Origin of the sequence: Prosthecomicrobium pneumaticum, from assembly GCF_014199915.1 — a bacterium.
GTDB classification, from domain to species: domain Bacteria; phylum Pseudomonadota; class Alphaproteobacteria; order Rhizobiales; family Kaistiaceae; genus Prosthecomicrobium; species Prosthecomicrobium pneumaticum.
This window is the reverse complement of sequence record NZ_JACHOO010000003.1, coordinates 436083-491720: the sequence shown is the minus strand read 5'-3', so window position 1 is coordinate 491720 and position 55638 is coordinate 436083. Positions and strand designations below refer to the sequence as shown.

The following is a 55638-nucleotide window of genomic DNA, read 5'->3' as shown; positions in this document are numbered from 1 at the left end:
CTGCGCGAGATGGGCTCGGTCGAGCTGCTGTCGCGCGAGGGCGAGATCGCGATCGCGAAGCGCATCGAGGCCGGCCGCGAGACGATGATCGCCGGGCTCTGCGAGAGCCCGCTCACCTTCCAGGCGATCATCATCTGGAAGGACGAGCTCGCCGAGGGCAAGATCCTGCTGCGCGACATCATCGACCTCGAGGCCACCTATGCCGGCCCCGACGCCAAGAACGGGCCGATGCCCGGACCGGCGGGCGAGGAAGGCGAGGAGGAGGAAGGCGAGTTCGGTGCGGAATCGACGCCGCCGATCGCCGAGGGCGAAGGCGACGACGAGGACGACCTCGAGAACAACGTCTCGCTCGCCGCGATGGAAGCGGAGCTGAAGCCGAAGGTGGTCGCCACCTTCGAGAGCATCGCCGAGAACTACAAGAAGCTGCGCCGCCTGCAGGACCAGCTCGTCGAGGGCCGTCTCAAGAACGAGACGCTGTCGCCCTCGCAGGAGCGCCGCTACAAGAAGTTCAAGGACGACATCATCGCCGAGGTGAAGTCGCTCTCGCTCAACCAGAACCGCATCGACAGCCTGGTCGAGCAGCTCTACGAGATCAACAAGAAGCTGATCTCGAACGAGGGCCGGCTGCTGCGCCTCGCCGAGAGCTATCGCGTCAGCCGCGAGGACTTCCTGCGCGAATATCAGGGCTCGGAGCTCGATCCGAACTGGCTGCGCCGCATCTCCAATCTCGGCGGCCGCGGCTGGAAGGATTTCGCCCGCAACGAGGCGGAGCGGATCAAGGAGCTGCGCGGCGACATCCAGGCGCTCGCCACGGCGACGGCGCTCGAGATCATCGAGTTCCGCCGCATCGTGCACATGGTGCAGAAGGGCGAGCGCGAGGCGCGCCAGGCGAAGAAGGAGATGGTCGAGGCGAACCTGCGTCTCGTGATCTCGATCGCCAAGAAATACACCAACCGCGGCCTGCAGTTCCTGGACCTGATCCAGGAGGGCAATATCGGCCTGATGAAGGCGGTCGACAAGTTCGAGTACCGGCGCGGCTACAAGTTCTCGACCTACGCCACCTGGTGGATCCGGCAGGCGATCACCCGCTCGATCGCCGATCAGGCGCGCACCATCCGCATTCCGGTGCACATGATCGAGACGATCAACAAGATCGTCCGCACCTCGCGCCAGATGCTGCACGAGATCGGCCGCGAGCCGACGCCGGAGGAGCTGGCCGAGAAGCTCGCCATGCCGCTCGAAAAGGTGCGCAAGGTGCTGAAGATCGCCAAGGAGCCGATCAGCCTCGAGACGCCGATCGGCGACGAGGAGGATTCGCATCTCGGCGATTTCATCGAGGACAAGAACGCCATCCTGCCGATCGATGCGGCGATCCAGTCGAATCTGCGCGAGACGACGACGCGCGTGCTCGCCTCGCTGACGCCGCGCGAGGAGCGCGTGCTGCGCATGCGTTTCGGCATCGGCATGAACACCGACCACACGCTCGAAGAGGTCGGCCAGCAGTTCTCGGTGACGCGCGAACGCATCCGCCAGATCGAGGCGAAGGCGCTCAGGAAGCTGAAGCACCCGAGCCGCTCGCGGAAACTGCGGAGCTTCCTCGACAACTGAGCGCACGGGACCGACCGCGATGCCGACGATTTCTTCGCTGGGGCATCGCGGTCCGGACGCCGGGGTGGATGCCGGATGATCGAGATGATCAAGGTCGTGAAGGCGGAAGCGGTCGGCGATCACCTTCTGCACGTCGTCTTCTCGAACGGCAGCGAGGGCGTGCACGACTTCGCCGATATCGTCGGCGAGGAGGGGCCGATGGTCGAGCCGCTCCGTGACGCCGCGTTCTTCGCCCGGGTGTATCTCGACTATGGCGCGCCATCCTGGCCGAACGGTTTCGACGTCGATGCGATCTGGCTTCATGACGCGATGAAGGCGTTGGGCCTGCTCCGTCCGGCCGCCGCATAGCGCGGTGTGGTCATGGCGATTGCCGGTTACGAACACGGGGATCAGCCGCTCCTCAGCCGGGCGCGGTTCTTCCGGCGCCTCGGGGCGAATGTCGGGCTGGCGCTCGCGCTGATCGGCACGTCGCTCGCCTTCGGCATGGCGGGCTATCACTTCCTCGCCGGCCTCGCCTGGATCGACGCCTTCCTCAATGCGGCGATGATCCTGTCGGGCATGGGACCGGTCGACCCGCTCGAAGGCACGGCGGCGAAGCTGTTCGCCGGCCTCTTCGCGATCTATTCCGGCCTTCTCGTCGTCGCCACCGCCTCGCTGATCTTCGCGCCGGTGCTCCACCGGGTGTTGCACCGGCTGCATCTGCGCGACGAGCAGGACGCCGATGACGATGACGACGACGACAACGGCCCGGCGGCGGCGCCCCCGGGCTGAGCCTCTTGCCTGTCGCGGCGTTGCGGCCTATCTCCCTTCTTAGAATTTTTCTAAAAAGGTGAGCCATGATCCCGGGCTTCGGCGGACGCCGCCGCTTCTCCGATCTCTCAGAGGCGGAGATCCTCGCGCTCGCCATCTCCTCCGAGGAGGACGACGGCCGGATCTATGCGAACTATGCCGAGCGGCTGCGCAAGGACTATCCGGCGAGCGCGGCGGTGTTCGACGCCATGGCCGCCGAGGAGGACGGCCATCGCCGCCGGCTGATCGACGCCTTCGAGCGGCGCTTCGGCAAGGTCATCCCGCTCGTCCGCCGCGAGCACGTCGCCGGCTATTATTCGCGCCGGCCGGTCTGGCTGATCGAGAATCTCGGCCTCGAGCGGATCCGCGCCGAGGCGGAGCGGATGGAGGATGAAGCCGCCGCCTTCTATACCCGCGCCGCGCAGGCGAGCACCGACCCCGATACACGGCGCCTGCTCGGTGATCTCGCCGCGGCCGAACGCGGCCACGAGCAGCGCGCCAAGGACCTCGAGGCGCAGGCGCTCGGCGGCGCGGCGGGCGAGACCGAGAACGAGAAGGCGCGCCGGCAATTCGTGCTGACATGGGTGCAGCCGGGCCTCGCCGGGCTGATGGACGGCTCGGTGTCGACGCTCGCCCCGATCTTCGCCACCGCCTTCGCGACGCAGGACCCCGGCACCACCTTCCTCGTCGGCCTCGCCGCTTCGGTCGGCGCCGGCATCTCGATGGGCTTCACGGAAGCCGCGCACGACGACGGCGTGATCTCCGGCCGCGGCTCGCCGCTGAAGCGGGGCCTCGCCTCGGGCATCATGACGGCGGTCGGCGGCCTCGGCCACGCCCTGCCCTATCTGATCCCGCATTTCTGGACGGCGACAGCGATCGCCGGCCTCGTCGTCTTCGTCGAACTGTGGGCGATCGCCTGGATCCAGAACCGCTTCATGGAGACGCCGTTCGCCCGGGCGGTGTTCCAGGTGGTGCTCGGCGGGGCGCTGGTGCTCGCCGCCGGCATCGCGATCGGCGGAAGCTGACCGCCTCGGGTGGCGGACGCGCATCGGCGACGCTAGATTGAGGCATCAGACGATCGACGAGGTGGCGACGGTGTCCTTTCTGAAGAGACTGTTCGGTGGCGGTGGCGGCGGGGCGGCGAAACAGGCCGCGGCGGTCGAATACAAGGGTTTCAGCATCCGCCCCGACCCCTTCCCTTCGGGCAACCAGTTCCAGACCGCCGGCGTGATCGAGAAGGAGATCGGCGGCGAGCCGAAGGTGCACCGCTTCATCCGCGCCGACCGCCACGGCACCCGCGAGGACGCCGAGAACTTCGCCATCGAGAAGGGAAAACAGATCATCGACGAGCAGGGCGACCGGCTGTTCGGCTGAGCCGCTCGGCTTGCGATTCGCCGGCCGCTCCACTACATCAATTGCGTTCGACGTTTTGCCTGGCTTGCCATGTCGTCGGCGTGCAGCCTCTGTCGCCGGCGGGACATACCCCAAGACTACGCGGAATTCGGATAGGGGCGCGTCTGATGGGCAGGCGCGCCGTCGCGCCTTGGGCGTATGATGGAGGCCGGAATGGCTGTCGGTACTGTGAAATTCTTCAATGGGCAGAAGGGCTACGGCTTCATTCAGCCCGACAATGGCGGACCGGACGTGTTCGTTCACATCTCGGCCGTCGAGCGTTCGGGCCTGCGCGGCCTCGCCGAGGGTCAGAAGGTGTCGTTCGACGTGGCGCCCGATCGCCGTACCGGCAAGTCGGCCGCGACCAACCTCGCCGCCGTCTGAGATCGCCGCATCGTTTCGAAGGCCCGGCGCTTGCGCCGGGCCTTTTCCATTGCTGTTCGAAGGAGACTGGACATGGCCAGAAAACCGACCGCCCGCGTCGAGAGCGTGCTCTTCAACGTGACCTATGAGGACGGCAGCCAGCGCTCCAACCGGCGGGTCCCGGGCAATATTCTCGGCGGCCTCGACGGCGACGAGCCGGCGCGCGCCTTCATCGAAGCCCAGGATCGGGAGATCGCCGAGAAGTCCGGCATGCCCCCGCTCGCCATCAAGGCGATCCGTCGCTCCGGCGGCCGCTGACGCTTTCGCTGGCCGGCGACGCCCGGCCGCGCTACCTAGGGCGCCATGCGCCGCCCCCTCGCCGCCCTCGCCCTCCTTCTCGCCCTCTGCGGCGGAGCGCCCGCCGGCAGCGAGCCGATCGCCCCCTACAAAGACCGGCTGTTCGCCTTTCCGGCCGTCCTCGCCGAGGATTTCGGCGGCGATCGCGTCGTCGTCGACTATGACGAGGCGCGCGACATCGATCGCCGCGACGAGGTGCCGGAGCGGCGGGTGCACTGGCGCTACGTCTCGACCGGGGTCAACCGCGCGCTCGCCCATTTCGACTATCGGGCCGGCGACCGCACGCTGCGTGCCGCACGGGTCGGCGACCCGCGCCGGCCGCCGGCCTTCGTCGTCATCTATCTGCACGGCCAGGGCGGCAGCCGGCTGCAGGGCATCGACGACTGGAGCTTCGGCGGCAATTTCAACCGCCTGAAGAATCTCGTCGCCCGCGCCGACGGGCTCTACCTCTCGCCGGACTTCAGCGATTTCGAGGCGGCCGGCGAAGCGGAGATCGAGGCGCTGATCGCCGAGGCGACCGCCCGTTCGCCCTCCGTACCGGTCATCCTCGCCTGCGGATCATGGGGCGGCCGCCTGTGCTGGCGGCTCGCCGCCGATCCGCAGGTTGCGCCCCGGCTCGGCGGGCTGCTGCTGCTCGGCTCCTTTCCGGAGCCCGATTTCCTGAAGAGCCCGGCCTTCCGCGCCCGGGTGCCCGTCTATCTCGGCCACGGCTCGCGCGACCGCGTCAGCGACTGGCGGGCGCAGGACCGCTTCTTCCAGGCGATCAAGGCGGCCGACCCGGACTATCCGGCGCGCTTCGTGCTCTTCGACAGTGGCAGCCACGGCACGCCGATCCGCATGACGGACTGGCGGCGCGAGCTGAACTGGATGCTCGGCCGGCGCTGAGCCGCGCGCCCGATCAGGTGGCGACGTCGGCGAGGAAGAGGACGAAGGCCCCCACGACGATCGCGATGACGAGGAAGATGCCGAACAGGACGAAGGAGATCCGCCGCGCGACCGCCGAGACGCCGGTGAGCCCGATGGCGCCGGCGATCAGCGAGATGACGAGGAAGATGAGCGCGTATTTGAGCATGGTCGAATGGGCCTCCAGCCGCACTCCAATGCCGGCATACGCGCAAGGTTGCCGGTAACGCCGCGTTAACCATACCTCCCCTGCGCGGCCCCGCGTCCGCCGCGCGCACGGGAACCAGCGCGATCCGGGATCGTTCCCTCGACGACGGACGATGGGGGACACGCGGAGGAAGGGTTCGATGCGAACCGGCACGATCGCGAATGGCGGCATCGTCTTCGGCATCTTCGCCGGCGCCGCGGCAGGCTTCATGATGGACGACATCGCGCTGGGCATCGCCGCCGGCGTGACGCTCGGCGCCACTCTTGCGGGTGCCTTCATCGGCCTGCGCGGCGGCTGACGGGCTCGCTCAGGACGGGCCGCGGCGCTCCAGCGCCTCGAGCCGCGCGAGGATCGCGGCGAGTTCGCCCTCGCGGATGCGATCGAGCTTTTCGTGCAGGCTCATGATCTCGATCTCGGCCTTCAGGTTCACCTCGTAATCGTGCGACGCCGCGAAGCGATCGCGCGCCGCCTGCCGGTTCTGCGACATCATGATGATCGGCGCCTGCACCGCGGCGAGCAGCGACAGGAACAGATTGAGCAGGATGAAGGGATAGGGATCGAACGCGGCACCGACGCGGGCGAGGATCCAGACGTTCAGCACCACCCAGACGAGGATCACCGCGCCGAAGGTGATCAGGAAGCTCCACGAGCCGCCGATCGCCGCGATCCGGTCGGCGAGCCGCTCGCCGAAGCTGCGCGCCTCGCGCTCCTCGCGATGGACGTCCGAGGCGACATGCGTCACCCGCGCGATCCGGCGCACCACCGAGAGAACATCCTCGGGAGGCCGGCCTCCGCCGGCCCCCGTCATCCGCCGCGCGTAATCCGCGATCTTCTCGTCTTCCGTCATGCGATCGCGCCGCATCCATCACCCGCCGGCTCACACCCTGTCGGCGTTGATCGTATCACATTGCTGCGGGTCGCCGGACTGATAGCCGCGGCGGAACCAGGACCGGCGCTGCTCCGAGGTGCCGTGGTTGAAGGTTTCGGGCACGACATAGCCCTGCATGCGCTTCTGGATCGCGTCGTCGCCGATCTGCGTCGCGGCGTTGAGCGCCTCGTCGATGTCGCCCGCCTCGACGAAGCCCTGCTGCTCCGTGTCGTGCGCCCAGATGCCGGCATAGCAGTCGGCCTGCAGTTCGACGCGGACGGAATAGGCGTTCGCCTCCGTCTCGCTCATCCGCTGGCGGGCCGCCTCGAAGCGCGGCAGGATGCCGGTCAGGTTCTGCACGTGGTGGCCGACCTCGTGCGCGAGCACATAGGCCTGCGCGAAATCGCCCGGCACCTCGAAGCGGCGGCGCAGCTCGTCATAGAAGGCGAGGTCGATATAGACCTTGCGGTCGACCGGACAATAGAAAGGACCCGTCGCCGCGCTCGCGAAGCCGCAGCCCGACTGCGTCTGGTTCTCGAACAGGACGAGGGTCGGCTTCTGGTAGGTCTCGCCGTTCGCCGCGAAGATGCGGCTCCAGACATCCTCGGTGTCGGCGAGCACGGTGGCGACGAACTGGCCCGCCTCGTCGCGCGGCGGCGCCGTCCGTCCGGCGACGTTCGGCCGCTCGATCGCCGAGCCGGCGGGGCCGCCGCCGCCATCCGACATCGAGCCGAGCAGCTGCAGCGGGTTGATGCCGGCCATCCACAGGATGCCGAGCACGATGACGAGGGTGACGATCGAGCCGCCGCCCATCCGCCCGCCGGAAGAACGGCCCATCGGGATGCGGAAGCCCCCGCCCCGCCCGCCGAAGCCGCCGGGCATGCGCATGCCTCCGCCGAAGCCGCCGCCGCGGCGGTCCTCGATATTGCTCGACTGACGTCTGCCACGCCATTCCATCGTGCGCTCTCCTTGCCCCACGGCCGGCCGGGAGGACCGCCCGGCCGGCTCTCTCCGGTCGAGACCGGAACGGAGCCGGCCGGCAGGGGTTCCAAGCCTCCGTCTTTTCCCCTATAAGGCCGCCTCAGCCTCGAAGCACCCAGTCTTCAGACGCCCGGGCGGGCCGCCGCGCCGGGCGCTTTCACGCGAGATGCCATGCCCAAAAGGACGGATATCCGCTCGATCCTGATCATCGGCGCCGGCCCGATCGTGATCGGACAGGCCTGCGAATTCGATTACTCCGGCACCCAGGCCTGCAAGGCCCTCAAGGACGAGGGCTATCGCATCATCCTCGTCAATTCGAATCCGGCGACGATCATGACGGATCCGGATCTCGCCGACGCGACCTATATCGAGCCGATCACGCCCGAGATCGTCGCGAAGATCGTCGAGAAGGAGCGCCCCGACGCGCTCTTGCCCACCATGGGCGGCCAGACCGCGCTCAACTGCGCGCTGTCGCTGAAGAAGATGGGCGTGCTCGACAAGTTCGGCGTCGAGATGATCGGCGCGACCGCGGAAGCGATCGACAAGGCCGAGGACCGCCAGCTCTTCCGCGACGCGATGACCAAGATCGGGCTCGAGACGCCCCGCTCGCGGCAGATCAAGACCCTGCCGCAGGCGCTCGAGGCGCTCGAGATCGTCGGCCTGCCGGCGATCATCCGGCCCTCCTTCACGCTCGGCGGCACCGGCGGCGGCATCGCCTACAATCGCGAGGAGTTCATCGAGATCGTCGAGCGGGGCATCGACGCCTCGCCGACCAACGAGGTGCTGATCGAGGAATCGGTGCTCGGCTGGAAGGAGTTCGAGATGGAGGTGGTCCGCGACAGGGCGGACAACTGCATCATCGTGTGCTCGATCGAGAACATCGATCCGATGGGCGTCCATACCGGCGATTCGATCACCGTCGCCCCGGCGCTGACGCTCACCGACAAGGAATACCAGATCATGCGCGACGCCTCGCTGGCGGTGCTGCGCGAGATCGGGGTGGAGACCGGCGGCTCGAACGTCCAGTTCGCGATCGACCCGGCGACCGGCCGGATGATCGTCATCGAGATGAATCCGCGCGTGTCGCGCTCCTCGGCGCTCGCCTCGAAGGCGACCGGCTTCCCGATCGCCAAGATCGCGGCGAAGCTCGCCGTCGGCTACACGCTCGACGAGCTCGAGAACGACATCACCGGCGGTGCGACGCCGGCCTCCTTCGAGCCGACGATCGACTATGTCGTGACGAAGATCCCGCGCTTCGCCTTCGAGAAATTCCCCGGTGCGTCGCCGGTGCTGACCACCTCGATGAAGTCGGTCGGCGAGGTGATGGCGATCGGCCGGACCTTCGCCGAATCGCTGCAGAAGGCGCTGCGCGGCCTCGAGACCGGGCTGTCGGGCCTCGACGAGGTCGAGATCCCCGGCCTCGGCCATGGCGACGACAAGAACGCGATCCGCGCCGCGCTGGGCACGCCGACGCCGAGCCGGCTGCTCAACGTCGCGCAGGCGCTGCGCCTCGGCGTGCCGGCCGAGCAGGTGCACGAGAGCTGCAAGATCGACCCCTGGTTCCTCGAGCAGATCGCGGCGATCGTCTCGGCCGAGCTGAAGGTGCGCACCCACGGCCTGCCGAAGAACGCCGGTGCGCTCCGGCGGCTGAAGGCGATGGGCTTCTCCGACCAGCGGCTCGCCGCGCTCGCCGGCACGACCGAGGACGCGGTCGCTGCGCTGCGGCGCTCGCTCGACGTGCACCCGGTCTACAAGCGCATCGACACCTGCGCGGCCGAGTTCGCCGCGCCGACCGCCTATATGTATTCGACCTATGAGACGCCGTTCGCCGGCGCGCTCGCCGACGAGGCGCGGCCCTCCGACCGCAGGAAGGTGGTGATCCTCGGCGGCGGACCGAACCGCATCGGCCAGGGCATCGAGTTCGACTATTGCTGCTGCCACGCCGCCTTCGCGCTCCGCGACGCGGGCTACGAGGCGATCATGGTCAACTGCAACCCGGAGACCGTGTCGACCGATTACGACACCTCGGACCGGCTCTATTTCGAGCCGCTCACCGCCGAGGACGTGCTCGAGATCATCCGCACCGAGAAGCAGAACGGCACGCTGCACGGCGTGATCGTCCAGCTGGGCGGCCAGACGCCGCTGAAGCTCGCGGCGGCGCTCGAGGAGGCGGACGTGCCGATCCTCGGCACCTCGCCGGACGCGATCGACCTCGCCGAGGACCGCGACCGGTTCCAGAAGCTGCTCACCAAGCTCGGCCTGCGCCAGCCGAAGAACGGCATCGCCTATTCGGTCGAGCAGGCGCGGCTGGTCGTCGCCGAGCTCGGCTATCCGCTCGTCGTGCGGCCCTCCTATGTGCTCGGCGGCCGGGCGATGCAGGTGATCCGCGAGGAGGAGCAGCTCTCGAACTACCTGCTCGGCACGCTGCCCGAACTCGTCCCCTCGGACGTCAAGGCGCGCTATCCGAACGACAAGACCGGCCAGATCAACACGCTGCTCGGCAAGAACCCGCTGCTCTTCGACCGCTATCTGTCGGATGCGATCGAGGTCGACGTCGACGCGCTCGCCGACGGCAGGGACGTGTTCGTCGCCGGCATCATGGAGCACATCGAGGAGGCCGGCATCCATTCCGGCGACAGCGCCTGCTCGCTGCCGCCGCACTCGCTCGCCCCTGCCCTGATCGCGGAACTCGAGCGGCAGACGCGTGAACTCGCGCTGGCGCTGAAGGTCGGCGGCCTGATGAACGTCCAGTATGCGATCAAGGACGGCGTCATCCATGTGCTCGAGGTCAATCCGCGCGCCTCGCGCACCGTGCCCTTCGTCGCGAAGACGATCGGCCTGCCGATCGCCAAGATCGCCGTGCGGATCATGGCGGGCGAGGCGCTCGCCGGTTTCGACCTCCCCACGACGCGGCGCGATCACATCGCGGTCAAGGAGGCGGTGTTCCCGTTCGCCCGCTTCCCCGGCGTCGACCCGCTGCTCGGGCCGGAGATGCGCTCGACCGGCGAGGTGATGGGCCTCGACCGCGACTATCCGGTCGCCTTCGCGAAGAGCCAGCTCGGCGCCGGCGGCGCGCTGCCGACGAGCGGCGTCGCCTTCTTCTCGATGCGCGACGACGACAAGCCGCGCATCGTCGAGGCGGTGCGCCGGCTGCAGCGGCTCGGCTTCCGGATCATCGCGACGAGCGGCACGCAGCGCTTCCTCGCCGCACAGGGCATCGAGGTCGCCAAGATCAACAAGGTGCTTGAAGGCCGGCCCCACATCGTCGATGCTATCAAGAACGGAGAGGTTCAGCTCGTCTTCAACACCACGGAAGGCGCACAGGCTCTCTCCGATTCCCGGTCGCTCCGGCGGGCCGCGCTCTTGCACAAGGTGCCGTATTACACGACCCTTGCAGGGGCGGTGGCCGCCTGCCTCGCCATCGAGGCGTATGCGACCGGCGTTCTTGAAGTCCGCCCGCTCCAGTCCTATTTCGCGGCGGCTTGAGGATCGGCGTGTCGGCGGTCGGGCAAAATCGCCCGCCGGACCGCCGATATGTGTCATTGCCGGCCCCCACGGGGGCCGAACGAGAGGACCGTTGGGATGGTCGAAAAGATCCCGATGACGGCATCGGGTCATCAGGCGCTTGAAGAGGAGCTGAAGCGGCTCACCTCGATCGAGCGCCCGCGTATCATCAACGCGATTTCGGAAGCGCGTGCGCATGGCGATCTCTCCGAGAACGCCGAATATCATGCCGCCAAGGAGCAGCAGAGCCTCAACGAGGGCCGCATCGCGGAACTCGAAGACAAGCTCGGCCGCGCCGAGATCATCGACGTCTCCAAACTGTCCGGTTCCAAGATCAAGTTCGGCGCCACCGTCAAGCTGATCGACGAGGATTCCGAGCAGGAAAAGACCTATCAGATCGTCGGCGACATGGAGGCCGACGTGAAGAGCGGCCGCATCTCGATCTCCTCGCCGATCGCCCGCGCCCTGATCGGCAAGGACATCGGCGACACGGTCGAGGTGGTGGCGCCGGGCGGCGCCCATTCCTACGAAGTGGTCGACGTCCGCTACGTATAAGAATGGGGTGGCGGAAAGCGCCCGCGCGACGTATCCAGCTCCCCGGATGCGTCGCGCGTACGAGGGGTGGTGACCGTGTCGATGGCGAAGGCCGATCTCTCCCGGATCGACGTCGTCGTGCCGAATCTCTCCGCGCGCTATTCGGGCGTCACCTCGACGATCATCGCGCTCGTGCCCGAGCACATGAAGCGGATCGCGATCGCCGCGGTCGGCAGGAACCTGCCGGAGCGGCTGCCGAATGTCAGCCTCGGCGCGGTGCTGCGCGGCGGTTTCCGGCCGCCGCGCGGCCGCCGCGCCCGCATCTGGCACGCCCGCCGCAACATCGAGATGCTGACCGGCCTCCTGCTCGCCCGCGTGCTGCGGCAGCCCTGGAAGCTCGTCTTCACGCGCGCCGGCCAGCGCTCGACCACCGCCTATACCCGCTTCCTCGCCCGTCGCATGGACGCCGTCGTCGCGACATCGCCCGAGGCCGCCGCGGTGATGCGGATGCCGGCGACGGTCGTCATGCACGGCGTCGATACCGACCGTTTCCACCCCGCCGCCGACCGCGCCGCGGCCTTCGCCGCGACGGGACTTCCCGGGCGCTACGGCATCGGCATTTTCGGCCGTGTCCGGCCGCAGAAGGGCACCGATCTCTTCGTCGAGGCGATGCTCCGCCTGCTGCCCGAGGCGCCCGACTGGACGGCGGTCGTGATCGGCCTCGTCCAGCCGGAGGATCGCGCCTTCACCGACAAGCTCGTGCGCAAGGTCGAGGAGGCGGGCCTCGCGACGCGCATCCGCTTCCTCGGCGAACAGCCGGTCGACACCATTCCGGGCTGGCAGCGGGCGCTGTCGATCCTCGTCGCGCCGCCGCGCCATGAAGGCTTCGGCCTGTTGCCGATCGAGGCGATGGCGAGCGGCACGCCGGTGGTGGCGAGCCGGGCGGGGGCGCACGAGGCCTGCATGATCGACGGCGAGACCGGCGTCCTCGTGCCGGCCGGCGACGGCGCGGCCCTCACCGCGGCGATCGGCCGGATGATGGCGCTCGCCCCGGCCGAGCGGGAGGCGATCGGCGCCGCCGGCCGGCGCCATGTCGAGGCGGGCTTCAGCATCGCCCGGGAGGCGGAGCGGCTCGAAGCGATCTATAAGAGGCTGCTCGAGAGCTGACGCGGCCGGGCGAGGCCGCAGCCGAGAGCCGTGAGAGAGGAGACCGATCGATGGTCGAGCCTTTGGTCGAGATCGATGCGAGCCGCCCCTTCGAGGGCGCGCCGGATGCGCTGACGGCGCAGCTCGAAGCCGGCAAGGTGATCGTGTTCCACGGCCGCCCGTTCGCGCTCGGCGAATTCGAGAAGCGCTTCGTCGAGCGGCCCTTTTCCGACGGCAAGAGCAAGAACGTCTCGATCCGCGGCGACGCGGCGGAACTGCGCGGTGCCGCCGGCACGCCGGAGGAGCTCGCCGCGCTGCAGGCGATGCTCGTGCGCTACAAGGGCTTCGCGACCGAACTGATCGCCCGCTATTTCCCGGCCTATGCCGGCGTTGCGAGCCTCGCCGGCACGTCCTACCGACCCTTCGACGTCGATGTGCGCAAGCTCTCCTGGCGGCGCGACGACACCCGGCTGCACGTCGACGCCTTCCCGTCCAACCCGATCGGGGGGAAGCGGATCCTGCGCGTCTTCACCAACATCAACGCCACCGGCCAGCCGCGCATCTGGCGCGTCGGCGAGCCCTTCGAGGCGATGGCGAGCCGCTTCCTGCCCAAGGTGCCGGCCTATTCGGGGCTGAAGGCGAGCCTGCTCTCGGCGCTCGGCATCACCAAGGCGAGGCGCAGCGAATACGACCACATCATGCTCCACCTGCACGACCTCCTGAAGAGCGACGAGCGCTATCAACAGGACGCGCCGCAGGCGACGGTCGCCTTCGAGCCGGGCACGGTGTGGGTGACCTTCAGCGACCTCGTGCTGCACGCCGCGATGGGCGGCCGCTACATGCTCGAGCAGACCGCCTATCTGCCGCACCAGAAGCAGGCGGACGTCGCGAAGAGCCCGCAGGCGATCCTCGGCCGCCTGGTCGGCCACGCGGTGGTGTGACCGACCCCCCTTGCCTGTTCCTTCGAACAGCCCGCTCCACCCGTCATGCCGGCCTCGTGCCGGCATCCATAATCGTGCCGGCCGGTGTCCGGGCGCGGTCCTCGCCACCCGGTGCTTCCGGCGCAGGCGGAGACCCGTGCGACAGCGGGCGGTGCGGGCCTGGCACGGTTTCCCCGCTTGTGAGGGCAGGGCCAGGGTGGGGGCGGCCGGGAGCAGGGTTCGGGTGGCCCGGCGTCACGAGTATGGACCCCGGCACGGAGGCCGGGGTGACGGATGCTGTGGCGTGGCGGGCCTTCGGCTTCAGCGTATTCACCCCCCACCCCGACCCTCCCCCACAAGGGGGGAGGGAGGCTGCCGCTCCGGACCCGTCCGGCCGCTCTGGGGCCCTCCTGCCGGCTCCTCTGAACAGCCCCTCAACCCGTCATGCCGGCGGAACAGCCCCCTCCACCCGTCATGCCGGCCTCCGTGCCGGCATCCATAATCGTGCGGGTGCGGGCTCCGGGCGCGGTCCTTCCCGGCCGTCCTTCCCGCGAAAGCGGGAACCCATGAAACAGCGGCCGGCCCTGCGTGACGAATCCTCGCCTTCGCGAGGATGACGGCACGCGGGGCGGCGGCGCTTTGGGGGGCGGCGCTTTGGGGTGACGGCGCGGGGTGACGGCGCGCGGGCGGCCCCGCGGCACGAGCATGGACCCCGGCACGGAGGCCGGGTTGACGGGTGCTCTTGAAGAGGCAGGCCGATCGGAAGAGCGGCGGGACGAGCCCGGAGCGCCGTTCAGGCGATCGGCACCACCGGTTCGTCCTTGACGCGGCGGATGGCGAGGGCGGTCTTGACGCTGCCGACATTGGGGGCCGCCGTCAGTTCCTCGATGACGAAGGTCTGGAAGGCGCGCAGCGACGGGGCGACGCATTTGAGCACGAAATCGATCTCGCCCGACATCATGTGGCACTCGCGCACCAGTGGCCATTCGCGCACCTTCGCCTCGAAGGCGACGAGGTCCGCCTCCGCCTGGCTGGTCAGCCCGATCATCGCGAAGACCGTCACGTCGTAGCCGAGCGCCTTCTCGTCGACGAGGGCGCGATAGCCCCGGATGATTCCCGCTTCCTCGAGGGCGCGCACCCGGCGCAGGCAGGGCGGCGCCGAGATGCCGACCCGGCGCGCCAGCTCGACATTGGTCATGCGGCCATCGGCCTGCAATTCCCTGAGGATTTTCCAGTCGATCGCGTCGAGGGCGGCTTTCAAGGGCGGTGCTCTGCGGCTATGGCAATGAGGGGTGGCGGACACGATATGCGAGAGGTCGGGCACGCGCGGGCGATTCTGTCAGATCATGTCGCGTTTGTGAAATGATCGTGCGTGACGGGCCTGTGGATGGCGCTCTCTCCTTGTCCGCGCCATATTCGGCGGGGAGAAGCCGGGAGCGCGAGGGGCGACACCGGAAGGAGCGGGGACCAGGCATGCACGCGAAACTGCTGATCGTCGGATCGGGGCCGGCCGGCTACACCGCGGCGATCTACGCCGCCCGCGCCATGCTCGAACCGGTCATGATCTCCGGCATCCAGGTCGGCGGCCAGCTGACCATCACCACCGATGTCGAGAACTATCCGGGCTTCGCCGACGTCATCCAGGGTCCCTGGCTGATGGAGCAGATGCGGCTGCAGGCCGAGCATGTCGGCACGAAGATGGTCACCGACACCATCGTCTCGGCCGACCTGTCGCGCCGGCCCTTCGTGCTGACGGGCGATTCCGGCACGGTCTACACCGCCGACGCGCTCGTCATCGCGACGGGCGCGCAGGCGAAATGGCTCGGCCTCGAAAGCGAGCAGCGCTTCAAGGGGTTCGGCGTCTCGGCCTGCGCGACCTGCGACGGGTTCTTCTACCGCGACAAGGAGGTCGTGGTGGTCGGCGGCGGCAACACCGCGGTCGAGGAGGCGCTCTACCTCACCCATTTCGCCTCCAGGGTGACGGTCGTGCACAGGCGCGACCATTTCCGCGCCGAGCGCATCCTGCAGAACCGGCTGTTCGCGCATCCGAAAGTCGAGGTGGTCTGGAACACCGCGGTCGACGAAGTGCTCGGCAAGGCGGGCTTCCCGCCCTCGGTGACGGGCGTGCGGCTGCGCAATGTCGAGACGGGCGCGGTCTCGGAGCGGACGGTCGACGGCGTGTTCATCGCCATCGGCCACGCACCCGCGGTCGAGATCGTCCGCGGCCAGCTCGATCTGAAGCCGTCCGGCTATATCTGGACGGCGCCGGATTCGACCGCGACCAGCGTGCCGGGCGTGTTCGCGGCCGGCGATGTGACGGACGAGACCTATCGCCAGGCGGTCACCGCCGCCGGCATGGGCTGCATGGCGGCGCTCGAGGCCGAGCGCTTCCTCGCGGCCAGCACGCAGGAAACGGCGCTCGCCGCCGAATAGACGACGCACAAAGGGACGGAGCGGTCGCGGCGGGGGGCCGCGACGAGGTACGGGGACCCATGGACTGGGACAAGCTCAGGATCTTCCATGCCGCGGCGCAGGCGGGATCCTTCACACATGCCGGCGAAGTGCTGAACATGAGCCAGTCGGCGGTGAGCCGGCAGGTCGGCGCGCTCGAGCAGGAACTCGGCGTGCCGCTGTTCCATCGCCATGCGCGCGGGCTGATCCTCTCCGAACAGGGCGAGATGCTGTTCCGGGCCTCGCAGGACGTGCTCGACAAGCTCGAGAGCGTGCGCACCCGGCTGACCGACAGCCGCGAGAAGCCGACCGGCACGCTGCGCATCACCACCACGGTGGCGCTCGGCTCGACCTGGCTGACCCAGCGCATCAAGGAATTCACCGACCTGCATCCGGAGGTGAACCTGCACCTGATCCTCGAGGACCAGGAGCTCGACCTCTCGATGCGGCAGGCGGACGTGGCGATCCGGCTGCGCCAGCCGGTGCAGCCGGACCTGATCCAGCGCCGGCTGTTCACCGTGCACTATCATGTCTATGCGGCGAAGGCCTATCTCGACCGGTTCGGCGCGCCGACCTCGATCGACGATCTCGACCGCCACCGCATCGTCACCTTCGGCCAGCCGGTGCCGGTCAACATCCGCGACGTCAACTGGCTCGAGGTCGCCGGGCGCTCGACCGACAATCCGCGCGAGCCGATCGTCCGCATCAACAACATCTATGCGATCAAATCGGCGGTCGAGCGCGGCACGGGCATCGCCATCCTGCCCGATTACATGATCGAGACCGACACGCCGCTCGTGAAGCTGCTGCCGGAGGCGCAGGTGCCGAGCTTCGCCACCTATTTCGTCTATCCGGCGGAACTGAAGAACTCCGCCCGCGTCACCGCCTTCCGCGACTTCATGCTCGCCAAGGCGCAGAACTGGCAGTTCTGACGGGGCCAAGGGCCGCGCGCCGCACGGGCCCCGGCCGGGCGCCCTCCCCGCTCAGACGAAGACCGGGTGGGCGCTGACGCCCGCCTCGCCGAAGATGCGGCGGTAGCGGGCGATCTCGTCGGCGGGGCCGGTCGCCTTTTCCGGATTGTCGGAGAGCTTGACCGCCGGCCGGCCGTTCGCCGAGACCACCTTGCAGACGAGCGAGATGGTCCGCAGCATCTCGTTGCGGTCGTCCGGCGCGCAATCCTCGAAGTCGTTGGTGAGCGTCGTGCCCCAGCCGATCGACAGCTCGACCCGGCCGCGCAGCGCCCGGACGCTCTCCTCGATCGTGTCGATGTCCATGCCGTCGGACAGCACGATCAGCTTGTCGCGCGGGTTCTGGCCGCGCGCCCGCCACCAGGCGATGATCTCCTCGGAGGCTTCGATCGGCGGCTTCGAATCCGGCCGGAAGCCGCGCCAGCGCGCCGACCAGTCCGGCGCGTTCCTGAGGAAGGCGGTGGTGCCGTAGGTGTCGGGCAGCACGACGAGCAGATTGCCGTAATACATCTGCGACCAGTCCTCGAGCACCCGGTAGGGCGCGCGGGCGAGCGCCTCGTCCGATTCGGCGAGCGCGGCATAGACCATCGGCAGTTCGTGCGCATTGGTGCCGATCGCCTCGAGGCCGGCATCCATGGCGAGCTTGACGTTCGAGGTGCCGGTGAAGGAATCGCCGAGCCCCTCCTGCATCGCCTCGACGCACCATTTCTGCCACAGGAAGCCGTGCCGGCGCCGCGTGCCGAACTCGGCGATCTTGAGCGGACCCTCCTCGCGCAGACGGCGCAGCCGCTCGACCTTGTGCCACAGCTTCGCCTTCGCCCGGGCATAGAGCACATCGAGCTCGAACCGGCTCATGCCGCGCATCGCGGCGCGGGCGCGCAGTTCGTTGACGATCGCGAGCGCCGGCACCTCCCACATCGTCGTCTCGCACCATTTGCCCTCGAAATGCAGCTCGTACTGGCCGTCCGCGGTGCGGTGCAGCTCGTAATCGGGCAGCCGGAAATTGGCGAGCCATTCGAGGAAGTCGGGCTTGAAGATCTGCTTGACGCCATAGAACGTGTTGCCGGCGAGCCAGATCAGCTCGTTCTTCTGAAAGCGCAGCGTGCGGGCGTGGTCGAGCTGGTCGCGCAGTTCGCGCTCGTCGATGATCTCGCCGAGGCGCACCGATTTGGTCCGGTTGATCATGCCGAAGGTGGCGTTCACCTCCGGCGCGACGGAGCGGATCAGCTGCAGCATCAGGAATTTGTAGAAATCGGTGTCGAGCAGCGTGCGGACGATCGGGTCGATCCGGAAGCCGTGATTGTAGACGCGCGTGGCGATGTCGGTGATGACCGCCATGATCTTATGGCCTCCCTTGATCGTCCCGAGCTTTAGGGCATGGCGCGCGGCCCCGGCAAGCGGAAGCGGTCAGCGCAGGCCCTCGACGAAGCGCTCGCTCGGCCAGCATGTGGCCGGCCGGCCGGCCCTCTCCTCGGCGAGGCCGATGGCGATGCGCGTCTTGTAGCCGACGAGGCCGTCCGCCCCGCCGACATCGTGGCCTTGCGCCTCCAGCCGCTGCTGCATCCCCCGCACCGCGGCGCGGGTGAGATGCGGCGGCGTCGCCCACGGGGTGCGGAAGCCGCCGTCGCGCCCGGCGATCCGGTCGGCGAGATGGCCGATGAAGAGCGCGTAGAGATCGCTCTCATTATAGCGCTTCAGGACGTAGAAATTCTCCGAGACGAGGAAGCGCGGCCCGGTCGTGCCGGCCGGGCCGAGCAGATGCGCGGTGGCGCCCGGCTCGTCGGGACGGAGCGCGCCGCCGCCGGCGAGGCCGATCCCCATGCCGCGCCAGTCGGCCGGCTTCATGCCGGTCTCCGGCCCTTCGAGCGTGCAGGAGACGGTTGCCGGCACGGCGACCTCGACGCCCCAGCGGGCGCCGCGCACCCAGCCGTGACCGGCGAGATAATGGGCGATCGAGGCGAGGCTGTCGGGCACCGAGCGCCAGATGTCGCGCCGGCCGTCGCCGTCGAAATCGACGGCGTGGGTGAGGTATTTCGAGGGCAGGAATTGCGGCTGGCCCATCGCGCCGGCCCAGGAGCCGCGCAGCTCCTCGAGCGGCACGTGGTCCTCCTCGAGGATGCGCAGCGCCGCGAGGAGTTCCGGGTAGAAGCTCCCCTTGCGGGCGCCCATGAAGGCCTCGGTGGCAAGGGCGCGAATGAGCGGCTCCGGCATCTTCGCCGTGCCGAAGCCCGATTCGCGGCCCCAGACGGCGACGACGATCTCGGCCGGCACGCCATAGCGCTTCTCGATCGCGGCGAGGGTCTTCTTCCACGCCGCGCGCTTCGTCCGGCCGATCGCGGCGAGCCGGGCGAGCTTCGCCTCGTCGAAATAACGCGCCGGATCGGAGAACTCCGCCTGGCGCTGCGGCGCCTCGGCCGGCTTCGCGCCCGGCGGTGCGAGATCGGGCAGGTCCCAATCGAGCGTCAGCCCGGCAAAGGCGGCGGCGAGCGTCGCCGCCGAGATGCCGGCGGCCCGCGCATCGGCCGTCACCGGCCCGGCGAGCCAGCGCGCGAAGGCGCGCTCCGTCTCGGCGCGCGACTGCGCCGCCGCGGGGAGCGCGAAGAGGAGCGAGACGGCGAGGAGGATGAGGCGGATCACGCGGCGTTCCTGTGCAGGGGCGGGAGGGACTGTGCGGAAGCGGGAGCGGGCACGCAAGCCCGCGCCGGAAAACGCCGCGCGGCGCGCGCCACCGGGTCTATAGTCGAAGCGAGGCAGCGAGGTGGCGGCATGACCGGGATCGACGAGAGCGGGACGGACGCGATCCGCGCCGGCGGGACCGATGCGCGCGCGGCGGCCCCGGGGGATGCCGGCACGACGCGGCCGGGCGCCGGCTTCGTGCTCCTCGCCACCATCCTCGCCTCGGGCATGGCCTTCATGGACGGCTCGATCATGACGATCGCCCTGCCGTTCCTGCGCGACCAGCTCGGCGCCTCGCTCGGCGAGGCGCAATGGGCGGCGAACGGCTATACGCTCACACTCGCCGCCTTCACCCTGATCGGCGGGGCGGCCGGCGACGCCTACGGGCTGCGCCGGGTGTTCCTCCTCGGCATCGCCCTGTTCGGCATCGCCTCGGCGGCCTGCGGCCTCGCCTGGTCGCCCGGCAGCCTGATCCTCGCCCGCGCCGTGCAGGGGATCGGCGCCGCGCTGATGGTTCCGGGCTCGCTCGCCCTCATCGCCGCCCACTATCCGCCCGAGCGGCGCGGCGCGGCGATCGGCACCTGGGCGGCGGCGGCCTCGATCGCGCCGGCGCTCGGGCCGGTCGTCGGCGGGGCGCTCGCCGACCTCGCCTCCTGGCGCTTCCTGTTCCTGATCAACGTCCCCTTCGCGCTCGCCGCCTTCTGGCTCACCGCGTCGAAGGTGGCGGCCGACCGGCGCCACGCCGCGGCCACGATGGACTATTGGGGCGGCCTCCTCGCCGTGCTCGGGCTCGGCCTCGTCGCCTACGGGCTGACGGCGCTCGGCGCGCCCGACCGGCCCTTCGGCGCGCCGCTGCTCCTCGGCATCGCGCTCGCCGGGGCGGCGGTGCTCGGCCTCTTCCTCCTCTGGGAGGCGCGCACCGCCCAGCCGATGATGCCGCTCGCGCTCTTTGCCGACCGCACCTTTGCCGGCGTCAACGGGCTGACGCTGCTCCTCTATTTCGCGCTCTCCGGCGCCTTCTTCTTCCTCCCGACGGCGCTGATCGCCGGGCACGGCTATCCGGCCGCGCTCGCCGGCTCGGTGTTCCTGCCCTTCGTGGTCGTGATGGGCGTGCTGTCGCGCTTCGGCGGCCAGATGGCCGACCGCTTCGGCGTCCGGCCGCTGCTCTCGCTCGGGCCGGTGCTGACCGGCCTTTCCTTCCTCGCGCTCGGCCCGGCGGTGGCGCAGGGCGGCTTCTGGCTCGCCATGCTGCCGGTCATGCTGCTGATGGGGCTCGGCATGGGGATCACGGTCGCGCCGCTGTCGACCGCGGTGATGAACGCCGCGCCGGCCGAGCGCGGCGGCGCCGCATCGGGCATCAACAATGCGGTTGCCCGCGTCGCCGGCCTGCTCGCCGTTGCGAGCCTCGGCATCGCGGTCGGGATGGGGTTCTCGCTGGCGCTGTCGGGGGAGACCGGAACGGCGGCGGCGACCGTCGCGGCGGCCGGCTTCGGTGGGCTCGGCGCGGCGGAGGCCGCCGGACCGGAGGCGACGGCCCTCGCCGCCCGCGCCCACATCATGGGCTTCGCCGCCGCGGCGACGATCTGCGGCGTGCTCGCCATCCTCGCCGGCGTGATCGGCTGGCTCACGACGCCGGGCCGCGAGGACCCGGCATCCGGTGCGGGGGAGAAGGCGTCGCCCCCTCCCGCCGCGGGCTGAGGCGGACCGCTCAGGCCTCCCCGCCGATCGGGACGAGGCCGCGCTTCTTCAGGAGCGCGGAGGGGTCGGGATCGCGGCCACGGAAGGCGCGATAGGCCTCGGCCGGATCGCGCCTGTAGCCGGCGGAATAGACGAAGGTCTTCAGCCGCTCGGCGACCGCCGGATCGAACGGATCGCCCGCCTCCTCGAAGGCACCGAAGCCGTCGGAATCGAGCACTTCCGACCAGAGATAGGAATAATAGGCGGACGAATAGCCGTCGCCGGCGAAGACGTGCTGGAAATGCGGCGGGCGGTGGCGGAGCACGATCGCCTCCGGCATGCCGATCCGGTCGAGTTCCGCCTTCTCGAACTCCGTCACGTCGAGCGCGCCCGGCTCGGCGAGCCGGTGGATGTCGAGATCGAACAGCGCCGAAGCGGTGTATTCGACGGTCGCGAAGCCCTGATTGAAGTTCCGCGTCGCGAGCAGCCGGTCGAGCAGCGCCTTCGGCATCGGCTCGCCCGTGCGGTAATGGACCGCGAAGCGCGACAGCACTTCCGGCCGTTCGAGCCAGTGCTCATAGAGCTGCGAGGGGAATTCGACGAAGTCGCGCGCGACGCTCGTACCCGAGATGAAGGGATAGGAGACGTCGGAGAGGAGGCCGTGCAGGCCGTGGCCGAACTCGTGGAAGAGGGTGCGGGCATCGTCGAAGGAGAGCAGCGCCGGCTCGCCATCGGACGGCTTCGAGAAGTTCATCACATTGACGATGATCGGCCGCACCTCGCCGTCGAACCGCTCCTGGCTGCGATAGCCGCTCATCCAGGCGCCGGAGCGCTTGGAGGGCCGGGCGAAATAATCGCCGAGGAAGAGGCCGACATGCCGGCCTTCAGCGTCGGTCACCTCCCAGGCGCGCACGTCCGGATGGTAGACCGGCACGTCCGGCCGCGGCGTGAAGGCGAGCCCGAACAGCTTCGTCGCGGTGTCGAACGCCGCCGCGATGATCTTCTCGAGCTGCAGGTAGGGCTTGACCGCGCTCTCGTCGAGATCGAACTCGGCCTTGCGGCGCTTCTCGGCGTAATAGCGCCAGTCCCAGGGGGCGAGCGGGGCATTGTCGCCCTCGTCGCGGGCGATCTCCTCGAGCGCCGCCGCCTCTTCGAGCGCGCGGGTCCGCGCCGCCGTCCATACCGAGGTCAGCAGCCCGAGCGCGGCGTCGGGCGTCCGCGCCATCGAATCCGACAGCCGGTAATCGGCGAAGCTATGATAGCCGAGCAGCCTCGCCCGCTCGGCGCGCAGGGCCACCGTCTCGGCGATGATGCCGCGATTGTCGGTGTCGCCCGCCTCGCCGCGGGCGATCCAGGCGCGGAAGGCGAGCTCGCGCAGGTCCCGCCGGGCGGAGAACTGCAGGAAGGGCTCGATCGAGGAGCGCGACAGCGTCACCACGAAGCGGCCGGCGAGGCCGCGATCCTCGGCCGCCTTCGCCGCCGCATCGCGCACGAAATCCGGCAGGCCCTCGAGATCGGCCTCGTGTTCGAGCACCAGGAACCAGCTCTTCTCGTCGGCGAGCACGTTCTGGCCGAAGGTGGTGCCGAGCGTCGCGAGCCGCTCCGAGATCGCGGCGAGCCGGTCCTTGGTCGGGCCGTCGAGCCCGGCGCCGGAGCGGCGGAAGGCGGTGTGGTAGCGCTCGAGCACGCGCGCCTGCTCGTCGGTCAGCCCGGCCGGGCCGGCCTTCATCAGCGCGTCGACGCGGGCGAAGAGGCGATCGTCGAGCCACAGCGCGTTCGAATGGCGGGCGAGCACGGGGGCGATGTCGCGCTCGATCGCCTCGAGCGCGTCGCTCGTCTCGGCGCTCGTCAGATTGAAGAAGATGTCGGCGACGCGCGACAGCGTCCGCCCGCTCCGTTCGAGCGCGGCGATCGTGTTCTCGAAGGTGGGCGGCGCGGGATCGGCGGCGATCGTCTCGATCTCGGCGCGATGCGCGGCGATCCCGGCATCGAAGGCCGGCCGGTAATGCTCCGGCGCGACGGCCGAGAAGGGCGGCGCCTCGAACGGCGTCTCGAAGGGCTGCAACAGCGGATTGGCGGCGAGATCGGACAAGGGCGGGTCCTTCGCGAGGCGGGAGAGCGGATCGATGTGTGGAATGTGGGAAACTCAGGCCGTGGCCTCGAGCAGGACGTCGCGGAACCGGACGAAGCTGGGCGACGAACACCGTTGCGGGTCGAACCGAGTGCCGACGGCGTTCGCCACCGCGAGTTTCTCAAGACCTCCTTTGAAATAGCCCGCCGCTTGGAGGACACGCTCCAACTGCTCCCAGGTCCCGCCTTTGATCGCATCGGGGCTTCGATAGCCGGCGCGGTTAGCAACCGTCGCGGGAACCTTTGGATAGCAGGTTCGAACGGCGTCCCAATCGCCGAAATACCAAGCTTCCAGTTCTTCTACGGCGATCCTGCTGACGACCTGCCAGTCCGCGCTGCCGGAAGCCGTGCGACTCGATAGCCCGGCGGCCTTGGCGTCATCTTCGAGGCGGTGCTTGAGTTCTTCGCAGGCCTCATCGTCGCGGTCGACGAGTACGACGATGCGCCGATCCTTCGGGAGCCACTGTGCATAGCCCTTCAAACGTTTCCGCAATTTGCGGAGGAGATCGTACTTTCCCTGATGGGCGTGAACGCTGAATTCGATGTCGGGAACGATCCGCGGCACGACGTTCTGAAGGAATATCTCCATCGAATACTCCTCGACGAGGAACTCGATATGAGTCGCTCTCAATTGCCAGTCCCCTGCCTGCGAGACGGGGCGCCTTGATTGGAGAGAGGGTCGCCCACCCCGAAGTGACCTTCCATCCATAGGTCTCCGGCAAGCGCGCCCTCCTTCATGAACTCTCGCACCCCCCTAATGTCTGCGGCGCACCGGATTTCGGTGTATCCGTCCTCGTTCCGATAGAGGATGCGAATCTCTTCCGGACGGATTCCGTTCAAGAAGAAGGGGGAATGGGTGGTCACCAGAAGCTGACTTCTCGACGTGGCGCTGCGGCACTCTTCCGCAAGTCCGATAAGAAGGCGAGGATGCAGGAAGTTCTCGGGCTCCTCGATTCCGATGAACGGCGGAGGATCGGGATCGTAGAGCAGTATCAAATACGCCAACATCTTGAGCGTACCGTCGGAGACGAAACGCGCCAGCACGGGGCTTTCGAACGGCGCATCCTTTATCGCCAAGAGGAGCCGGCCATCCGGCATCGCTTCCGCGACGACACGTTCGATTCTCGGAACCCGCGCCCGTAAGGCGCCAAATATTCGCGCCAGCTGTTCCGGATGCCGTTCTTCCAGATACTGGACCACGTTCGCGAGGTTATCTCCGGTCCGAGACAGCCGTTCCTGCGGACCGACCTCCGGCTGACCGCGTGTACTGTCGATCGAGAGGTAGGATACGTACCAACCGGTGATGAACTCTCGAAGGGCCGCGGCTCGCGGATGCTCGGCGAACTGACCGAGGGCACTCACAGCGATGAGATCCGGTGACTTTAGGGGATACTCGGCCCTCTTGTCCTCCTTGTCCGGTCTATCTCCACTGACCGCCTTTCCCACACCCTGCCGGTAATCGAGAAATCTGAAGGGCTGGCCGTAACTCCCACGCTTCCACCTCAGCCATTCCTCGACGACGATCGGCGCGCCGTCCCGCTCGTCGACAGCCAGGTGGTATGTGATCAGAGGATAGCCATCCTCCTTGTACTTGATCTCTATGACGAGCGGCCCCGTCGATCCCCTCGTCTTCAACTCCTTTGCTCGCCCGCGCCGGTCCCAAGCCCGCCGCAGGCCAGACTCGAAACACTCGGAGAGAAAGGCGAAAACATCGAACAGGGTCGATTTCCCGCTCCCATTCGGGCCGAGGAGTACGGTCAGGGGCGTAATGTTCTTTAGCTCGACGTCCTTCAACGCACGAAAATTCTTGATACGGAGATACTCTATCTTCGCCGATAACCTGCGATCGTGATGGGATCCGCTCTTGGGGCTTTTCATTCTGATTCCGAGATTGCATCCGGACGCGGGTGAACTCTCTTAGCACATTGGCCGGCCGCACCACAGCATTCCACCCCTTCCCCGCTTGCCATCCTCGCACGCGCGGCCTAGCTTCCGCGCCGCAAAATCCGGGGCACGCGCCCGATTTCGGAGCCGAGACGATGGCCTTCCTCGCCGACAGCCTTTCCCGCATCAAGCCCTCCGCCACCATCGCGGTGACGAACAAGGCCCGCGAGCTGAAAGCGGCCGGCCGCGACGTCATCGGGCTCGGCGCCGGCGAGCCCGATTTCGATACGCCCGACAACATCAAGGACGCGGCGATCCGCGCCATCCGCGAGGGCAAGACGAAGTATACCGCGGTCGACGGCATGCCCGAGCTGAAGGCGGCGATCGTCGACAAGTTCAAGCGCGAGAACCGCCTCACCTATGCGCAGAACCAGGTGACGGTCGGTACCGGCGGCAAGCAGGTGCTCTACAACGCGCTGATGGCGACGCTGAACCCCGGCGACGAGGTGATCGTGCCGGCGCCCTACTGGGTGTCCTATCCGGAAATGGTGGCGCTCGGCGGCGGCACGCCGGTCGAGATCGTCGGGCCGCAGGAGAAGGGCTTCAAGATCGGCCCCGAGGCGCTCGAGGCGGCGATCACCCCGAAGACCAAGTGGCTGATCCTCAACTCGCCGTCGAACCCGACCGGCGCGGGCTATACCCGCGCGGAGCTGCGGGCGCTCGCCGACGTGCTGCTGCGCCATCCGCAGGTCTGGATCATGACCGACGACATGTACGAGCATCTCGTCTTCGACGGCTTCGTGTTCTCGACGATCGCCGAGGTCGAGCCCGCGCTCTACGGCCGCACGCTGACGGTGAACGGCGTCTCGAAGGCCTATGCGATGACCGGCTGGCGGATCGGTTATGGCGCCGGCCCGGTCGAGCTGATCAAGGCGATGGGCACGATCCAGTCGCAGTCGACGTCGAACCCCTCCTCGGTATCGCAATGGGCGGCGGTCGAGGCGCTGACCGGCCCGCAGGACTTCATCCCGAAGAATGCCGAGCTGTTCCGCAGGCGCCGCGATCTCGTCGTCTCGATGCTCAACCAGGCGAAGGGCATCGTCTGCCCGAACCCGGAGGGCGCCTTCTACGTCTTCCCCTCGGTCAAGGACACGATCGGCAAGACGAGCGCCGGCGGCGTCACGCTGAAGACCGACGAGGATTTCGTCTCCGCCCTCCTCGAAGAGGAAGGCGTCGCCGTCGTGCAGGGCTCCGCCTTCGGCCTCGGGCCGAACTTCCGCGTCTCCTATGCCACTTCGGAGACGCTGCTCGAGGAGGCCTGCAGCCGGATCCAGCGCTTCTGCGCCAATCTGCGCTGACCGTCCGCCGCGGCCGCGGCGCATTTCTTCGTCCGGAGCGGGCGGCGGGCACTCCCGCCGCCCTCTTCTTTTTCCGGCCGGAGCCGCCGTTTTCCGAAGACGGGACGGCACTTCGCACCGGCCGTTTTCCCCGGCAGAGCGCGGCCCTCCGTGCGGGCCGCTTTTTCGGAGAGGGCCGGCACTTCGTGCGGGCGGTTTTTCGGGGAGAGCCGGCACTTCGTGCCGGCCTTGGCGTTGCCCTCTCCGTTCCGATATGAGGGGCCGGAGAAACCCTGCGCAGCCAGGCGGAAACGGGAGCGATGTCGCAAGAGACGGCGTGGTGGCTCGGCAGCCTGCTCCTTCACACGGTGCTGGCGAGCGCGGTGACGGCGCACGCCCTCCTGCGGCGGATCCAGCCGCAATCGGCGGTCGCCTGGATCGGCGTCGCCTGGCTGTCGCCCTTCTTCGGGGCGGCGCTCTATCTGATCTTCGGCATCAACCGGGTGCGCCGCAAGGCGCTGCGGCTGACCGGCCCGGGCCGTCGGCCGCCGCCCGCCCGCCATCTCGCCGATCTCTCCACCCTGCCGCGCGAGGAGGCGGAGAACCTCAAGCCCCTCGCCCGGCTCGGCAGCCTGCTGACCGGCTGGCCGCTTCTCTCGGGCAACCGCATCGAGCCCCTCATCGACGGCGACGAAGCCTATCCGGCGATGGTGGCGGCGATCGAGGGGGCGCAGAAGAGCGTTCTCCTCGCGAGCTACATCTTCCGCGACGACGAGGCCGGCGGCCCGATCGTCGAGGCGCTCGCCGCGGCGCATCGGCGCGGCGTCGCGGTGCGGGTGCTCCTCGACGGGGTCGGCTCCGGCTATTTCCGCGCCGGGGGAACGGCCCGCCTCCTCGAGGCGGGCGTGCCGGTCGCCCGCTTCATGCATTCCTTCGCGCCGTGGCGCATGGCCTTCCTCAACCTGCGCAACCACAAGAAGCTGCTCGTCGCCGACGGCCGGCTCGGCTTCACCGGCGGCATGAACGTCTGGCGGAAATGCCTGTGGCGCTCCGGCCGCTATGACGGCCCGCACGGCGTGCAGGACGTGCATTTCCGGCTTTCCGGACCGGTCGTCTCTCACCTCGTCGCGAGCTTCGTCGACGACTGGGCCTTCACCACCGGCGAGGTGCTCGAAGGCCCGCTCTGGTTTCCCCGCCAGCAGGCGGCGGGCGGGGTGGCGGCGCGCGGCCTCGTCAGCGGGCCGGACGAGGACAATGAGAAGCTCCTGTGGACGCTCGCCGCGGCGATCGGCCGGGCGCACGAGCGGATCGTGATCGTCACGCCCTATTTCCTGCCCGACGACCGGCTCACCTCACAGCTCGCGCTCGCCGCGCTGCGCGGCGTCGAGGTCGAGATCCTGCTGCCGAGGAAGACCGATTTCCTGTTCTTCGACTGGGCGATGCGGGCCGGGCTCGCGCCGCTGATGCGGGCCGGCTGCCGCTTCGTCTTCACCGATCCGCCCTTCGACCATTCGAAGCTGATGGTGGTCGATCGCTCCTGGGTGCTGATCGGCTCCGGCAATTGGGACATGCGCAGCCTGCGGCTGAACTTCGAGTTCAATGTCGAGGCCTATGACGAGGACTTCGCCGCGACGATCGAGGCGATCATCGCGGAAAAGCGCGCCCGCGGCCGCGAGGCGACCCGCGACGACATGGCCGCCCGCCCCCTCCCCGCCAGGCTGCGCGACGCCGCCTTCCGGCTCGCAACACCGTATCTCTGAGAGCCTCGCGCGGGGCGGAGCTTGCCCGTCCGGCAGAAGAAGGGAAGGGCCCTCACCCTTCCGGCCTACGCGTCTCGGTCGCTGCCGCTCCCTGCGACGCCGAGGCCGGAAGCCCTCTCCCGCGAGCGGGAGAGGGGAAAGCCGCACCGGCCGATCGGATCACCCGACCCGCAAGCGAGACGAACCCCTCTCCCGCTTGCGGGAGAGGTCGGGTGAGGGTCTTCTCCTCGATCGGCAAGCGGGAAGCGAGCCACCCTCACCCTTCCGGCCTACGCGTCTCGGTCGCTGACGCTCCCTGCGACGCCGAGGCCGGAAGCCCTCTCCCGCGGAGCGGGAGAGGGGGCGGCACCCGCTGTCCAGACCTGCGACCGAGCATGCGCGGGGCGAACGAGCGCAACGCCTGGGCTCCCCCCTCTCCCGCCGGCGAAGTCGGCTTTTGCCGGCTTCGCCTTTTCCGCGCTCGGCTCGGCAACAGCCGGGCCGAGTGGGGAGAGGGGATGACCGGACGCGCCAGATCCCTCAGCCGGCGGTTCCGGCCTCGGCCGGGCCGATGCGGATGACGGCGCCGTCGCCGGAATCGGTGACCATGTAGAGCGCCCCGTCCGGACCCTGGCGGACGTCGCGGATCCGGCCGAAGCGGCCCTCGAAGAGCCGTTCCTCGCCGACGATGCGGCCGTCCTCGACATCGAGCCGCACCAGCAGCTGCGATTTGAGCGCGCCGACGAAGAGATCGCCGCGCCAGAAGGGCAGCGCGTCAGCGTCATAAAAGGCCGCGCCGGACGGTGCGATCGACGGATCCCAGACATGGACGGGCTGTTCCATGCCCTCGGCTTCCGTGCCGACGCCGATCGCCGAGCCGTCATAGTTGACGCCATAGGAGATCTCCGGCCAGCCATAGTTCCGGCCGGCCTCGGGCAGGTTCACCTCGTCGCCGCCGCGCGCACCGTGCTCGACCTCGAAGAGACGGCCGGTGCCGGGCTCGATCGCGATCGATTGCGGGTTGCGATGGCCATAGCTCCAGATTTCGGGCAGCGCGTCGGCGCGGCCGACGAAGGGGTTGTCCGCCGGCACCGCGCCGTCCGGCGCGATGCGGACGATCTTGCCGAGATGCTGCATCAGGTCCTGCGCCGGCGTCTTCTTCTGCCGCTCGCCGAGCGTGACGAAGAGCAGGCCGTCCGGCGCGAAGACGAGACGGGAGCCGAAATGGCCGTTGCCGGAAACCTTCGGCTTCTGGCGGAAGATCACCGCGACATCGGCGAGGCGCGGCGTGTCGCCCTCGCGCACCAGCCGGCCGCGGGCGACCGCCGTGCCGGCGCCGCCCTCGCCGGCCTCGGCATAGGAGAGATAGACGAGCCCGTTCTCGCCGAAGGCCGGATCGAGCACGACGTCGAGCAGGCCGCCCTGGCCGCGGGCGTGGACCTCCGGCACGCCTTCGACGGGGGGCGACAGCGCGCCGCCGCTGACGATGCGCAGCCGCCCCGGCCGCTCGGTGACGAGCATCGCGCCATCGGGGAGGAAGGCGACGGCCCAGGGATGTTCGAGCCCCTCGGCGACGATGTCGGCGGAAACCGGGCCGGCCTTCGTCTCGAAGGTCTCGGCGGCCGCGGGTGCGGCGGAGACCGCGAGGAGCGCGGCCGCGGCGAGGGTGAGGGATCTCGGGTTCGGGGTCATTCTGGCGCCTCCGGTGACGGTCGGTGTCAGGCGCAAAATGGGGTCGGCGCGCGTCCGGTGCGTTCACGCGCCGAACGCAATGTCGTGATCCGGGCGTCAGCCCGGCTCGTCGAGGCGCACCGTCTGCGGCGCGAGCGGCACATATTGGACCGCCGTATGGCCGCGCGCGATCAGCTGCTGCGGCGAGGGCTCGTTCGCCGGCCCGGTCAGGAAATGGCTGATCGCAATGCCGGCGACCACCGCGACATAGACGGCCGCCCAGGCGAGGAAGGTGCGCCGCAGCAAGGTCTCGCGGCGGTCGATCGTATCGCGCTCCGTCATCGGATTTCCCCGTGCCTCGATGCCCCACGCCGCCATTGAAGGCGACGAAAGGGGCGGTGGTTCGGACCGCCCGTGGCGGCGGCCGACCGATGTCGTGGTGAAATCGTGGCGGCGTGAACGGGGAGGATCTAGCCGCCCGGCGGTGGTGGCGCAGTGATGCGCGTCACCCCGGGGGCTCGTCTCAACCGTTCGAAGGCCGCCACGCGATGTCGACGTGGCCGGGCAGGCCGGCAACCCGGTCGATCCAGGCGCCGATCGCCGGATAGGGCGACAGGTCGAAGCCGCCCTCGTGCGCCACATGGGTATAGGCGTAGAGGGCGATGTCGGCGATCGAGAAGCGGTGTTCGCCGAACCAGTCGGCCCGCTCGAGATGCCGCTCCATCACGCCGAGCGCCGCCGCGCCCTTCTTCTGCCAGCCGGCGATCTGCTCGGCCGTCACCATCGCGGCGCCGCCCGGTTTCAGATGCAGCCAATAGCGCGCCACCGCGATCTGCGGCTCGTGGCTGTACTGCTCGAAGAACAGCCATTGCCAGACGCAGGCCCGCTCGTAAGGGTCGTCGGGCACGAGCGCCGAGCCCTCGGCGAGATGGCAGAGCATGGCGTTCGATTCGGCGAGCGGCCGGCCGTCGGGCAGCACGAGCAGCGGCACCTTGCCGTTCGGATTGAGGGCGAGGAAATCCGGCGTGCGGCTCTCGCCGTTCTCGATGTCGACATCGACGATCGAGAACGGAATACCCAGATGATGCAGGGCGAGGCGCGGCTTGTAGCAATTGCCGGAATCCTGCATCGAATGGAGCGTGTAGCGGCCGGTCGTCATCATTCCTCTCCGGAAGGCCCGTCACATTGCCGCGTCGCGAGGCCGGCGTCCAATTCCGTCTCGTCATGAATTCATCAGCGTCGGCGATGGGCGGCCCGCCGCAACGCCGCATGGTTCGCTGCACTGCAAAGAGGCGGAAAGGCGCGGATTTGCGCCGTTTCGAGGCGGCGTCGGCCGCGCATCCCGGATGGAGCCGCAAGCTATCTCGAAAATGCATAGCTGCAATGCAGCGATGCTGGTTGTTTAGGCAGCCTTATGATTACATATACGCCATAGCTGATGCGTTGCGGAGCCCCCGTTTCTCCTCCCTACGGGCGCGTTCCGGATCAGCTGTTCCCTCTGGAAGGTGTTCGCTGCGATATCCCTGCCGCAGCGACATAGACTTGCCGGGTCCCGAAAGGTGGCCCGGCTTTTTCTTTTCTAGGGTTTGCTTCAAAATTCGAAGGATCATCCTGCCCGTTCGTTCCGGGCCGGCCGACTCGACGCGCCTCTGCGGTCGGCAGGGTCGAAAGACCGCGGAGAGGGCGTCGCGCGGTCGAGACACGGCGCCGCCCAAAGAGAAGGCAGAGGGCCGTGACGGCCCTCCCTCTGCTCACATATAGAGCGGTTCGTTCTCGAGCCCCTTGTAGAGCCCGGCCACTTCCTCGGCATAGCCGTTGAAGAGCAGCGTCGGCACGCGCTCGCCGGTGTGCAGCACGCGCTCCTCGGCCTGGCTCCAGCGCGGATGCGGCACTTCCGGGTTCACATTCGCCCAGAAGCCGTATTCGGAGGATTGCAGCGCCTCCCAGAGCCCGACCGGCCGCTCCTCGACGAAGGAGAAGCGGACGATCGACTTGATCGACTTGAATCCATATTTCCAGGGCGTCGCCAGCCGCAGCGGCGCACCCATCTGCTTCATCACCGGCTTGCCATAGGCGCCGGTCACCATGAAGGCGAGGTCGTTGGTCGCCTCGGCCATCGTCAGCCCCTCGATATAGGGCCAGGGATACCAGGGCTGGTTCTGGCCCGGCGCCATGTCGGCATCGAGAAAGGTCTCCATGCGGACATATTTCGCCGCGGCGAGCGGCTTCGCATAGGCGACGAGCGCGGCGAGCGGGAAGCCGGTCCACGGCACGGTCATCGACCACGCCTCGACGCAGCGGTGGCGGTAGAGCCGCTCCTCGAGCGGCATCGCGCGGATCAGCGTGTCGATGTCGACCGTCTTCTCCGCCTCGACGAGACCGTCGAATTTCACCTGCCAGGGCCGGGTGCGCAGGCGCTGCGCCGCATCGGCGAGTTCCTTGTCGGTGCTGAACTCGTAGAAATTGTTGTAGTGCGCGTTGATCTCTTCCGGTGTCAGGCCGCGGTCGAGGGTGAATTTCCCGTTCCGCTTCGCCGGGTAGAGGTCGGCGGTCGGGTCCGCCTCCTGCGCCGCCGCGCGGCCCGTGACGCCGAGCGGCAGGGCGGCGGCGCCGAGCCCGACCGCGCCGAGCCCGGCGGCGGCGAGGATCTGGCGGCGGTCGAGGAAGGCGGCTTCGGGCGTCGCCTCCCGTTCGGCGATCTCCCAGCGGCGCTTGTTGCGGATCAGCATCGCCATTCTCCCTTTCGCGGAGTCCTAGAGCGGGGCGCCCGGGGGCGCCAATCACGATGGCGTGCCGCCGGCGGCGGCACGCTTCTCCCGCTCTATACGCAGCGAAACCCGTCGCCGTTTCATGCCGCCTGACGGCGCGCCCGCTCCGCCGCCTGCTCGGCGAGCCGGCCGGCGAGCTCGGCGAGATGATCGAAGCGGGCGACGTACGAGCCGACGCCCGCCGTCACCGAGCGCAGCTCGACGATCAGCCCGCGCATCTCCGCCTCCGGGATCAGCGCCTCGACGACGTCCCAGCCCGGCCACCCCTCCCGCACGTCGAAGCCGAGGATCTGGCCGCGCCGCTGCGTGACGAGCGTGTTGATGCGCGGCGTCGCCTCGGAGGGCGCGGCGATCCCGACCCGCAGCACCGGTTCGAGCAGCACCGCGCCGCAGGCCTCCAGCCCCTCGCGCATGCCGATCTGCGCCGCCATGCGGAAGGCCTGATCGGAGGAATCGACGCTGTGATAGGAGCCGTCGACGAGCCGCACCGCGACATCGACGACCGGGAAGCCGAGCGGCCCGGCCTTGAGGGCGTCGGCGGCGCCCGCCTCGATCGCCGGAATGTAGTTGCGCGGCACGACGCCGCCGGTGATCGCGTCCTCGAAGCGGAAGCCGCTGCCGCGCGGCAAGGGCCGGATCTCGAGCGCGCAGTCGCCATACTGGCCGTGCCCGCCCGACTGCTTCTTGTGCCGGCCGCGCACCGAGGCGGCGCCGCGGATCGTCTCGCGATAGCGGATCGCCGGTTCGCGCGTCTCGATGGCGAGGCCGAAGCGGCCGGCGAGCCGCTCCGTCGCGACGCGCAGATGCATTTCGCCCTGGCCGCCGAGAATCGTCTCGCCGGTCTCCTCCGCCTGGCGCAGCGTCAGGCCGGGGTCCTCCTCGACGAGCTTGGCGAGCGCCGCGGACAGCTTGACGTCGTCCTTCCGCTCGAGCGGCGCGATGGCGATCTCGATCGCCGGGGCGGGCGGCGCGAAGGGGGCGATCTGGCGCGGCGCGCTCCGGCCGGTGGAAAGCGTCATGCCGGTGCGGGCGCCCTCGACCTTCGACAGGCCGACGAGTTCGCCCGGCAGCGCCGCGCCGCGCCTCACCGTCTGGCCGCCGAGGATGCGCACGAGGCCGGAGGCGCGGCCGGCCGGCCCGTCCGGCCCGACGAGCTCCGCCGTCTCGCCGAGCCGGCCGGCGAGCACACGGCCGATCGAGAGCTTGCCGGCATGGCCGGTGTGGATCGTCCCGACGATCTGCACCACCGCGTCCTCGCCCGCCTCGACGCCGAGCCGGACACCGGTCTCGGCGATGTCGGGTGCGTCGTGGCGGATCGCCTTCAGGAGCCGGTGGACGCCGTTGCCGTGCAGCGCCGAGCCGATCATCACCGGCACGACGAGCCCTTGCCGGGTCTCGCGCATCATGTCGGCGAACACCGTCTCGCGGCTCGGCTGGACGTCCTCGAGCAGTTCCTCCATCAGCACGTCGTCATAGTCGGCGAGCGTCTCGAGCATCTGGAAGCGCGCCTCGACCTCGCGCGCACGGTCCTCGTCGGTCATGTCGACCTCGAGCGCTGTCGCGTGCTCGCGATAGATGAAGGCCCGTTCGAGCGCCAGATCGATGAAGCCGGTGACGACGTCGTGCTGACGGATCGGGATGTGGCGGGCGACGAGCGGCACGGTGCTCGCCGTCTGCAGCAGGGAAAGCGCGGCGCGGACACCGATCTCGGTGCGGTCGATCTTGTTGAGGAAGAGGAGGCGCGGGATGCCGAGCGTCTCCAGCCGCTTCAGGATCACCTGCAGGGCCGGGATCTTGCGCGCATCCGCCTCGACCACGACGATGGCGAGATCGACGGCGGGCAGCGCCGCCTCGGCCGCGCTCCAGAACTCGATCGAACCCGGCGCATCGACAAGGGCGATCGGCTCGTCCATGAAGCGGGTCTCGGCGATGTTGAGCGCGACGCTCATGCCGTGCGCCCGCGCCTCGGCCGAGCCGTCGCCGAGCGCCGTGCCGTCCTCGACCGCGCCCTGGCGCTGCACCGCGCCCGTCCGCGCGAGGATCGCCTCGAGCAGCGTCGTCTTGCCCGTGCCCATCGGTCCGACGAGGGCGACGGTTCGGGGACCGGCTCTTCTGCCGGCGCCACCTCCATCCTTGTCCATGGCGTTGTCCTCCGTTCATCGATTGTTCTCGGGCGGCCTCGCCCGTGATGATCCGGAGCCGGGCCGTTTCCCGGCCCCGTGGAGGATGGTCGCGCCGATCCGCGACGCTTGCAAGCGTCGCCGGCAAAAGAAACGCCGCCCGCCGGATGGGCGGGCGGCGCACGCGGAAGGCTGTCCGCGTCGCGGCGTCGTTCAGCGCTGGTAGGTGAGGCGCAGCGCCGAAACGGCGAGCGAGGCGTTGAGGCCGACCTGGCCCTGAACGCTGACCGGCTGCAGCGAAACGGAGTCCTCGAGCCCGCCGACGAGCACGTTGGCGCCCAGCCCGCCGCCGACCGTCGCCTCGGCCGAGACGCCGCCATAGGTGCCCTGCAGGGCGCCGTCCGGCAGGCCGGCATGCGGCGCGATCACCGCCCAGACGATCAGGGTCCGCTCGGTGAAGCCGACATCGATGCCGAGCTTGGTGATGGTGCCGGCATAATGCTCGGGATGGCCCTGGTTCGGCCGGAAGGTGCATTCCATGCCCTTCGCCGAGCCGAGCACGAAGCCGAGCCCGGGATCGACCGTGCATTCGAGCAGGCCGATCTTGACCCCGCTCTGCGCCGAGGCCGGGGCGGCGGCGGCGAAGGCGAGAAGCGCCGTGCCGGCGGCGAGGGCGAGTGTCTTGATTGTCATTCGATGGTCTCCGTTCGATCGCATCCTGAGGATGCGCAGGATTCTGGCGCCGTTGCGGCGGCGTGTCGCGACGGGAACGAGGCGGGCGCGCCGCACTTGACCGGCGCCGCTCGCCATGTCCCCACTCGCGGCTCCACCATGCCTCTTTCCCCGAAGGTGAGGAAGATGCTGATCGCCTATGCCATCGGGGCGCGGGGTCCCGAAGTCCTGCCGACGCTCGGTCCGGACGGGGTCGAGCGCGTGCCGCCGGAGGCGCGCTGGATCGACCTCTATATCCCGACCGCCGAGGAGGAGGCGCTGGCGCAGGCCTTTCTCGGCGCCGAGATCCCGTCTCGCGAGGAGAGCCAGGAGATCGAGTTCTCGAGCCGCTTCTATGCCGAGGACGGGGCGGTGTTCATGACCGCCTCGGTGCTCGCCGGCATCGATCTCGGCAGCCCGGTGCTGACCCCCTTCATCTTCGCGGTCTCGGGCGAGCGGATCGTCACGCTGCGCTATGACGACATGCGCGCCTTCCGCAGCTTCCTCGCCCGGGCGAAGCCCTCGAACGGCTGCGAGGATGCCTCGGGCGTGTTCCTCGGCCTGATCGAGGCCTTCGTCGACCGCACGGCCGACGTGATCGAACATGTGAGCGGCGAGGTCGACCGGCTGAACCGCGAGGTGTTCGTCGCCCGCCGCGACGCCCGCCGCCGCGGCCGCCGCCTGTCCGCCCTGATCGGCGACATCGGCACGCATGGCGACCTCGCGTCGAAGGCGCGCGAGAGTCTCGCCTCGATCGAGCGGCTGGTGCAGTTCGCGAATACGATGCTGAAGGGAATCTACGGCAAGGGCGCCGCCGGCAACCGCATGAAGCTCGCGCTGCGCGACGTCCGTTCGCTCGAGGACCACGTCAATTTCGTGCTGTCGAAGATCAACTTCCTGCTCGACGCGACGCTCGGCCTCATCTCGACCGAGCAGAACGAGGTGATCGGCGTGCTGACCGTCGCCGCCACGGTGGTGCTGCCGCCGACCCTGATCGGCACGATCTACGGCATGAATTTCGACGACATGCCCGAACTGCACTGGACCTTCGGCTATCCGCTCGCCCTTCTCGCCATGGCGATCTCGGCGCTCCTCCCCTACCTCTTCTTCAAGCGCCGCGGCTGGCTGTAGCGCATCCCGGCGTTCCGCTCTTCGCCCTCTCCCGCGGACCGCGGCAGCGCCCGGCATCCCCTCACCCTTCCATTCCGCGAGAACGGGGGCGCGGGATCACTGCGCCTGCTGGACAGCCTGAAGGCGGCGGCGCAGCGCGGCGGCGTCGGGCTCGAAATCCTCGGCGATCCACCCGTCTTCGAGCGTGCGGAGCAGCACGCCGACCGCCGGCCCCCTGATGCCGGCGGCCGTCACGTCGCGCCCCGAGAGCGGAAAGCGCGGCGGCGTCCAGCGGTCCGGCAGGGTGAGCCGGGCCGGCGCGGCCGCCGGCGGCACGAGGCCGCGCGCCAGCGCCAGCAGCACGCCGTCGCCATAGGCCCGGGCACCGAGCCGGTAGAGCGCCGCCCGGTCGCCGCGTTCGCCCGAGGACATGGCGAGGACCGGCAGGGCCGCGAGCGCGGCGAGCATCCGGTCGCGCTCGGCGTTCGACAGCCGCAGCCGTTCGGTGAGCCGCAGCGCATCCTCGGCTGTGCGCACCGCGAGTGCGGTCATCCGCACGGCCGGCTCCGGCGCACGGCCCGTCTCCGCCTCGAACGCCGCGAGGCGCGCGAAGCCGGCGAGATCGGCGACGCCGGAAAGCACCAGCGGCAGGATGCCGCTCTCCTGCATCACCGCGACGGTCGCCGCCGCGCCCGGCGCGACGACGAGCTTCTTCATCTCCTGGCCGATCCGCTCCGCCGACAGGCTGCGCAGATCGTGCCGGGCGCGGATCGAGGCCGAAAGCCCCTCGCCGTCCGGCGGCCCCGAGCCGTAGCGGGCGTGGAAGCGGAAGAAGCGCAGCACGCGCAGCCGGTCCTCGGCGATCCGCCGCTCCGCCGCGCCGATGAACCGGATGCGGCGCGCCACGATGTCGGGATAGCCGCCGATCGGATCACGGAGCGCCCCGTCGAGCCCGACCGAGAGCGCATTGATGGTGAAGTCGCGCCGCCGCGCATCGGCCGTCCAGTCGCGCCCGAAGCGGACGACGGCGCGGCGGCCGTCGGTCTCGACGTCCTCGCGCAGCGTCGTCACCTCGACCGCGCGGCCGAGGCCGACCACCGTCACCGTGCCGTGCTCGATGCCGGTCGGCACCACCTTCAGCCCCGCCGCGCCCATCCGCCGGGTCACCTCCGCCGGCACGGCCGTCGTGGCGATGTCGACCTCGTCGACCGGCTCGCCGAGCAGCGCGTTGCGCACCGCGCCGCCGATCACCCGGGCCTCCTCGCCCGCGGTCGAAAGCTCTGAAAGCACGCGCGCGACGAGCGCGTCGGCGAGGAAATCCGCCGCCGCCAGCGAGGGCGGGGTCATTCGAAATGGCCGGGGACGATGACGCCGTCGCGCAGCACCGCCGGCCGGTAGACCGATCCCGGGCCGCCGCCCGAGAACGACATCACGGCGAGGAGGCCGAGAAGGACGAGAACGACGCCCGCCGCCGCGAGCCGCGCCATGACCAGGAAGGGCCACGGCGTGCCCGGCCGCACGCCCCTCACCCGCCGCCACACCGCATAAGCGAGGAAGGGAATGGCGAAGCAGACGAGATTGAAGGCGAGAATCCGGATCATGAGCCGCGATAGAGCCTCTCATAGAGGCCGCGCACGATGCCGGCCGTCACACCCCAGATATAGTGATCGTCATAGGGCATCTCGTAGAAATGATAGCGCACGCCCTCGAATTCGCGCGTGCCGCGGCGATGATTGGCCTCCGTCATCAGAAAGGCGAGCGGCACCTCGAAGGCGGCGTCGACCTCGGCCGGATTGAGCACGAGCGCATGGTCGGGATCGACCTTCGCCACCACGGGCGTGATCCGGTAGCCGGTGCCGACGAGATAGGGATCGAGAAAGCCGATCGTCTCGATCTTGTCGGCGGAAAGGCCGACCTCCTCGAACGCCTCGCGCTTCGCCGCATCCGCCGCGTCGCGGTCGGTCGGGTCGATCGCGCCGCCGGGAAAGGCGATCTGGCCCGCATGCTTCCTGAGCGTCAGCGTGCGCCGGGTGAGCAGCACGCTCGCCGTCTCCCGCGCGACGATCGGAATGAGCACGGCGGCGTCGCGCAGCGCCATGCGCGGCATCGGCCGCTCGGGATTGATCGGCCGGGCGCGCTCGGCCGGCGGCGGGGCGGGGTCGAGCCGCTCACGCGCGAAGGGGAAGAACGCCGCCGGCGCGAAAGGATCCCCCGCCGTCACGGCGCCGCCCCGATCGCGAAGAAGACGCCGGCGGAGCGGACGCCGAAGAGGCCGCCCTCGACCTGGCCGCGCTCGACGAGGGGCATGACGAGCGCCCGCTCGAGCCGGGCCTCGATGCCCGGGCGGACGGTGAGATAGGGCACGAGATCGCCGCGCCCCGGCTCCACCGTGAAGCGGAGCGGCCGATCGGGACCGGCGGCGACGAGCTCGCCGACATTGGTCAGGAAGACGAGCCGCTCGTCCGCCCCCTCCCCTTCGGCCGCCATGTCGACCGCGAGGAGCGGCACGTTCGCGACGCGGATCGACAGTCTCTCGAGCGGCGTGACGAGGGCGTAACCGCCGTCCGGCTCGCGCCGCAAGATCCGGGAGAACAGCCGCACGAGCCCTTCGCGGCGGATCGGCCGGCCCTCGTGCCACCACACACCGGCGCGGTCGATCGCGATGTCGATCGCACCGCGGCAGGCGGGGTCCCAGCGCTCGACCGGCAGGGGGCCGGATGCTGCGGCGGCCCGGGCGGCGAGAGCATCGAGAGCGGAGACGGCCATTGTTTCGCCCTCCTTTCCGGACGACACTTTCCTTCACGGGTCGTGCTCGTGCGCCGATGGCGGGCATCGGCCGGCGCGCCGCCTCCCTGATTAGTGCGGCGGGCGGGAGAGGGCAATCGCCGGGCCGCCGGCCGCCATCCGGATGTCCGCCCGAGGTGACCGGCGCGGCAAGGGTGCGAGGATCCGAGGCCGAGGGCGGCCTCAGGCGTCATCACATGCCGGTTGCGGCAATCTCGCCGCCGCCGCGCCGAGGACCATATGGAACGGGTATGAGCGCTCCCCATCACTCGCAGTTTTCCGCCGATCCCGCCGCCCTCGTCGAGGAAGCCGATGCCGCGCTCGCCTCGATCGGCGCGGCGAAGGCCGCGATCGGCCGGGTCATCTACGGCCAGGAGACGGTGATCGAGCGGGTCCTCGTCACCCTGCTCGCCGGTGGTCACGGTCTTTTGATCGGCGTGCCGGGCCTCGCCAAGACGAAGCTCGTCGAGACGCTCGGCATCGTGCTCGGGCTCGAGGAGCGGCGCGTCCAGTTCACGCCCGACCTGATGCCCTCCGACATTCTCGGCTCCGAAGTGATGGACACCGATGCCGAGGGACGGCGCGCCTTCCGCTTCGTGCGCGGCCCGGTGTTCGCGCAGCTCCTGATGGCCGACGAGATCAACCGGGCGAGCCCGCGCACCCAGTCGGCCCTCCTGCAGGCGATGCAGGAATACCATGTCACCGTCGCCGGCCAGCGCCACGACCTGCCGGCGCCCTTCCACGTGCTCGCCACGCAGAACCCGCTCGAACAGGAGGGCACCTATCCCCTCCCCGAGGCACAGCTCGACCGTTTCCTGCTGCAGATCGACGTCGTCTATCCCGATCGCGAGGCCGAGCGGCGGATGCTGTTCGAGACCACCGGCGCGGAGGAGGCGAAGCCGCAGCGGGTGATGTCGGGCGAGGATCTGCGCCGCATGCAGCAGCTGGTCCGCCGCATTCCGGTCGGCGAGAGCGTCGTCGAGGCGATCCTCGAGCTCGTCCGCTCGGCGCGGCCCGGCACGATCGCCGACAAGACCCTCGGCGCCGCGATCGCCTGGGGTCCCGGGCCGCGTGCGAGCCAGGCGCTGATGCTCGCCGTGCGCGCCCGGGCGCTGCTCGACGGCCGTTACGCGCCGTCGATCGACGATGTTCTCGCGCTCGCCGAGCCTGTGCTGCAGCACCGCATGAGCCTCTCCTTCGCCGCCCGTGCGGATGGCCTCACCGTGCGGGAGGTGATCGGGAGCCTCAAGGCAAGGCTCGGCTGAGATGGCGGTGCGCGACGCGGAAGCCGGGCTCGCCGGTGCCGTCCTCCCGGCGCTCACCGCCGCGAAGACGCTCGCCGAGAGCCTGCCCGACCTCCTCGTCGAGGCCCGCCGCGTCGCGGCGACGGTGCTGACCGGCTGGCACGGCCGCCGCCGCGCCGGGCCGGGCGAGACCTTCTGGCAGTTCCGCCCGTTCATCGCCGGCGAAGCCGCCGGCCGGATCGACTGGCGCCGTTCGGCGCGCGACGATCATCTCTATGTCCGCGAGCGGGAGTGGGAGGCGACCCACACCGTCTGGCTGTGGGCCGACCTCTCGGCCTCGATGCAGTTCCGCTCGCCGCTCGCCGCCGCGCCGAAGCGGGACCGTGCGCTCGTCCTCCTCCTCGCCATGGCCGACATGCTGTCGGCGGCCGGCGAGCGGGTCGGCTTTCCAGGGCTCACCGACCCGATCCTCGGCCGCAACGCCGCCGAGCGGCTGGCGACCGGCCTCGCCCATGCCGACGAGCGGGTACTGGCCGGCGGTGTGCCGGCCGCCGACCGGATCGGCCGCTTCGCCGACGTGATGCTGTTCGGCGATTTCCTCGATCCGCTCGACGAGATCGAAGCGCGGCTGACGGCGATCGCCCGCGCGGGCGCGACCGGCCATCTCGTCGAGGTGCGCGATCCGGTCGAGGAGACCTTCCCCTTCGCCGGCCGCACAGAATTCCGCGATCCCGAGAGCGGCTTCACCTGGACCGTCGGCCGTGCCGAACGGATCGCCGCCGACTACCGGCAGCGTCTCGCCGCCCGGCGCGAACGGCTCGGCGGGCTCTGCCGGCGTTTCGGCTGGTCCTACATGACCCACCGCACCGACCGGCCGGCCACCGAGCCCCTCCTCGCCCTCTACGCCCGGCTCGCCGAACGGGCCGCTCCCGGAGGCACCGCGTGACCGGCCTGCCGCTCGCCTTCGCCGCCCCGGCCGTGCTCGCCGCGCTCGTCCTCCTGCCGGCGATCTGGTGGCTGTTGCGGCTCACCCCGCCGCGGCCGCGGCTCGAGCGCTTTCCGCCCGCCCGCATCCTCGCCGAGCTCGCGAAGCGCGAGGAGGAGCCGGCGCGCAGCCCCTGGTGGCTCACCGCATTGCGGCTCCTCCTCGCCGCCTTCATCATCCTCGCGCTCGCCGGACCGGTCTGGCGTCCGTCCGACGAGACCGCGCCGGGCGAAGGCCCGCTCCTGATCGTCATCGACAATGGCTGGTCCTCCGCCGCCGGCTGGGCGGGCCGGATCGAGACGGCACGCCGCATCGTCGCGCTCGCCGAGGCCGCCGGCCGGCCGATCGCGCTCGCCGCCAGCGCCGACGGCGCCGACCAGGAGCTCGCGCCCGGCGATGCCGCCGCCGCGCGGGCCCGGCTCGACGCGCTCGCGCCGCGCCCCTATGCGAGCGACCGCGCTGCCCTCGAAGCACCGCTTGCCGCGGCGGCGGGCCGGACGCCGTTCGGCGGGGTGGCCTGGCTCGCCGAGGGGATCGGCGGCGCCGATGCCGAGCGTTTCGCCGCCTTCCTCGGCAGCCGCATCGCCGCGCCGGCGACCGTCTACAGCGATCCCGGCGAGAGGCTCGGCGGCCTGCTGCCGCCCGACTCCTCGGCCGACGCGCTCGCCGTGCCGCTGCTGCGCAACCAGACCGCCGCCGCCGATGCGGGTGTCGTGCGGGCGCTCGACCTGCAGGGCCGCATCGTCGGCGAGGCCGGCTTCTCCTTCCCCGCCGGTGCGGCGACCGCCACCGCGCGCTTCACCCTGCCGGTGGAACTGCGCAACGAGATCGTCCGCCTCGACATGGCCGGAGAGGCGACGGCCGGCGCCGTCCAGCTCGTCGACGAGCGCTTCCGGCGGCGGCGCATCGGCCTGATCTCCGGCGCGTCGAGCGATACCGCACAGCCCCTCCTCTCGCCGCTCTATTACATCGAGCGCGCCGTCGCGCCCTTCGCCGATCCGATCGCCCCGCGCGAGGCGAATGCCGCGGTCGCCATCCCGGAGCTGATCGATGCCGGCGTCTCGGTCATCGCCATGGCCGATATCGGCACGCTGCCGCCCGAGACCGAAGCCCGCGTCGCCGCCTTCGTCCGGGCCGGCGGCACGCTGCTGCGCTTCGCCGGCCCCCGGCTCGCCGGAGCGACCGGCGAGCCGGACGCGCTCGTGCCGGTCCGGCTGCGCGCCGGCGGCCGCGTGCTCGGCGGCAGCCTCTCCTGGCAGACGCCGCAGAAGCTCGCCGCCTTCTCCGCAGCCGGCCCCTTCGCCGGCCTTGCCGTGCCGGACGACGTCGAGGTCACCCGGCAGGTGCTCGCCGAGCCCGACGGCACGCTGCCCGATCGCACCTGGGCGACGCTCGCCGACGGCACGCCGCTCGTCACCGCGGGCCGGCTCGGCTCCGGCTCGATCGTGCTCTTCCACGTCACCGCCGACACCACCTGGTCGAACCTCCCCCTTTCCGGGACCTTCGTCGAGATGCTGCGCCGGATCATCGCCTTCTCGGCCGCCCGCCCGAGCGGCGATGCGCCGGGCGAAGCCGCCGGCGCGCTGCTGCCACCCTTCCGGCTGCTGGACGGCTTCGGCCGCTTCGCCACATCCGACCCCAACGCCCGGCCGCTCGCCGGGGGCGCCGGCCCGATCGCGCCCGGACGGCAGACGCCGCCGGGCCTCTACGGCGCCGAGGACGGCTTCCGCGCCGTCAACCTCCTCGACCGCGATGCCGCCTTCCCGCCTTTCGATGCGCGGGCGCTGGCGGGCGCGACCGTAGCGGCCTATCCGACCACCAAGCCGCGCGATCTCGCGCCGCCGCTGCTCCTCCTCGCCTTCGTCCTTCTCGCCGCCGACGCGCTCGCCGTCATGGCGCTCCAGGGCGGCCTGCGGCTCCGCCGCCGCGCCGCCGCCGCGGCCCTCCTCGGCGGCGCGCTGCTGCTTGCCGCAGCGCCGCCGCCCGCCCTCGCCCAGACGGCGGACCCGGCCGGCGACGCCTTCTTCGTCGAGGCGGCCAACGCCACCCATCTCGCCTATGTGATGACCGGCGATCCGGCTGTCGACGAGATCAGCCGGCAGGGCCTTGCCGGCCTTTCGCGCGTTCTCTCCGAGCGCACCACGCTCGAGCCGGGCGAGCCGATCGGTGTCGATCTCGCCCGTGACGAGCTCGCCTTCTTCCCGCTCCTCTACTGGCCGGTCGACGCCGCGGCGCCGATGCCGGACTCGGCCGCCCTCGCCCGGCTCGGCGCCTATATGAAGGAGGGCGGCTCGGTGCTCTTCGACACGCGCGACCAGATCGACCGGGCCGGAACCGCCTTCGCCGGCACGCCCGCGGCGGAGCGGCTCCGGGCCATGCTGCGCGATCTCGACATCCCGCCCCTCGAGCCGGTGCCGGGCAATCACGTGCTGACCAAGGCCTTCTATCTGCTCGGGGATTTTCCCGGCCGCTATGAGGGCGGACCGCTCTGGGTCGAGGCCTCGGCGGGCGACGAAACGGACCCCGCGACCGCCGACCGGCCGGCCCGGCCCGGCGACGGCGTGTCCTCGGTGCTGATCACCGAGAACGACTTCGCCGCCGCCTGGGCGATGGACGATTCCGGGCAGTGGCTCTACCCGACCGTGCCGCCCGACCCGCGCCAGCGCGAGATGGCGCTGCGCACCGGCGTGAACATCGTGATGTATACCCTCACCGGCAATTACAAGGCCGACCAGGTTCACGTCCCGGCCCTCCTCGAACGGCTCGGCCAGTGAGGCCCGGATGACCTGGTCGATCGCCTTCTCGCCCCTCGTGCCGCTCTGGCTCGTCGCGGCGCTCGCCCTCGTCGCGGCGGCGCTGTTCGGCCTCGCCCTCTCGCGGCGGCAGCGGGGCGGCGTGCTGCGCGGGGTCGCCCTCGGCGCCCTCGCCCTCGCGCTCGCCGGGCCGTCGCTGCTGCGCGAGGACCGCGCGCCCCTGTCGACCATCGTCGCGGTGATCACCGACGAGAGCCCGAGCCAGGGGCTCGACGGGCGGGAAGCCGTGACGGCGCAGATGCGCGACGCGCTCGCCGCGCGCTTCGGCGACCTGCGCGATATCGAGCTGCGCGTCGTGCCGGCCGGCCGGCGTGCGGACGGCGCCATGACCGATGGTACGGAGCTCTTCGAGGCGGCGCGCGCCGCCCTCGCCGATGTGCCGCCCGAGCGGATCGGCGCCGTCGTCATGCTGACCGACGGCCAGGTGCACGACGTGCCGCAGGCGCCCTCCGGCGCGCTGTTCGGCGGGGCGCCGCTGCACGTGCTCCTGTCGGGCCGGGGCGACGAGACCGACCGGCGGATCGTCATCCGCGAGGCGCCGCGCTTCGGCATCGTGGGCGAGGCGCAGACGATCGAATACGCCGTGCTCGACGACGGCGCGCCGCCCGGCGCCCGCGTCGCCGTGACCGTGATGCGCGACGGCGAGCCCTTCGCCGCCGCGACCGTGACCGCCGGCGAGGCCAACCGGCTCACCGTCGACATCGCCCATGGCGGACCGAACATCCTCGAATTCGAGGCCGCGCCGCTCGAGGGCGAGCTGACCCCGGTCAACAACCGCGCCGCCGTGACGATCGAGGGCATCCGCGAGAATCTGCGCGTGCTTCTCGTTTCGGGCGAGCCGCACGCCGGCGAGCGGATCTGGCGCAATCTCCTGAAGTCCGACGCCTCGGTCGATCTCGTCCATTTCACCATCCTGCGCCCGCCGGAGAAGCAGGACGGCACGCCGATCAACGAATTGTCGCTGATCGCCTTCCCGACGCGCGAGCTGTTCTCGGTGAAGATCGACCAGTTCGACCTGATCATCTTCGACCGCTATGCACAGCGCGGCGTGCTGCCGATCCTCTACTTCGACAACATCGCCCGCTATGTGCGCGACGGCGGCGCCGTGCTGGTCGCCTCGGGGCCGGACTATGCCGAGGACGGCAGCCTCTACGACACGCCGCTCTCGGTCGTCCTGCCGGCGGCGCCGACCGGCCGGATCCTCGAAGAGCCGTTCTCGCCCCGCGTCACCGATGTCGGCCGCCGCCATCCGGTGACCCGCGGTCTCGAGGGCGGCGACGCCGACCCGCCGCGCTGGAGCCGCTGGTTCCGGCAGGTCGAGGTCGAGCGGCCGGCCGGCGAAGTGGTGATGTCGGGTGCGGAGAACGATCCCCTCCTCGTGCTCAACCGGGTCGGTGCCGGCCGTGTCGCCCTCCTCCTGTCGGATCACGCCTGGCTGTGGGCGCGCGGCTTCGAGGGCGGCGGCCCGCATGTCGACCTGCTGCGCCGGCTGGCGCACTGGCTGATGAAGGAGCCCGATCTCGAGGAGGAGGCGCTGCGGGCGCGGGCGGCCGGCGACCGGCTCACCGTCGAGCGGCAGACCATGCAGGACGCGGTGGGGCCGGTGACGCTGCGCGCGCCGTCCGGCGCCACCCGCACGCTGACGCTCGCGCCGGCAGGCCCCGGCCTCTTCCGGGCGGACGTGACGGCCGACGAGATCGGCCTGTGGCGCGCCGAGGATGGCGAGCGCCGCGCCTTCGTGCATGTCGGCCCCGCCGATCCGCGCGAATTCACCGAGGTCCGCTCGACGGCGGACAAGCTCGCCCCCGCGGTCGAGGCGACCGGCGGCGGCCTCGCCCGGATGGCGCCGGAGGGCACGCTCGATACGCCGAGGGTGGTCCCGGTGCGCGGCGACGGCCGTGCCATGGCCGGCTCCGGCTGGATCGGCATCCGCACGACCGAGGCGTCGGTTCTGAAGGGCGTGGACCGGCTGCCGCTGTTCTCGGGCTTCCTCGGCCTCGCCCTCCTCATCGGCGCGGTGGCCGCAACCTGGTATCGCGAGGGCCGGTAGCCGGCCTTCAGCCCTCGCCGCGCCAGCGTCGCCATTGCCGCTTCGCCCAGAGCAGGGCGGCAAGAATCGGCCGCTGCAGGAACGGCACGTCCTGGGCAATGAGGATCAGGCCGAGCGGGATCATCCAGAAGCCGAGCACCGGCAGGAAGCCGACGAACCCCGCCGCGATCAGCAGGATCGCGACGGGGAGCCGAACGAGCCGCCAGGATGGATCGCGCAGGGCCCGCACCGGCCGGCCGATCCATGCGGGAAGGCCCTCGATCAGCCCGTCGAGCTCCTCGTTCAGCCGCCTTGCGTCGTTCCGCGCCATCCGCCTTCTCCTCGCCGCGCCCAACGCGGCAGCAGGGAAAACGCTGCTCCGGCTAAGCGCGGGTCGCCATGCCGGACAGCCCGTCGAGAGCACCTTCGACGAGGCCGCAGACGAGCACGCGGGCCGGGTCGGCGGGCGCCGGCAGGGTGATCCGGTAGGGCGCGAGCGGCCGGAAGCCGAACGGCCCGTAATAGGGCTCGTCGCCGACGAGCAGGATGACCTGATGACCGGCGGCGGCCGCCGCGGCGACGGCAGTCCGCATCAGCGCCTTGCCGGCGCCGCGCCCCTTCCACTCCGGCACCACGGCGAGCGGCCCGAGCAGCAGCGCCGGCCGTCCGCCGATGCGGATCGGCGTCAGCCGGACCGAGCCGATCATCCGCTCGCCGGCGAGCGCGACGAAGGAGAGCGCCGCGTCGTGCGCGGTCCCCTCGCGCAGGATCGAGGCGGCGCGGGCGAAGCGGCCCGGCCCGAAGGCGAGCTCGTGCAGGCTGTCGATCGCGGCGGCGTCGACCGGCCGCTCGGCGAGGATATTGTAGGGGTGCTGGATCATGATGGCGCTTCTGTCGGCTGAGCGGGCGTGCGCCGCCGACATGCGCCTCAGACGCCGGCCGGTGCGAACGCGAGAAGGACGGCGCGTGACGTCTCGTCACGACCTTCCCGTCGTCGTCGCAGATCAAGCCGGCGCGCCATGCGTCCGTTCCAGGCTGAAGACCGGCGGCGCAATTATCACGCGGCGGGGGCGCCGTAAAGCACGCTCACCAGACGTCGGAACGCGGCGCCCCGGTGAGCACCTCGTCGAGCCGGCGGCGCGTCGCGGCCGTCGTGTCGGGCGGCAGGGCGTCGGGGGAGAAGAAGCCGGCCTCGACGATCTCGCGGTTGGGGATCGCCGGCGGCCGCTCGATCCGCACGGCGCGGCAGACATAGAGCGCGACATGGTCGCGCGCCCGCCCTTCGCGGCGGTTCCAGTAGAAGCCGAACAGCTCCGCCGGCTGCGAGCGGACGATGCCGCCCTCCTCGGCGAGCTCGCGGTCGAGCGCGGTCGCCGCGCTCTCGCCCGGCTCGACGCCGCCGCCCGGCATGTACCAGCCCGGCACATAGGAATGGCGCACCAGGAAGACGCGGCCGTCCGCGTCGAAGGCGGCGGCGCGCACGCCGAGCGTCATCGCCCGGGTGAGCCGGGCATGGACGAGGACGAGGGGCCGGATGAGTCGCCGCATGGCGGCATGCTAGCGCGTCCCGCCGCGCCGATCAGCCCCGCGACACTTGAAGCGCGGCGGCGGGCCGGCCATGAAGGGGCCTCAACGGAGGAATCGGCATGGCGCAGCCCGACATCGTCTCGATCGGCGAGCCGCTCTTCGAGCTCAACCAGGCGAAGGGCTCCGAGGCCTTCCTGCCCGGCCATGGCGGCGACACCTCGAACTGCGCCATCGCGGCCGCCCGCCAGGGCGCCTCGGTCGGCTATTTCACGGCGGTCGGCGCCGATCCGTTCGGCCAGTCCTTCCTCGATCTCTGGGCGCGCGAGGGCATCGACACCTCGACGGTGAAGCGCGACGGCGGCGCCTATACCGGCCTCTATTTCGTCAGCCACGACGAGAGCGGCCACGTCTTCTCCTATCGCCGCGCCGGGTCGGCGGCGAGCCGGCTCGGCCCGGCCGATCTGCCCGAGGCCTATATCCGCGGCGCGAAGATGCTGCACACCTCGGGCATCAGCCAGGCGATTTCGTCGGGCGCCGCCGATCTCGTCTTCGCCGCGCTCCGCGTCGCGCGGAGCGCCGGGGTCGGCGTGTTCTACGACACCAATCTGCGGCTGCGGCTCTGGCCGATCGACCGGGCACGGGCGACGATCCACGCGGCGGTGGCGATGTCGACCATCGTCAAGACCTCGATCGAGGATGCGCGCGATCTGACCGGGCTCGAGCGGCCGGAGGAGATCGTCGATTTCTACCTGCGCCTCGGCCCCTCGATCGCCATCGTGACGATGGGGCCGGACGGCGCGCTCGTCGCGACCGCCAGGCGGCGCGAGACGGTGCCGGCGATCCGGGTGAAGCCGCTCGATGCGACCGGCGCCGGCGACACCTTCGACGGCGCCTTCATGGCGGAGTATCTGGCGGGCGGCGACCCCTTCGCCGCGGCCCGCTACGCCAATGCCGCCGCCGGCCTGTCGACCGAGGGCTATGGCGCGGTGGCGCCGATGCCGCGGCGCGAATGGGTGCTCGCCGCGCTCGCGCGGGGCTCTTCGTAAGCGCGATGTCTCATGGTGCATGGATCCCGCCTTCGCGGGGATGACGGCCGGAGAGGGTTCGCCGGTCGCCCCGGTCGGAAACGCCCCGGGCACGGAGGCCGGGGCGACGTTTGCTCGGGGCAGGCGGGACGGCCCGTTGCCGGACCGTCCCGTCGCTCTCAGTTCGTCGCGGCGAGCGCGGCGAGGAGTTTCTTCGAATTGTTCTCGAACATCGCGATATAGGTTGCCGCCGGGCCCGAGGGCGGCGACAGCGCGTCGGAGAACAGCTCGCCGCCGGCCTTCAGCCCGGTCTCGCGGGCGATCTGCTCGATCAGCCGCGGATCGGTGATGTTCTCGACGAACAGAGCCGAAATGTGCTCGTCGCGGATCTGCCGGACGATCGCCGCGACATCGGCGGCGGAGGCCTCCGATTCCGTGCTCATGCCCTGCGGGGCGATGAATTCGATGCCATAGGCCTGGCCGAAATAGCCGAAGGCGTCGTGCGAGGTGACGATCCGGCGGCGCTCCTCAGGGATCGCCGCGAACTCGGCCTTCAGCGTCTTGTCGAGCGTCTCCATCGTCGCGATCAGCGCGTCCGCCCGCGTCTTGTACTCGGCGGCATGGTCGGGATCGGCGGCCGACAGGCCGGCGAGGATGTTGCGGGCGTAGATCACGCCGTTCGAGAGGCTCTGCCAGGCGTGCGGATCCTGCGGGCCGTGATCGTGGCCGGCATGCGCGGCGTCGTGATCATGGTCATGATCGTGATCCGCGTGGTCGTGGCCCGCCTCGGCTTCCTCGGCCTCTTCGTGCGCCGCCTCCTCGGGGGTGAAGAGGCGCGGCGTCACGCCTTCCGAGGCGACGATCTCGCGGCCCTTGAAGCCCGAGGCCGAGAGGAGGCGCGGCATGAAACCCTCGAGACCGAGGCCGTTGACCACCACCACATCGGCCGCGCCGAGCGCCTTCGCATCCGCAGGCGTCGGCTCATAGGTGTGCGCGTCGCCGTCGGGGCCGACGAGCACGGTGAGGTCGACGTCGTCGCCGGCGATCTGGTGCACGAGATCGCCGAGGATCGAGAAGCTCGCCACCACTTTCGGCTTCTCGGCCGCCTGCGCGGCGAGCGGCGTGAGCACGAGCGCGGCGGCGAGGAGAGACCGCCGGAATGCCGTCTTCAGCATGGCAGAATCCTTGTTCTGGAGGACTTCAGGCTTCGAGATGCCGCAGACGGAGGGCGCGGGGGACGAGCCCTCCGAAGCGGCCGAAGAGGATCGACAGGACGTAGAGCCCGCCGGCGACGAGGATGATCGAGGGCGAGGCGGGCAGGCCGGCATGGTAGGAAACGACGAGGCCGGCATAGGAGGCGGCGAGGCCGAGCAGTGCCGAAGCGGCGATCCGGCCGGCGATGGACTCGGCCCAGAAGGTCGCGGCCGCCGCCGGCAGGACGATCAGCCCGACCACCATCAGCGTGCCGAGCGCGTTGAAGCCGCCGACGAGATTGAGCACGACGAGCGTCAGGAAGAGGAGGTGGACGATGCCGCCGCCCCCGCCGACCGCGCGCAGAAAGGCCGGGTTGAAACACTCGACGACGAGCGCGCGATAGACGGCGGCGACCGAGAGGAGCGTGACCGTCGCGATCCCCCCGACGAGATAGAGCGCCGCGTCGTCGAGCGCGAGCACATTGCCGAACAGCACGTGCAGCAGGTCGACATTCGAGCCGCGCGTCGAGACGATGGCGACGCCGAGCGCCAGCGAGACGAGATAGAAGGCGGCGAGGCTCGCATCCTCGCGCAGCGGCGTCGCCCGGGCGATCACGCCGGCACCGAGCGCGACGGCGAGCCCGGCGATCGTGCCGCCGATCGTCATCGCGACGAGCGAGAAGCCGGAGAGCAGGAAGCCGATCGCCGCGCCCGGCAGGATGGCGTGCGCCATCACGTCGCCCATCAGGCTCATCCGCCGCAGGATCAGGAAGGTGCCGATCGGCGCGCCGGAGAGCGCGAGGGCGAGACACCCGGCGAGCGCCCGCCGCATGAAGCCGAACTCGACGAAGGGGCCGAAGAGGAGATCCGGAAGGCTCATGCCGCCCTCCCGCAGGCGAGGGCGTCGTCCATGAAGGCCTCGTGCATGGCACGGGCGCGGACGAGATTGTCGGGCGACAGCGCCTCGGCGGTCGGCCCCCAGGCGACCGGCTCGCGGGCGATCAGCAGCGTCTCCGGGATATGGGCGCGGACGAGATCGAAATCGTGCAGGACCGCGACGAGGGTGCGGCCCTCGCCGTGCCAGCGGTGGACGAGCGCCAGAAGGTCCGCCGTCGTCTTCGCGTCGATCGCGGTGAAGGGTTCGTCGAGCAGCAGCAGCCGCGCGTCCTGCACCAGCATGCGGGCGAACAGCGCGCGCTGCATCTGGCCGCCCGACAGCGTGCCGATCGCCCGCCCCTCGAAGCCCGACAGGCCCACCGCGGCGATCGCCGCCTCGGCCTCGGCCCGGCCCTCCCGGCCGATCCGGCGGAAGGCGCCGACGCGGCGCCACAACCCGGTCGCGACCAGATCGGCGACGGTGATCGGGAACGAGCGGTCGAGTTCGCTCGCCTGCGGGAGATAGGCGACGTCGCGCCGGTCGATGCCGGCGAGCTCGATGCGGCCGTCCTCGACACGGATCTCGCCGGTGATACCCTTCAGGAGCGTCGACTTGCCGGCGCCGTTCGGCCCGACGATCGCCGTGAACGAGCCGGGCCGGAAGGTCCCCGAGAGATGATGCACGGCCGGATGCCGCCGGTAGGCGAGCGTGACATTGTCGAGCCGGATGGATGGCGCCTCGTTCATCTCAGCCCACCGCCCAGAGAATGGCGATCCAGACGAGGCCGACGAGCACCGCGGCCACCGCCATGCGATCGAGCGCCGAGGCCGCGAAGGCCGAAAGGCCGGGCCGTTCGCGTGCCGCCGCGGCGCCCGGTCCCGACAGGACGTGCGCGGCATCCTGCGAGCCGGCATGCGCATGCGCCGCCGCACCCGCCTGCGCGGAGCGCCCGGCCGGGCCGTGGGCGTGAACATGGGCATGGGCATGGGCATGGGCATGAGTGTGTGTTTCGGCATGGAGGTGTACGCCCTGCCCTGCCGTCCCGCCGCCCCGCCGGTCCCGCTCGTTCTGTTCTGGTCCGCCCGGCATCGGCCGCTCCGTCTTCGTTGCCGGTGTTATGTTATATCATTTCGAAGAGTGCAAGCCGGGAATGCGCCATGACCGGCGGCCCGGACATTCGGCCGCGGCCGTCCGGGGTCCCGGTTCCGCCGAAAAGCGGAGAAGTCGAAGGACATAGCGGTAAGCCCTTGAAATAGAATAATTTCAAGGTGCAGCCGGCGGCTTGACTCAAGGGTCGGCAGAACCGAAGAGTGACGCGATGCGCGGTGGCACCGCGCTCCTGGACGGCCGGATTTGGACGGCGGGACCTTGAACCTCGCCGAGCGGAGCCACCGATGAGCCCTGTTGTTTCTCCCTGCCGCGGCGGGATCGTCCGATGACGGCGCAGCGTGCCTGCGGCATGGCCTGCCGTTATCTCGACCGCGGGCCGGAAAAGCTCGTGATCGAGGGCTTCCGCCGTTTCATGACCGGCTATGACCGCGAATCGGCGACCTGCTGGGAACTCGCCGCCGAGCTCTATGTCGAGGAGATCGGCGCGTCCGACAGCCCGCGCATCGTCGCCGCGCTCGCCCGCTGGATCGGCGCGCTGCGCAGCCACATGGACCGGCCGGCGACGCTCTCGACCTTCGGCTGCCCGCGGCTCTGCCGCGACGAGTGCTTCGCCGTCTCGATGATCGCCGCCTGCCAGAGCCGCGATGCGGCGAGCCTCGAGGCCGCCCTCGCCGGCCTCGTCCGGCCGGAGGGCGTCGCCGCGGTCCGCGCAGCGGCGAAAGACTTCGCCGCGGCGCTCGCCGAGAGCGGCCATTTCCTCATCCCCGTTCCGGCCGCCGTGATCGGCGACATCGCCAGCCGGCCCGGCCGCGAACGCTTCCATTGATGCCTTCTACCGACCGCCTGGAGAGTCCGATGACCCGCACCCGCCTTCTCGCCGCCGCGGCCGTCGCGGCCCTCACTGCGGCGACGCCCGCTTTCGCCGCCGGCCCCACCGCCTCGGAGGTCGTGACGCAGTATGGCGACATCGCGCTCGCCATGTACAGCGACGCGCTCGCCGGGGCGAAGACGCTCGACGCCGCGGTCGGCGCGCTGATCGCCACGCCTTCGGAAGCGACGCTCGCCGCCGCCCGCAAGGCCTGGATCGACGCCCGCCCCGCCTATCAGCAGACCGAGGGTTTCCGGTTCGGCAATGCGATCGTCGACGATTGGGAGGGCCGGGTGAACGCCTGGCCGCTCGACGAAGGCCTGATCGATTATGTCGACACGGCGAGCTATGGCGACGCCTCGGACGAGAATCCGCTCTATGCGGCGAACGTCATCGCGTCGAAAACGCTGCAGATCGGCCCCGACACGGTCGACGCCTCGACGATCGACGTCGCGCTCATCCGCGACCGGCTGCAGGAGGCACAGGACGTCGAGAGCAATGTCGCGATCGGCTATCACGCCATCGAATTCCTGCTCTGGGGCCAGGATCTCAACGGCACCGGGCCGGGCGCCGGCAACCGGCCCTATACCGATTACGACACGGCGAACTGCACGAACGGCAATTGCGACCGCCGCGGCGCCTATCTGAAGGCGGCGACCGACCTCCTCGTCGCCGATCTCGAGGAGATGGTCGGCAATTGGCAGAAGGACGGCGCGGCGCGCGCGCAGCTCGCCGAGAAGGGCGAGGACGGCGGCATCGCCACGATCCTGACCGGCCTCGGCTCGCTCTCCTATGGCGAGCTCGGCGGCGAGCGCATGAAGCTCGGTCTCCTGCTGCACGATCCCGAGGAGGAGCACGACTGCTTCTCCGACAACACCCACAACAGCCACTATTACGACATCGTCGGCATGTCGGAGATCTGGCACGGCAAATACACCCGCGCCGACGGCACGGTGCTCGAAGGGCCGTCGATCGCCGCCTATGCCGCGGCGAAGGACGAGGCGGCGGCGAAGCGCGTCGACGCGGCGATCGCCGCCACCCTCGCCAAGGCGCAGGTCATGAAGGACCGTGCCGATTCCGGCGTCGAGGCCTATGATCAGATGATCGGACCCGACAATCCGGAGGGCAACAAGGTGGTCGAGGACGTCATCGACGGTCTGGTCGGGCAGACCCGCGCCATCGAGGCGGTGGTCGCCTCGCTCGGTGTCGAGATCACCGTCGAGGGCTCCGACAGCCTCGACAATCCGGCCGCCGTCGGCGCGCCGTAACGACGGGCATTGTGAGCCTCACCCGCCGCGCGCTGCTCGGCGCGGCGGCCGCTCTCGGCGGGGCGGCCGCCTTCGGCCGGCCCGCGCCGGCGGCGCCGGCGGAGCTGCCGCCGCCCGTTGCTCCGGTCGCCGAGCGTATCGTCGAGCGCACCCTCGTCGCCGCCGAACGGCCCGGCACCCTGCCCTGCCTGCCCGGCCGATCCCTGCCGCTGTGGACCTTCGGGCCGCGGCCGGAGGATTCGGTGATCCGGCTGCGGCGCGGCGAGCGCCTCGTCGCCCATGTCTCGAACCGGCTCACCCGGCCCGGTGAGCACATCTCGATCCACTGGCACGGCATCCGCCTGCCGAACGACCAGGACGGCGTCCCCTACCTGACCCAGCAGCCGATCGAACCGGGCGGCGACCACAGCTATTCCTTCGTGCCGCCCGACACCGGCACCTTCTTCTTCCACACCCATTGCAACACGGTCGAACAGCTCGGCCGCGGCCTCGCCGGCATCCTGATCGTCGAGGGCGACGAGACGGAGCCCTATGACGCCGACGAGATCGTCGCGCTGCGCGACTGGCGGATCGCCGACGACGGCTCCTTCCTGCCCTTCCTGACGCCCGAGGGCGCCGGCAAGGCGGGCAGCTTCGGCACGATCCGCAGCGTCAACGGCGCCGCCGACCCGGACATCGCCGTTCCGGCCTCCGCCGATGTGCGGCTGCGGGTGCTGAACATCGACCCCACCCGGATCGTCGAGATCGGCATCGAGGGCGCCGAAGCCGCCGTGGTGGCGATCGACGGCCTCGCCTGCCCGCCCTTCCCCTTGCGCTCCTGGCGGATGGGCCCGGCGATGCGGGCCGATCTCGTCGTCCGCACCCCGCGGGATGGCGGTGCGGCGACGCTCGTCGATTATTTCTCGGCCGCCCCCGTGCCGCTCGCCCGGCTGGTAGCGGGCGGGCCGGACCGGCGGACGGGCGCTTTCGACCCCGCGCCGCTCCGCCGGGCCGCGATCGCGCCGCCCGTGCTCGAGGGCGCCGAGCGGCTGCCCTTCGTCTTCTCGGCGACCGCGACGGGCGCCGCGGTGGCCGCGCTCGCCGACGATCCGGACGGTCCG

Annotated in this window: 53 protein-coding genes (2 of these 53 running past the window's edge); 27 read left to right on the top strand and 26 right to left on the bottom strand. The window is 70.3% G+C overall.

Annotation, left to right across the window (positions count from 1 at the left end; genetic code table 11):
- From rpoD to GGQ63_RS09405, 8 genes are all read left to right on the top strand, one after another.
- Positions 1-1608: the 3' portion of an RNA polymerase sigma factor RpoD gene (gene rpoD / locus GGQ63_RS09440; protein ID WP_183855017.1), read on the top strand. Its footprint begins 378 nt before the window's first position; 1608 of the gene's 1986 nt are visible here — the last part of the coding sequence; its start codon lies off the left edge, out of view; it ends in the stop codon at positions 1606-1608.
- Between the two features lie 75 nt (positions 1609-1683).
- Positions 1684-1956 carry a DUF2442 domain-containing protein gene (locus GGQ63_RS09435; protein ID WP_210308439.1) on the top strand — a complete coding sequence of 91 codons (273 nt, stop codon included), beginning with the start codon at positions 1684-1686 and terminating at the stop codon, positions 1954-1956.
- A 12-nt stretch (positions 1957-1968) separates the two neighbouring features.
- On the top strand, positions 1969-2379 hold the full coding sequence (locus GGQ63_RS09430; RefSeq protein ID WP_183855014.1) for a hypothetical protein: 411 nt from the start codon (positions 1969-1971) through the stop codon (positions 2377-2379).
- Positions 2380-2444: 65 nt separating this feature from the next.
- On the top strand, positions 2445-3422 hold the full coding sequence (gene mbfA, locus GGQ63_RS09425; RefSeq protein ID WP_183855012.1) for an iron exporter MbfA: 978 nt from the start codon (positions 2445-2447) through the stop codon (positions 3420-3422).
- A 37-nt stretch (positions 3423-3459) separates the two neighbouring features.
- Positions 3460-3771, top strand: a complete 312-nt coding sequence (locus GGQ63_RS09420) for an HlyU family transcriptional regulator (RefSeq protein WP_246429695.1) — start codon at positions 3460-3462, stop codon at positions 3769-3771.
- A 192-nt stretch (positions 3772-3963) separates the two neighbouring features.
- The gene (locus tag GGQ63_RS09415) at positions 3964-4173 is read left to right on the top strand and encodes a cold-shock protein (protein ID WP_183855011.1); all 210 of its coding nucleotides are present in this window, start codon (positions 3964-3966) and stop codon (positions 4171-4173) included.
- Between the two features lie 72 nt (positions 4174-4245).
- A complete protein-coding gene (locus tag GGQ63_RS09410) occupies positions 4246-4470 on the top strand; it encodes a hypothetical protein (RefSeq protein WP_183855009.1) in 225 nt (74 codons plus the stop codon).
- A 45-nt stretch (positions 4471-4515) separates the two neighbouring features.
- On the top strand, positions 4516-5394 hold the full coding sequence (locus GGQ63_RS09405) for an alpha/beta fold hydrolase domain-containing protein (RefSeq protein ID WP_183855007.1): 879 nt from the start codon (positions 4516-4518) through the stop codon (positions 5392-5394).
- A 13-nt stretch (positions 5395-5407) separates the two neighbouring features.
- On the opposite strand, the gene GGQ63_RS09400 is transcribed toward GGQ63_RS09405, so the two are convergent.
- The gene (locus tag GGQ63_RS09400) at positions 5408-5581 is read right to left on the bottom strand and encodes a DUF1328 domain-containing protein (protein ID WP_183855424.1); all 174 of its coding nucleotides are present in this window, start codon (positions 5579-5581) and stop codon (positions 5408-5410) included.
- Between the two features lie 178 nt (positions 5582-5759).
- Here GGQ63_RS09400 and GGQ63_RS09395 point away from each other — a divergent pair, with 178 nt between their 5' ends.
- Positions 5760-5918: a hypothetical protein gene (locus GGQ63_RS09395; RefSeq protein WP_183855005.1), complete on the top strand. Its 159-nt coding sequence runs from the start codon at positions 5760-5762 to the stop codon at positions 5916-5918.
- A 9-nt stretch (positions 5919-5927) separates the two neighbouring features.
- Here the strand turns inward: GGQ63_RS09395 and GGQ63_RS09390 are convergent, their stop codons facing one another.
- Positions 5928-6467, bottom strand: a complete 540-nt coding sequence (locus GGQ63_RS09390; protein WP_183855003.1) for a DUF1003 domain-containing protein — start codon at positions 6465-6467, stop codon at positions 5928-5930.
- 30 nt (positions 6468-6497) lie between these two features.
- Complete coding sequence (ypfJ, locus tag GGQ63_RS09385) at positions 6498-7445, bottom strand: KPN_02809 family neutral zinc metallopeptidase (protein ID WP_183855001.1); 948 nt, start codon at positions 7443-7445, stop codon at positions 6498-6500.
- Positions 7446-7640: 195 nt separating this feature from the next.
- Between ypfJ and carB the strand changes: the two genes are divergently transcribed.
- The 4 genes from carB (at position 7641) to kdoO (ending at position 13594) form a co-directional block, all read left to right on the top strand.
- Entirely contained in the window at positions 7641-10955 is a 3315-nt protein-coding gene (gene carB / locus GGQ63_RS09380) for a carbamoyl-phosphate synthase large subunit (RefSeq protein WP_183854998.1), read from the top strand.
- 96 nt (positions 10956-11051) lie between these two features.
- On the top strand, positions 11052-11528 hold the full coding sequence (gene greA, locus GGQ63_RS09375; protein ID WP_183854996.1) for a transcription elongation factor GreA: 477 nt from the start codon (positions 11052-11054) through the stop codon (positions 11526-11528).
- Positions 11529-11609: 81 nt separating this feature from the next.
- A complete protein-coding gene (locus tag GGQ63_RS09370) occupies positions 11610-12674 on the top strand; it encodes a glycosyltransferase family 4 protein (RefSeq protein ID WP_183855422.1) in 1065 nt (354 codons plus the stop codon).
- A gap of 50 nt (positions 12675-12724) precedes the next feature.
- Positions 12725-13594, top strand: coding sequence for a Kdo hydroxylase KdoO (gene kdoO, locus GGQ63_RS09365; RefSeq protein WP_183854994.1), 870 nt, complete (start codon positions 12725-12727; stop codon positions 13592-13594).
- A 772-nt stretch (positions 13595-14366) separates the two neighbouring features.
- On the opposite strand, the gene GGQ63_RS09360 is transcribed toward kdoO, so the two are convergent.
- A complete protein-coding gene (locus tag GGQ63_RS09360) occupies positions 14367-14834 on the bottom strand; it encodes an Lrp/AsnC family transcriptional regulator (protein ID WP_183854991.1) in 468 nt (155 codons plus the stop codon).
- Between the two features lie 212 nt (positions 14835-15046).
- On the opposite strand from GGQ63_RS09360, the gene trxB reads away from it, so the two are divergent.
- Positions 15047-16006: a thioredoxin-disulfide reductase gene (trxB, locus tag GGQ63_RS09355; protein ID WP_183854989.1), complete on the top strand. Its 960-nt coding sequence runs from the start codon at positions 15047-15049 to the stop codon at positions 16004-16006.
- A gap of 59 nt (positions 16007-16065) precedes the next feature.
- The gene (locus tag GGQ63_RS09350) at positions 16066-16956 is read left to right on the top strand and encodes a LysR family transcriptional regulator (RefSeq protein WP_183854987.1); all 891 of its coding nucleotides are present in this window, start codon (positions 16066-16068) and stop codon (positions 16954-16956) included.
- A 51-nt stretch (positions 16957-17007) separates the two neighbouring features.
- On the opposite strand, the gene GGQ63_RS09345 is transcribed toward GGQ63_RS09350, so the two are convergent.
- Together GGQ63_RS09345 and GGQ63_RS09340 are read right to left on the bottom strand one after the other, a co-directional pair.
- Positions 17008-18330, bottom strand: coding sequence for a nicotinate phosphoribosyltransferase (locus GGQ63_RS09345; protein WP_183854985.1), 1323 nt, complete (start codon positions 18328-18330; stop codon positions 17008-17010).
- A 69-nt stretch (positions 18331-18399) separates the two neighbouring features.
- Positions 18400-19629 (bottom strand): lytic murein transglycosylase, encoded by a 1230-nt coding sequence (locus GGQ63_RS09340; protein ID WP_183854983.1) that lies wholly within the window; start codon positions 19627-19629, stop codon positions 18400-18402.
- Between the two features lie 129 nt (positions 19630-19758).
- Between GGQ63_RS09340 and GGQ63_RS09335 the strand changes: the two genes are divergently transcribed.
- The gene (locus GGQ63_RS09335; RefSeq protein ID WP_183854981.1) at positions 19759-21366 is read left to right on the top strand and encodes a DHA2 family efflux MFS transporter permease subunit; all 1608 of its coding nucleotides are present in this window, start codon (positions 19759-19761) and stop codon (positions 21364-21366) included.
- Between the two features lie 10 nt (positions 21367-21376).
- Here the strand turns inward: GGQ63_RS09335 and GGQ63_RS09330 are convergent, their stop codons facing one another.
- From GGQ63_RS09330 to GGQ63_RS09320, 3 genes are read right to left on the bottom strand one after another with little or no spacing between them, the layout of a single operon-like run.
- Positions 21377-23437 (bottom strand): M3 family metallopeptidase, encoded by a 2061-nt coding sequence (locus GGQ63_RS09330; protein WP_183854979.1) that lies wholly within the window; start codon positions 23435-23437, stop codon positions 21377-21379.
- 54 nt (positions 23438-23491) lie between these two features.
- Positions 23492-24184, bottom strand: a complete 693-nt coding sequence (locus GGQ63_RS09325; RefSeq protein ID WP_183854977.1) for a DUF4276 family protein — start codon at positions 24182-24184, stop codon at positions 23492-23494.
- On the bottom strand, positions 24103-25353 hold the full coding sequence (locus GGQ63_RS09320; RefSeq protein ID WP_183854975.1) for an AAA family ATPase: 1251 nt from the start codon (positions 25351-25353) through the stop codon (positions 24103-24105). Before GGQ63_RS09320 ends, GGQ63_RS09325 begins: the two co-directional genes overlap by 82 nt.
- Positions 25354-25514: 161 nt before the next feature.
- Here GGQ63_RS09320 and GGQ63_RS09315 point away from each other — a divergent pair, with 161 nt between their 5' ends.
- Both GGQ63_RS09315 and GGQ63_RS09310 read left to right on the top strand, forming a co-directional pair.
- Positions 25515-26717, top strand: coding sequence for a pyridoxal phosphate-dependent aminotransferase (locus GGQ63_RS09315; protein ID WP_183854973.1), 1203 nt, complete (start codon positions 25515-25517; stop codon positions 26715-26717).
- Positions 26718-27016: 299 nt separating this feature from the next.
- Positions 27017-28456 carry a phospholipase D-like domain-containing protein gene (locus GGQ63_RS09310; RefSeq protein ID WP_183854970.1) on the top strand — a complete coding sequence of 480 codons (1440 nt, stop codon included), beginning with the start codon at positions 27017-27019 and terminating at the stop codon, positions 28454-28456.
- Positions 28457-28975: 519 nt separating this feature from the next.
- Here GGQ63_RS09310 and GGQ63_RS09305 read toward each other — a convergent pair.
- From GGQ63_RS09305 to GGQ63_RS09280, 6 genes are all read right to left on the bottom strand, one after another.
- Entirely contained in the window at positions 28976-30127 is a 1152-nt protein-coding gene (locus tag GGQ63_RS09305) for a PQQ-dependent sugar dehydrogenase (RefSeq protein WP_183854968.1), read from the bottom strand.
- A gap of 96 nt (positions 30128-30223) precedes the next feature.
- Entirely contained in the window at positions 30224-30448 is a 225-nt protein-coding gene (locus GGQ63_RS09300) for a hypothetical protein (protein ID WP_183854966.1), read from the bottom strand.
- Between the two features lie 181 nt (positions 30449-30629).
- Positions 30630-31265, bottom strand: a complete 636-nt coding sequence (locus GGQ63_RS09295; RefSeq protein WP_183855420.1) for a glutathione S-transferase family protein — start codon at positions 31263-31265, stop codon at positions 30630-30632.
- Positions 31266-31857: 592 nt separating this feature from the next.
- Positions 31858-32835 carry a protein-methionine-sulfoxide reductase catalytic subunit MsrP gene (gene msrP, locus GGQ63_RS09290; protein ID WP_183855417.1) on the bottom strand — a complete coding sequence of 326 codons (978 nt, stop codon included), beginning with the start codon at positions 32833-32835 and terminating at the stop codon, positions 31858-31860.
- 119 nt (positions 32836-32954) lie between these two features.
- A complete protein-coding gene (locus tag GGQ63_RS09285) occupies positions 32955-35015 on the bottom strand; it encodes an elongation factor G (protein WP_183854964.1) in 2061 nt (686 codons plus the stop codon).
- A gap of 192 nt (positions 35016-35207) precedes the next feature.
- Positions 35208-35687, bottom strand: a complete 480-nt coding sequence (locus GGQ63_RS09280; RefSeq protein WP_183854962.1) for a DUF992 domain-containing protein — start codon at positions 35685-35687, stop codon at positions 35208-35210.
- Between the two features lie 165 nt (positions 35688-35852).
- Here GGQ63_RS09280 and GGQ63_RS09275 point away from each other — a divergent pair, with 165 nt between their 5' ends.
- Complete coding sequence (locus GGQ63_RS09275) at positions 35853-36836, top strand: magnesium transporter CorA family protein (protein ID WP_183854960.1); 984 nt, start codon at positions 35853-35855, stop codon at positions 36834-36836.
- Between the two features lie 96 nt (positions 36837-36932).
- On the opposite strand, the gene GGQ63_RS09270 is transcribed toward GGQ63_RS09275, so the two are convergent.
- Genes GGQ63_RS09270 through GGQ63_RS09255 form a run of 4 tightly spaced genes read right to left on the bottom strand, consistent with a single transcriptional unit; the run spans position 36933 to position 39581 of the window.
- On the bottom strand, positions 36933-38162 hold the full coding sequence (locus GGQ63_RS09270) for a CCA tRNA nucleotidyltransferase (protein ID WP_183854958.1): 1230 nt from the start codon (positions 38160-38162) through the stop codon (positions 36933-36935).
- On the bottom strand, positions 38159-38416 hold the full coding sequence (locus GGQ63_RS09265; protein ID WP_183854956.1) for a DUF6111 family protein: 258 nt from the start codon (positions 38414-38416) through the stop codon (positions 38159-38161). Before GGQ63_RS09265 ends, GGQ63_RS09270 begins: the two co-directional genes overlap by 4 nt.
- Positions 38413-39036 (bottom strand): CoA pyrophosphatase, encoded by a 624-nt coding sequence (locus GGQ63_RS09260; RefSeq protein WP_343061121.1) that lies wholly within the window; start codon positions 39034-39036, stop codon positions 38413-38415. Before GGQ63_RS09260 ends, GGQ63_RS09265 begins: the two co-directional genes overlap by 4 nt.
- Complete coding sequence (locus tag GGQ63_RS09255; RefSeq protein WP_183854954.1) at positions 39033-39581, bottom strand: DUF1285 domain-containing protein; 549 nt, start codon at positions 39579-39581, stop codon at positions 39033-39035. The genes GGQ63_RS09260 and GGQ63_RS09255 overlap by 4 nt, the downstream gene beginning before the upstream one ends.
- Before the next feature lie 269 nt (positions 39582-39850).
- On the opposite strand from GGQ63_RS09255, the gene GGQ63_RS09250 reads away from it, so the two are divergent.
- The 4 genes from GGQ63_RS09250 to GGQ63_RS09235 are packed head-to-tail and all read left to right on the top strand — an operon-like array spanning position 39851 to position 46691.
- Positions 39851-40864 carry an AAA family ATPase gene (locus GGQ63_RS09250; protein WP_183854952.1) on the top strand — a complete coding sequence of 338 codons (1014 nt, stop codon included), beginning with the start codon at positions 39851-39853 and terminating at the stop codon, positions 40862-40864.
- A 1-nt stretch (position 40865) separates the two neighbouring features.
- Positions 40866-41789, top strand: coding sequence for a DUF58 domain-containing protein (locus tag GGQ63_RS09245; RefSeq protein WP_183854949.1), 924 nt, complete (start codon positions 40866-40868; stop codon positions 41787-41789).
- Positions 41786-44602, top strand: a complete 2817-nt coding sequence (locus tag GGQ63_RS09240) for a DUF4159 domain-containing protein (protein WP_183854947.1) — start codon at positions 41786-41788, stop codon at positions 44600-44602. The genes GGQ63_RS09245 and GGQ63_RS09240 overlap by 4 nt, the downstream gene beginning before the upstream one ends.
- Before the next feature lie 7 nt (positions 44603-44609).
- The gene (locus GGQ63_RS09235) at positions 44610-46691 is read left to right on the top strand and encodes a hypothetical protein (protein ID WP_183854945.1); all 2082 of its coding nucleotides are present in this window, start codon (positions 44610-44612) and stop codon (positions 46689-46691) included.
- A gap of 7 nt (positions 46692-46698) precedes the next feature.
- Here GGQ63_RS09235 and GGQ63_RS09230 read toward each other — a convergent pair whose 3' ends face one another.
- From GGQ63_RS09230 to GGQ63_RS09220, 3 genes are all read right to left on the bottom strand, one after another.
- Positions 46699-47001 (bottom strand): hypothetical protein, encoded by a 303-nt coding sequence (locus GGQ63_RS09230; protein WP_183854943.1) that lies wholly within the window; start codon positions 46999-47001, stop codon positions 46699-46701.
- Between the two features lie 52 nt (positions 47002-47053).
- Positions 47054-47551: a GNAT family N-acetyltransferase gene (locus tag GGQ63_RS09225; RefSeq protein WP_183854941.1), complete on the bottom strand. Its 498-nt coding sequence runs from the start codon at positions 47549-47551 to the stop codon at positions 47054-47056.
- A 205-nt stretch (positions 47552-47756) separates the two neighbouring features.
- Positions 47757-48218: an NUDIX domain-containing protein gene (locus tag GGQ63_RS09220; RefSeq protein ID WP_183854939.1), complete on the bottom strand. Its 462-nt coding sequence runs from the start codon at positions 48216-48218 to the stop codon at positions 47757-47759.
- Positions 48219-48316: 98 nt separating this feature from the next.
- Between GGQ63_RS09220 and GGQ63_RS09215 the strand changes: the two genes are divergently transcribed.
- On the top strand, positions 48317-49243 hold the full coding sequence (locus tag GGQ63_RS09215) for a sugar kinase (protein ID WP_183854937.1): 927 nt from the start codon (positions 48317-48319) through the stop codon (positions 49241-49243).
- Between the two features lie 158 nt (positions 49244-49401).
- Here GGQ63_RS09215 and GGQ63_RS09210 read toward each other — a convergent pair whose 3' ends face one another.
- Genes GGQ63_RS09210 through GGQ63_RS09195 form a run of 4 tightly spaced genes read right to left on the bottom strand, consistent with a single transcriptional unit; the run spans position 49402 to position 52381 of the window.
- Positions 49402-50397, bottom strand: coding sequence for a metal ABC transporter substrate-binding protein (locus GGQ63_RS09210; RefSeq protein ID WP_183854935.1), 996 nt, complete (start codon positions 50395-50397; stop codon positions 49402-49404).
- A gap of 25 nt (positions 50398-50422) precedes the next feature.
- Positions 50423-51295: a metal ABC transporter permease gene (locus GGQ63_RS09205; protein WP_183854933.1), complete on the bottom strand. Its 873-nt coding sequence runs from the start codon at positions 51293-51295 to the stop codon at positions 50423-50425.
- On the bottom strand, positions 51292-52038 hold the full coding sequence (gene aztA, locus GGQ63_RS09200; RefSeq protein WP_183854931.1) for a zinc ABC transporter ATP-binding protein AztA: 747 nt from the start codon (positions 52036-52038) through the stop codon (positions 51292-51294). Before aztA ends, GGQ63_RS09205 begins: the two co-directional genes overlap by 4 nt.
- Position 52039: 1 nt before the next feature.
- A complete protein-coding gene (locus GGQ63_RS09195) occupies positions 52040-52381 on the bottom strand; it encodes a hypothetical protein (RefSeq protein WP_183854928.1) in 342 nt (113 codons plus the stop codon).
- 346 nt (positions 52382-52727) lie between these two features.
- Here GGQ63_RS09195 and GGQ63_RS09190 point away from each other — a divergent pair, with 346 nt between their 5' ends.
- The 3 genes in view from GGQ63_RS09190 to GGQ63_RS09180 are tightly spaced (at most 29 nt apart) and all read left to right on the top strand, a layout consistent with a single transcriptional unit that may run on beyond the window.
- Positions 52728-53228 carry a hypothetical protein gene (locus GGQ63_RS09190; RefSeq protein ID WP_183854926.1) on the top strand — a complete coding sequence of 167 codons (501 nt, stop codon included), beginning with the start codon at positions 52728-52730 and terminating at the stop codon, positions 53226-53228.
- Positions 53229-53257: 29 nt separating this feature from the next.
- Entirely contained in the window at positions 53258-54538 is a 1281-nt protein-coding gene (locus tag GGQ63_RS09185; RefSeq protein ID WP_183854924.1) for an imelysin family protein, read from the top strand.
- 11 nt (positions 54539-54549) lie between these two features.
- On the top strand, positions 54550-55638 hold the 5' portion of the coding sequence (locus GGQ63_RS09180; protein WP_183854922.1) for a multicopper oxidase domain-containing protein. The gene runs 366 nt beyond the window's last position; the window shows 1089 of its 1455 coding nt (coding positions 1-1089); its start codon is at positions 54550-54552; its stop codon lies beyond the right edge, outside the window.

Coding starts and splice junctions, on each gene's coding strand:
- GGQ63_RS09435 (WP_210308439.1), top strand. CDS start 1,684: ATGATCGAGATGATCAAGGTCGTGAAGGCGGAAGCGGTCGGCGATCAC.
- GGQ63_RS09430 (WP_183855014.1), top strand. CDS start 1,969: ATGGCGATTGCCGGTTACGAACACGGGGATCAGCCGCTCCTCAGCCGG.
- mbfA (WP_183855012.1), top strand. CDS start 2,445: ATGATCCCGGGCTTCGGCGGACGCCGCCGCTTCTCCGATCTCTCAGAG.
- GGQ63_RS09415 (WP_183855011.1), top strand. CDS start 3,964: ATGGCTGTCGGTACTGTGAAATTCTTCAATGGGCAGAAGGGCTACGGC.
- GGQ63_RS09410 (WP_183855009.1), top strand. CDS start 4,246: ATGGCCAGAAAACCGACCGCCCGCGTCGAGAGCGTGCTCTTCAACGTG.
- GGQ63_RS09405 (WP_183855007.1), top strand. CDS start 4,516: ATGCGCCGCCCCCTCGCCGCCCTCGCCCTCCTTCTCGCCCTCTGCGGC.
- GGQ63_RS09400 (WP_183855424.1), bottom strand. CDS start 5,581: ATGCTCAAATACGCGCTCATCTTCCTCGTCATCTCGCTGATCGCCGGC.
- GGQ63_RS09395 (WP_183855005.1), top strand. CDS start 5,760: ATGCGAACCGGCACGATCGCGAATGGCGGCATCGTCTTCGGCATCTTC.
- GGQ63_RS09390 (WP_183855003.1), bottom strand. CDS start 6,467: ATGACGGAAGACGAGAAGATCGCGGATTACGCGCGGCGGATGACGGGG.
- ypfJ (WP_183855001.1), bottom strand. CDS start 7,445: ATGGAATGGCGTGGCAGACGTCAGTCGAGCAATATCGAGGACCGCCGC.
- carB (WP_183854998.1), top strand. CDS start 7,641: ATGCCCAAAAGGACGGATATCCGCTCGATCCTGATCATCGGCGCCGGC.
- greA (WP_183854996.1), top strand. CDS start 11,052: ATGGTCGAAAAGATCCCGATGACGGCATCGGGTCATCAGGCGCTTGAA.
- GGQ63_RS09370 (WP_183855422.1), top strand. CDS start 11,610: ATGGCGAAGGCCGATCTCTCCCGGATCGACGTCGTCGTGCCGAATCTC.
- kdoO (WP_183854994.1), top strand. CDS start 12,725: ATGGTCGAGCCTTTGGTCGAGATCGATGCGAGCCGCCCCTTCGAGGGC.
- trxB (WP_183854989.1), top strand. CDS start 15,047: ATGCACGCGAAACTGCTGATCGTCGGATCGGGGCCGGCCGGCTACACC.
- GGQ63_RS09350 (WP_183854987.1), top strand. CDS start 16,066: ATGGACTGGGACAAGCTCAGGATCTTCCATGCCGCGGCGCAGGCGGGA.
- GGQ63_RS09345 (WP_183854985.1), bottom strand. CDS start 18,330: ATGGCGGTCATCACCGACATCGCCACGCGCGTCTACAATCACGGCTTC.
- GGQ63_RS09335 (WP_183854981.1), top strand. CDS start 19,759: ATGACCGGGATCGACGAGAGCGGGACGGACGCGATCCGCGCCGGCGGG.
- GGQ63_RS09325 (WP_183854977.1), bottom strand. CDS start 24,184: ATGGATGGAAGGTCACTTCGGGGTGGGCGACCCTCTCTCCAATCAAGG.
- GGQ63_RS09320 (WP_183854975.1), bottom strand. CDS start 25,353: ATGAAAAGCCCCAAGAGCGGATCCCATCACGATCGCAGGTTATCGGCG.
- GGQ63_RS09315 (WP_183854973.1), top strand. CDS start 25,515: ATGGCCTTCCTCGCCGACAGCCTTTCCCGCATCAAGCCCTCCGCCACC.
- GGQ63_RS09310 (WP_183854970.1), top strand. CDS start 27,017: ATGTCGCAAGAGACGGCGTGGTGGCTCGGCAGCCTGCTCCTTCACACG.
- GGQ63_RS09305 (WP_183854968.1), bottom strand. CDS start 30,127: ATGACCCCGAACCCGAGATCCCTCACCCTCGCCGCGGCCGCGCTCCTC.
- GGQ63_RS09300 (WP_183854966.1), bottom strand. CDS start 30,448: ATGACGGAGCGCGATACGATCGACCGCCGCGAGACCTTGCTGCGGCGC.
- GGQ63_RS09295 (WP_183855420.1), bottom strand. CDS start 31,265: ATGACGACCGGCCGCTACACGCTCCATTCGATGCAGGATTCCGGCAAT.
- msrP (WP_183855417.1), bottom strand. CDS start 32,835: ATGCTGATCCGCAACAAGCGCCGCTGGGAGATCGCCGAACGGGAGGCG.
- GGQ63_RS09285 (WP_183854964.1), bottom strand. CDS start 35,015: ATGGACAAGGATGGAGGTGGCGCCGGCAGAAGAGCCGGTCCCCGAACC.
- GGQ63_RS09280 (WP_183854962.1), bottom strand. CDS start 35,687: ATGACAATCAAGACACTCGCCCTCGCCGCCGGCACGGCGCTTCTCGCC.
- GGQ63_RS09275 (WP_183854960.1), top strand. CDS start 35,853: ATGCTGATCGCCTATGCCATCGGGGCGCGGGGTCCCGAAGTCCTGCCG.
- GGQ63_RS09270 (WP_183854958.1), bottom strand. CDS start 38,162: ATGACCCCGCCCTCGCTGGCGGCGGCGGATTTCCTCGCCGACGCGCTC.
- GGQ63_RS09265 (WP_183854956.1), bottom strand. CDS start 38,416: ATGATCCGGATTCTCGCCTTCAATCTCGTCTGCTTCGCCATTCCCTTC.
- GGQ63_RS09255 (WP_183854954.1), bottom strand. CDS start 39,581: ATGGCCGTCTCCGCTCTCGATGCTCTCGCCGCCCGGGCCGCCGCAGCA.
- GGQ63_RS09250 (WP_183854952.1), top strand. CDS start 39,851: ATGAGCGCTCCCCATCACTCGCAGTTTTCCGCCGATCCCGCCGCCCTC.
- GGQ63_RS09245 (WP_183854949.1), top strand. CDS start 40,866: ATGGCGGTGCGCGACGCGGAAGCCGGGCTCGCCGGTGCCGTCCTCCCG.
- GGQ63_RS09235 (WP_183854945.1), top strand. CDS start 44,610: ATGACCTGGTCGATCGCCTTCTCGCCCCTCGTGCCGCTCTGGCTCGTC.
- GGQ63_RS09230 (WP_183854943.1), bottom strand. CDS start 47,001: ATGGCGCGGAACGACGCAAGGCGGCTGAACGAGGAGCTCGACGGGCTG.
- GGQ63_RS09225 (WP_183854941.1), bottom strand. CDS start 47,551: ATGATCCAGCACCCCTACAATATCCTCGCCGAGCGGCCGGTCGACGCC.
- GGQ63_RS09220 (WP_183854939.1), bottom strand. CDS start 48,218: ATGCGGCGACTCATCCGGCCCCTCGTCCTCGTCCATGCCCGGCTCACC.
- GGQ63_RS09215 (WP_183854937.1), top strand. CDS start 48,317: ATGGCGCAGCCCGACATCGTCTCGATCGGCGAGCCGCTCTTCGAGCTC.
- GGQ63_RS09210 (WP_183854935.1), bottom strand. CDS start 50,397: ATGCTGAAGACGGCATTCCGGCGGTCTCTCCTCGCCGCCGCGCTCGTG.
- GGQ63_RS09205 (WP_183854933.1), bottom strand. CDS start 51,295: ATGAGCCTTCCGGATCTCCTCTTCGGCCCCTTCGTCGAGTTCGGCTTC.
- aztA (WP_183854931.1), bottom strand. CDS start 52,038: ATGAACGAGGCGCCATCCATCCGGCTCGACAATGTCACGCTCGCCTAC.
- GGQ63_RS09195 (WP_183854928.1), bottom strand. CDS start 52,381: ATGCCGGGCGGACCAGAACAGAACGAGCGGGACCGGCGGGGCGGCGGG.
- GGQ63_RS09190 (WP_183854926.1), top strand. CDS start 52,728: ATGACGGCGCAGCGTGCCTGCGGCATGGCCTGCCGTTATCTCGACCGC.
- GGQ63_RS09185 (WP_183854924.1), top strand. CDS start 53,258: ATGACCCGCACCCGCCTTCTCGCCGCCGCGGCCGTCGCGGCCCTCACT.